The 57,244-nt window shown below is 72.4% G+C and carries 49 protein-coding genes and 1 tRNA gene (1 of these 50 cut by a window edge); 33 read left to right on the forward strand and 17 right to left on the reverse strand.

Features of this window, described 5'->3' with window-relative positions; translation table 11 throughout:
- Window positions 1–136: 136 nt before the first annotated feature.
- From IG62_RS42115 to IG62_RS46510, 4 genes are all read right to left on the reverse strand, one after another.
- Window positions 137–472 (reverse strand): lasso peptide biosynthesis B2 protein, encoded by a 336-nt coding sequence (locus tag IG62_RS42115; protein ID WP_324604642.1) that lies wholly within the window; start codon window positions 470–472, stop codon window positions 137–139.
- The gene (locus IG62_RS0121940) at window positions 469–726 is read right to left on the reverse strand and encodes a lasso peptide biosynthesis PqqD family chaperone (protein ID WP_030805764.1); all 258 of its coding nucleotides are present in this window, start codon (window positions 724–726) and stop codon (window positions 469–471) included. Before IG62_RS0121940 ends, IG62_RS42115 begins: the two co-directional genes overlap by 4 nt.
- The gene (locus tag IG62_RS48870; protein WP_051798404.1) at window positions 723–3,149 is read right to left on the reverse strand and encodes an asparagine synthase-related protein; all 2,427 of its coding nucleotides are present in this window, start codon (window positions 3,147–3,149) and stop codon (window positions 723–725) included. The genes IG62_RS0121940 and IG62_RS48870 overlap by 4 nt, the downstream gene beginning before the upstream one ends.
- 96 nt (window positions 3,150–3,245) lie before the next feature.
- Window positions 3,246–3,413 carry a lasso RiPP family leader peptide-containing protein gene (locus tag IG62_RS46510; protein ID WP_107053038.1) on the reverse strand — a complete coding sequence of 56 codons (168 nt, stop codon included), beginning with the start codon at window positions 3,411–3,413 and terminating at the stop codon, window positions 3,246–3,248.
- Window positions 3,414–3,907: 494 nt separating this feature from the next.
- On the opposite strand from IG62_RS46510, the gene IG62_RS0121955 reads away from it, so the two are divergent.
- From IG62_RS0121955 to IG62_RS0121985, 7 genes are all read left to right on the forward strand, one after another.
- Window positions 3,908–5,308: a nitrate/nitrite transporter gene (locus tag IG62_RS0121955; RefSeq protein WP_051798416.1), complete on the forward strand. Its 1,401-nt coding sequence runs from the start codon at window positions 3,908–3,910 to the stop codon at window positions 5,306–5,308.
- Between the two features lie 514 nt (window positions 5,309–5,822).
- A complete protein-coding gene (locus tag IG62_RS0121960; RefSeq protein WP_037838956.1) occupies window positions 5,823–6,950 on the forward strand; it encodes a uroporphyrinogen-III synthase in 1,128 nt (375 codons plus the stop codon).
- Between the two features lie 254 nt (window positions 6,951–7,204).
- Window positions 7,205–7,744, forward strand: coding sequence for a sigma-70 family RNA polymerase sigma factor (locus tag IG62_RS0121965; protein ID WP_078872150.1), 540 nt, complete (start codon window positions 7,205–7,207; stop codon window positions 7,742–7,744).
- A complete protein-coding gene (locus IG62_RS0121970; protein ID WP_030805778.1) occupies window positions 7,741–8,490 on the forward strand; it encodes an anti-sigma factor family protein in 750 nt (249 codons plus the stop codon). The genes IG62_RS0121965 and IG62_RS0121970 overlap by 4 nt, the downstream gene beginning before the upstream one ends.
- 198 nt (window positions 8,491–8,688) lie before the next feature.
- Window positions 8,689–11,103: a HelD family protein gene (locus IG62_RS0121975; RefSeq protein WP_030805780.1), complete on the forward strand. Its 2,415-nt coding sequence runs from the start codon at window positions 8,689–8,691 to the stop codon at window positions 11,101–11,103.
- 399 nt (window positions 11,104–11,502) lie between these two features.
- Window positions 11,503–12,936 (forward strand): NAD-dependent malic enzyme, encoded by a 1,434-nt coding sequence (locus tag IG62_RS0121980; RefSeq protein ID WP_030805783.1) that lies wholly within the window; start codon window positions 11,503–11,505, stop codon window positions 12,934–12,936.
- A gap of 333 nt (window positions 12,937–13,269) precedes the next feature.
- Window positions 13,270–13,551: an HU family DNA-binding protein gene (locus tag IG62_RS0121985; RefSeq protein ID WP_006605312.1), complete on the forward strand. Its 282-nt coding sequence runs from the start codon at window positions 13,270–13,272 to the stop codon at window positions 13,549–13,551.
- Window positions 13,552–13,827: 276 nt separating this feature from the next.
- Here the strand turns inward: IG62_RS0121985 and murA are convergent, their stop codons facing one another.
- Window positions 13,828–15,174 (reverse strand): UDP-N-acetylglucosamine 1-carboxyvinyltransferase, encoded by a 1,347-nt coding sequence (gene murA / locus IG62_RS0121990; RefSeq protein ID WP_030805795.1) that lies wholly within the window; start codon window positions 15,172–15,174, stop codon window positions 13,828–13,830.
- A 324-nt stretch (window positions 15,175–15,498) separates the two neighbouring features.
- On the opposite strand from murA, the gene IG62_RS0121995 reads away from it, so the two are divergent.
- The 7 genes from IG62_RS0121995 (at window position 15,499) to IG62_RS0122030 (ending at window position 25,197) form a co-directional block, all read left to right on the forward strand.
- Window positions 15,499–16,170 (forward strand): YqgE/AlgH family protein, encoded by a 672-nt coding sequence (locus tag IG62_RS0121995; protein WP_030805798.1) that lies wholly within the window; start codon window positions 15,499–15,501, stop codon window positions 16,168–16,170.
- A gap of 185 nt (window positions 16,171–16,355) precedes the next feature.
- Window positions 16,356–17,042 (forward strand): hypothetical protein, encoded by a 687-nt coding sequence (locus IG62_RS0122000; protein WP_030805801.1) that lies wholly within the window; start codon window positions 16,356–16,358, stop codon window positions 17,040–17,042.
- 113 nt (window positions 17,043–17,155) lie between these two features.
- Complete coding sequence (locus IG62_RS42125) at window positions 17,156–17,449, forward strand: DUF3039 domain-containing protein (protein WP_037809130.1); 294 nt, start codon at window positions 17,156–17,158, stop codon at window positions 17,447–17,449.
- A gap of 417 nt (window positions 17,450–17,866) precedes the next feature.
- A complete protein-coding gene (locus tag IG62_RS0122010; protein WP_078872151.1) occupies window positions 17,867–19,591 on the forward strand; it encodes a beta-N-acetylhexosaminidase in 1,725 nt (574 codons plus the stop codon).
- Window positions 19,592–19,937: 346 nt separating this feature from the next.
- A complete protein-coding gene (locus IG62_RS0122020) occupies window positions 19,938–20,834 on the forward strand; it encodes an FAD binding domain-containing protein (protein WP_030805807.1) in 897 nt (298 codons plus the stop codon).
- Complete coding sequence (locus IG62_RS49600) at window positions 20,831–22,870, forward strand: (2Fe-2S)-binding protein (protein ID WP_030805810.1); 2,040 nt, start codon at window positions 20,831–20,833, stop codon at window positions 22,868–22,870. The genes IG62_RS0122020 and IG62_RS49600 overlap by 4 nt, the downstream gene beginning before the upstream one ends.
- The gene (locus IG62_RS0122030; protein ID WP_030805814.1) at window positions 22,867–25,197 is read left to right on the forward strand and encodes a xanthine dehydrogenase family protein molybdopterin-binding subunit; all 2,331 of its coding nucleotides are present in this window, start codon (window positions 22,867–22,869) and stop codon (window positions 25,195–25,197) included. Before IG62_RS49600 ends, IG62_RS0122030 begins: the two co-directional genes overlap by 4 nt.
- Window positions 25,198–25,255: 58 nt before the next feature.
- Here IG62_RS0122030 and IG62_RS0122035 read toward each other — a convergent pair.
- Window positions 25,256–25,327, reverse strand: a tRNA-Cys gene (locus IG62_RS0122035).
- Between the two features lie 683 nt (window positions 25,328–26,010).
- On the opposite strand from IG62_RS0122035, the gene IG62_RS0122040 reads away from it, so the two are divergent.
- From IG62_RS0122040 to IG62_RS0122050, 3 genes are all read left to right on the forward strand, one after another.
- Entirely contained in the window at window positions 26,011–27,807 is a 1,797-nt protein-coding gene (locus IG62_RS0122040) for a DEAD/DEAH box helicase (RefSeq protein WP_030805817.1), read from the forward strand.
- 509 nt (window positions 27,808–28,316) lie between these two features.
- Entirely contained in the window at window positions 28,317–28,958 is a 642-nt protein-coding gene (locus tag IG62_RS0122045) for an IclR family transcriptional regulator (RefSeq protein ID WP_030805819.1), read from the forward strand.
- Window positions 28,959–29,101: 143 nt separating this feature from the next.
- Window positions 29,102–29,881: a S16 family serine protease gene (locus IG62_RS0122050; RefSeq protein WP_030805822.1), complete on the forward strand. Its 780-nt coding sequence runs from the start codon at window positions 29,102–29,104 to the stop codon at window positions 29,879–29,881.
- Window positions 29,882–30,240: 359 nt separating this feature from the next.
- Here IG62_RS0122050 and IG62_RS0122055 read toward each other — a convergent pair whose 3' ends face one another.
- The 5 genes from IG62_RS0122055 to IG62_RS0122075 form a co-directional block, all read right to left on the reverse strand.
- The gene (locus IG62_RS0122055) at window positions 30,241–31,305 is read right to left on the reverse strand and encodes a glycine betaine ABC transporter substrate-binding protein (RefSeq protein ID WP_078872152.1); all 1,065 of its coding nucleotides are present in this window, start codon (window positions 31,303–31,305) and stop codon (window positions 30,241–30,243) included.
- On the reverse strand, window positions 31,302–32,099 hold the full coding sequence (locus tag IG62_RS0122060) for an ABC transporter permease (RefSeq protein WP_051798418.1): 798 nt from the start codon (window positions 32,097–32,099) through the stop codon (window positions 31,302–31,304). Before IG62_RS0122060 ends, IG62_RS0122055 begins: the two co-directional genes overlap by 4 nt.
- A 161-nt stretch (window positions 32,100–32,260) precedes the next feature.
- On the reverse strand, window positions 32,261–33,544 hold the full coding sequence (locus IG62_RS0122065) for a betaine/proline/choline family ABC transporter ATP-binding protein (RefSeq protein ID WP_030805830.1): 1,284 nt from the start codon (window positions 33,542–33,544) through the stop codon (window positions 32,261–32,263).
- Window positions 33,537–34,184 carry an ABC transporter permease gene (locus tag IG62_RS0122070; RefSeq protein WP_030414527.1) on the reverse strand — a complete coding sequence of 216 codons (648 nt, stop codon included), beginning with the start codon at window positions 34,182–34,184 and terminating at the stop codon, window positions 33,537–33,539. Before IG62_RS0122070 ends, IG62_RS0122065 begins: the two co-directional genes overlap by 8 nt.
- Window positions 34,185–34,203: 19 nt before the next feature.
- Window positions 34,204–34,671 (reverse strand): Lrp/AsnC family transcriptional regulator, encoded by a 468-nt coding sequence (locus IG62_RS0122075; protein ID WP_030414526.1) that lies wholly within the window; start codon window positions 34,669–34,671, stop codon window positions 34,204–34,206.
- A gap of 129 nt (window positions 34,672–34,800) precedes the next feature.
- On the opposite strand from IG62_RS0122075, the gene hppD reads away from it, so the two are divergent.
- The 4 genes from hppD to IG62_RS0122095 all read left to right on the forward strand — a co-directional run bounded on the left by hppD (window position 34,801) and on the right by IG62_RS0122095 (window position 39,437).
- Window positions 34,801–35,958: a 4-hydroxyphenylpyruvate dioxygenase gene (gene hppD, locus IG62_RS0122080; protein WP_030805833.1), complete on the forward strand. Its 1,158-nt coding sequence runs from the start codon at window positions 34,801–34,803 to the stop codon at window positions 35,956–35,958.
- A gap of 56 nt (window positions 35,959–36,014) precedes the next feature.
- A complete protein-coding gene (locus IG62_RS0122085; protein WP_030805836.1) occupies window positions 36,015–37,379 on the forward strand; it encodes an FAD-binding oxidoreductase in 1,365 nt (454 codons plus the stop codon).
- Window positions 37,380–37,440: 61 nt separating this feature from the next.
- Window positions 37,441–37,731 (forward strand): ribosomal protein L7/L12, encoded by a 291-nt coding sequence (locus tag IG62_RS0122090; protein WP_030805839.1) that lies wholly within the window; start codon window positions 37,441–37,443, stop codon window positions 37,729–37,731.
- 227 nt (window positions 37,732–37,958) lie between these two features.
- Window positions 37,959–39,437 (forward strand): dihydrolipoyl dehydrogenase family protein, encoded by a 1,479-nt coding sequence (locus IG62_RS0122095; RefSeq protein WP_030805843.1) that lies wholly within the window; start codon window positions 37,959–37,961, stop codon window positions 39,435–39,437.
- A 66-nt stretch (window positions 39,438–39,503) separates the two neighbouring features.
- Here the strand turns inward: IG62_RS0122095 and IG62_RS0122100 are convergent, their stop codons facing one another.
- Window positions 39,504–39,989 carry an SsgA family sporulation/cell division regulator gene (locus IG62_RS0122100; protein WP_030805846.1) on the reverse strand — a complete coding sequence of 162 codons (486 nt, stop codon included), beginning with the start codon at window positions 39,987–39,989 and terminating at the stop codon, window positions 39,504–39,506.
- A gap of 241 nt (window positions 39,990–40,230) precedes the next feature.
- On the opposite strand from IG62_RS0122100, the gene IG62_RS0122105 reads away from it, so the two are divergent.
- Together IG62_RS0122105 and IG62_RS48880 are read left to right on the forward strand one after the other, a co-directional pair.
- Window positions 40,231–41,796 carry an RDD family protein gene (locus tag IG62_RS0122105; protein ID WP_030805849.1) on the forward strand — a complete coding sequence of 522 codons (1,566 nt, stop codon included), beginning with the start codon at window positions 40,231–40,233 and terminating at the stop codon, window positions 41,794–41,796.
- 102 nt (window positions 41,797–41,898) lie between these two features.
- Window positions 41,899–42,609, forward strand: a complete 711-nt coding sequence (locus IG62_RS48880) for an RDD family protein (RefSeq protein ID WP_078872153.1) — start codon at window positions 41,899–41,901, stop codon at window positions 42,607–42,609.
- Window positions 42,610–42,676: 67 nt separating this feature from the next.
- On the opposite strand, the gene IG62_RS0122115 is transcribed toward IG62_RS48880, so the two are convergent.
- Complete coding sequence (locus IG62_RS0122115) at window positions 42,677–43,006, reverse strand: hypothetical protein (protein ID WP_030805854.1); 330 nt, start codon at window positions 43,004–43,006, stop codon at window positions 42,677–42,679.
- A gap of 440 nt (window positions 43,007–43,446) precedes the next feature.
- Between IG62_RS0122115 and IG62_RS0122120 the strand changes: the two genes are divergently transcribed.
- Window positions 43,447–45,837, forward strand: coding sequence for an immune inhibitor A domain-containing protein (locus IG62_RS0122120; protein WP_030805857.1), 2,391 nt, complete (start codon window positions 43,447–43,449; stop codon window positions 45,835–45,837).
- A gap of 123 nt (window positions 45,838–45,960) precedes the next feature.
- Window positions 45,961–46,377, forward strand: coding sequence for a hypothetical protein (locus IG62_RS0122125; RefSeq protein ID WP_234326675.1), 417 nt, complete (start codon window positions 45,961–45,963; stop codon window positions 46,375–46,377).
- Between the two features lie 103 nt (window positions 46,378–46,480).
- On the opposite strand, the gene IG62_RS0122130 is transcribed toward IG62_RS0122125, so the two are convergent.
- Both IG62_RS0122130 and IG62_RS0122135 read right to left on the reverse strand, forming a co-directional pair.
- Window positions 46,481–47,077 (reverse strand): isochorismatase family protein, encoded by a 597-nt coding sequence (locus IG62_RS0122130; protein WP_030805863.1) that lies wholly within the window; start codon window positions 47,075–47,077, stop codon window positions 46,481–46,483.
- 428 nt (window positions 47,078–47,505) lie between these two features.
- Window positions 47,506–48,834 carry a nicotinate phosphoribosyltransferase gene (locus tag IG62_RS0122135; RefSeq protein WP_030805866.1) on the reverse strand — a complete coding sequence of 443 codons (1,329 nt, stop codon included), beginning with the start codon at window positions 48,832–48,834 and terminating at the stop codon, window positions 47,506–47,508.
- 362 nt (window positions 48,835–49,196) lie between these two features.
- Between IG62_RS0122135 and clpS the strand changes: the two genes are divergently transcribed.
- The 8 genes from clpS (at window position 49,197) to IG62_RS0122175 (ending at window position 55,405) form a co-directional block, all read left to right on the forward strand.
- Window positions 49,197–49,550, forward strand: a complete 354-nt coding sequence (gene clpS / locus IG62_RS0122140) for an ATP-dependent Clp protease adapter ClpS (protein ID WP_051733358.1) — start codon at window positions 49,197–49,199, stop codon at window positions 49,548–49,550.
- Window positions 49,547–50,143 carry a DUF2017 domain-containing protein gene (locus IG62_RS0122145; RefSeq protein WP_030805869.1) on the forward strand — a complete coding sequence of 199 codons (597 nt, stop codon included), beginning with the start codon at window positions 49,547–49,549 and terminating at the stop codon, window positions 50,141–50,143. Before clpS ends, IG62_RS0122145 begins: the two co-directional genes overlap by 4 nt.
- Before the next feature lie 463 nt (window positions 50,144–50,606).
- Window positions 50,607–52,046 carry an amino acid permease gene (locus tag IG62_RS0122150; RefSeq protein WP_030805872.1) on the forward strand — a complete coding sequence of 480 codons (1,440 nt, stop codon included), beginning with the start codon at window positions 50,607–50,609 and terminating at the stop codon, window positions 52,044–52,046.
- Between the two features lie 112 nt (window positions 52,047–52,158).
- Window positions 52,159–52,584: a Mov34/MPN/PAD-1 family protein gene (locus IG62_RS0122155; protein ID WP_030805875.1), complete on the forward strand. Its 426-nt coding sequence runs from the start codon at window positions 52,159–52,161 to the stop codon at window positions 52,582–52,584.
- A gap of 180 nt (window positions 52,585–52,764) precedes the next feature.
- The gene (locus IG62_RS44975; protein WP_199812510.1) at window positions 52,765–52,941 is read left to right on the forward strand and encodes a putative leader peptide; all 177 of its coding nucleotides are present in this window, start codon (window positions 52,765–52,767) and stop codon (window positions 52,939–52,941) included.
- Between the two features lie 148 nt (window positions 52,942–53,089).
- Window positions 53,090–53,368 (forward strand): MoaD/ThiS family protein, encoded by a 279-nt coding sequence (locus IG62_RS0122165; protein ID WP_030414509.1) that lies wholly within the window; start codon window positions 53,090–53,092, stop codon window positions 53,366–53,368.
- A gap of 2 nt (window positions 53,369–53,370) precedes the next feature.
- Window positions 53,371–54,321 carry a PLP-dependent cysteine synthase family protein gene (locus IG62_RS0122170; RefSeq protein ID WP_030805878.1) on the forward strand — a complete coding sequence of 317 codons (951 nt, stop codon included), beginning with the start codon at window positions 53,371–53,373 and terminating at the stop codon, window positions 54,319–54,321.
- A gap of 331 nt (window positions 54,322–54,652) precedes the next feature.
- Entirely contained in the window at window positions 54,653–55,405 is a 753-nt protein-coding gene (locus IG62_RS0122175; RefSeq protein WP_030805881.1) for an MBL fold metallo-hydrolase, read from the forward strand.
- 128 nt (window positions 55,406–55,533) lie between these two features.
- Here the strand turns inward: IG62_RS0122175 and IG62_RS0122180 are convergent, their stop codons facing one another.
- Both IG62_RS0122180 and IG62_RS0122185 read right to left on the reverse strand, forming a co-directional pair.
- Window positions 55,534–56,787 (reverse strand): PTS transporter subunit EIIC, encoded by a 1,254-nt coding sequence (locus IG62_RS0122180; RefSeq protein ID WP_030805884.1) that lies wholly within the window; start codon window positions 56,785–56,787, stop codon window positions 55,534–55,536.
- Window positions 56,788–57,057: 270 nt separating this feature from the next.
- A protein-coding gene (locus IG62_RS0122185) for a PTS transporter subunit EIIC (RefSeq protein WP_030805887.1) crosses the window boundary here: on the reverse strand, window positions 57,058–57,244 show its 3' portion. 1,115 nt of this gene lie beyond the right edge of the window; the window shows 187 of its 1,302 coding nt (coding positions 1,116–1,302); the start codon falls outside the window, past its right edge — the gene reads right to left on this strand; it ends in the stop codon at window positions 57,058–57,060.

Here is a 57,244-nt window from a genome sequence, read left to right on the forward strand (position 1 = left end):
GGGGGAGCCCCCCGAGGCTGTGAGTTGGGGCAGGGATCTACGAAGCCGAGCCCTTGGGTTCCGGGTGGGGCGGGATGGTGAGGAGGGGGTGGTAGAGGGAGGTGTCGGGGGGCGCCGATGGGGCGGCCGTTGACGGCTACCCAGGCGTGGGCTCGGAAGGGCTGGGTGCGTAGCCGGTGCACCACTGGGGCCAGCGGCCGCGGAGGCGGCAGAAGAGGGCGGTGGCCACGGAGCGGGGGAGGCAGCCGTTGCCGGCGCAGTGTCTGCTGACCGTGACCACGGTGTGGCGGGCGCGCAGGGCTTCCGGGGCGGTGGCGGGGCGGGCGCCGCGCCGGATGCGTTCCAGCAGGCGGCAGAGCCGGTGCGGGGAGAGGCGGGACAGGGCGCGGGCGGCGGTGACGGCGCAGTGGGCGGCGCAGCGTTCGCGGACGGTGAGGTGGGCGCGGTTCTCGAAGGAGACGGGGTGGCTCATGGGGTCAACAGCCGGGCGGTGAGCAGGGAGTCCAGCAGGGCCCGGGCGTCGGCCTCGGCGTGGTCGCCGGCGGACGGGTGGCGGGCGCGTAATGCCTCGGCGGCGGTCCGGCAGGTTCCGCCGGTGAGGAGGTGGTCGAGGACGAGGGTGGCGGTCGCGTTCATCTGCCAGTAGCGGCCGGTGCGGGTGTCGAGCAGGACCGTGCCGTCGGCCGCGCGGGTGCTGGTGACGTGCGGGGCGACTGCGAGGGTCATGGGGTGCCTCGGGCCGGTGCGGAAAGGGGTGGCGCGGGAAACGGTGGCGCGGAGACCGGCGGTGCGGAGACCGGCGGTGTGGGAAACAGCGGTGCGGGGCGGGAGGGGGCGGGACGGGACGGCCCGGGGACGGCCGCCGGGGTGAGTGCGCGGAGCCAGTACTCGGTGGCGAGGGTGGGGTCCAGTGCGCGCAGGGCGTCGGTCCGCGGCTGGAGCGACGTCAGGTGGTGCCGGAGGACGGCGGGTCGGATCAGACCGCGTTCGGCGAGGCGGGAGTCGTCGCAGAGCGCGGACAGGGCGCCGCGGTGGGCGCGCAGACCGGCGTAGACCTCGGCGCTGTGCTCGCCCTTCGTGCCGCGGCCGAGCACCGCGTCGGGCACGATGCCGCGCAGCGCACGGGTCAGCAGCGGCTTGTACACGCCGGGCCGGGCGCGGTCGGCGAGCTGGAGGGTGAGCGCCGCGTCGATGACGGCGTTGTCGAGGAACGGCGCCTCGTAGTCGACGCCGTGCGGGGCGGTGAGGGCGACGGCGCCGCGGACGATCTCCCCGGAGCGGACGGCGGCGCGCACGATGTCGTGCTGGCAGCGCAGCGGCGCGAACGGTTCGGGTGCCTCGGCGGCGGCCTCGCGCAGCAGCCGGCGGACGGTGGCGACGGCGTCCGGATGTGCCCACGGCGGCAGGCTGGGCAGGACCTCCCAGTCGGCGCCGCAGATCCGGGGATCACCGCCGGTGGTCACCCGGGAGGCGCTGCCGGCCAGCCAGCGCGGATACGGGCGGCCGCCCAGCAGCGTGCGCAGGGTCTGGGAGGTCTTCCAGTGGCAGAGGTGGTGCACCGTCCAGGCGCGCCGGGCGGCGGTGCGCAGATCGCTGCGGGCAAGGGAGTTGAGGGCGGCCGGGCGGTGGGCGAACAGTTCGTCGCCGCCGACGCCGACGAGGTGCAGCCGGGAGCCGCGGGCGGCGACGAGACGGGCCTGGTGGGCGATCCGGGCGGCCTCCCGGAAGAGGGCGAGGGGGGCGGCCGGGTCGGTGGCGGTGGGGGTCAGGGGGTGGTGGGGCGGGGTGTACCAGGTGGGGGCGTCGGCGTAGGGGAGGGAGAGGTGGAGCGAGAGGTGTTCGCCCGCCTGGGGCTGTGAGCGCGACCGCGGGCTGTGGCCCGTACTCCTGCCGCTGCCTCCGCCGCTACCTCTGCCCCTGTCCCTGGCTCTCCCGCTGCTCCCGCCCGGGGTCGTTCCGCTCGGCCTGTACTCGCCCGTCGCGTTTCGCTCGCTCTTGTTCTTGTCCTTGCCTTTTTCTTTGCCCTTGCCCTGGCCGTGGGTGGTGTCCCCCTCTGTGCGTGGGGTTCGACCGCAGCCGGGGTCTGAGCCTGGGGCGGCCGACTGTTCGCGTTGGCGTTCGGCGGCGCTCAGGTAGGCCGCGCTGCGGGCGCTCCACATGGTGTCGTCGTTGCCGGGATCGCGGCCCACCCAGGAGGTGGTGATCAGCCGGACGTCCTCCTGGGCGGCGAGGAAGCACAGGCCGGTGGAGTCGGTGCCGCCGGAGAGGTCGGCGCTGAGGGTGGGACGGGCCGCGGCCTGGCTCGGAGCCTGGCCTGCCCCGTACGTGGTTCCGCCGGTGGAGGCGCCCGCGGTTCCGCCGGTGGCTCCGCTTGTGGCTCCGCCCGTGGCCCTGCCCGTATCGGCCGGCTCGGTCCGCTCGGTCCGCTCGGCCTGGCGTCGGGCGCGGTGGGTGCGGGCCGCTATGGCGTCGCTGAGGGCCTGGCGTACGGTCTCGGCGGCGCGTTCCAGGGGGACGTCCGGTTCCGGCGGTTGCCACCAACGGGCCACGGTGGGCTGCCCGTTGGCGTCCACGGTGAGGTGGTGGCCTGGGGGGACGGCCGGTACCGCGCGCCACAGCGGGCGCAGGGCGAGGGGGAGCGGGGCGAACGGGAACAGCAGGCGCAGCGCCAGGGATTCCTCGTCGAGCAGACCGGTGCCGGGGGCGCCGGGCGGCAGTCCGCCGGTGGCCGCGCTGCGGGCGAGCGCCGCCAGGTTCTGGGGCTGGTTGCCGGCGACGGTGATGCCGCCGATCCGGGCGTGATGGAGCTGGTGGACCGTCGCGAGGTCGCCCTGACAGCGCAGCTCCGGGCCGACGGCGGCCAGGAGGACGTAGCTGCCGGGGAGTTGGCGGGTGCGCCGGGCGATGCCGTCGAGGCCGTCGGGACCGTGCAGCAGCCGGGCCAGGGTGTCCGGGCGGGCGGAGGTGGTGCCGAGGAGAACGGCGCGGCGCGGGCCCGCCTCCGCTGTCAGGATCTGGTCCGCGGACCATCGGCCCACGATCCAGGGGCGGCCCGAGGGGTGGCGGAGGATCTGTGCGGGCGGACCGGCGGGCAGGTGCCGGCAGAGGGCGTCGGTTGCGGGGTGGTCGGGGAAGACGAGGAAGTCCACGGGATACCTGCCATAAGGGGAGGGGCGTTGCCGCCGGACGGTCGGCCACAGCCCTGCCGGGACGCGGGGAGTCAGGCCCGGCAGGGCTGCCGGTCGTCACCACCCGAAGAAGCCGGCCCAGCCGTCCCAGTGGTAGCCGGTGTAGCCGAGCGTCAGCTCGGTGAAGTTGCCCACCTCGACGAGCTGCGGCGGCTCGTAGTCGGTGGCGGTGGCGGTGGTGCCGGTGATGTCGGGGACGGTCGGCACCTCGTGCGTGTCCTGCATGGTTCACTCCCTTCGCTCTTCTCCGGGCACGCTCGCGCCGCCTCGCCACGGAACGTGCCCGTGTGATTACTCACCGCGTTCGACGAAAATGCTGACAGCGTCCCGGCCGCCTGCCATTACCTCGAACGAGTGGTGTCAGGGGGCGTGCGAGGCACTTCGGTGTCACTTCGTCCGGCGTGTACGCCTCTGCGTCCAGGTCGCTCACGCACAGGGCCGGTGGCGCGTGAGCGCAAGGTTTCGCCGCGGTCACGTGCTGCCACGGCGCGGAAACCCGCCGTCCCTAGCTTCGTCAGGGAGGACCCGACCCCCTGGGAGGCGCGATGACGGCCGAGGCCGCGGCAGGCACCCGTAGCGACAGCAGTAGCGACAGCAGCATCGAAGGCGGCATCGAAAGCGGCAGCGGAGGCCGCAACGGCAGCGACCGCCCTGACGAAAACCGAACGAGCCGTCCGACGTCCGTCCCGGCGTCCGCCCCGACGTCCGATCCGGCACCCGTGGGCACCACGCCCGGTGGCCGGACGCGGCGGGGCGGGCGGTGGATCGAGCGGTGGGAGCCCGAGGACGAGACGTTCTGGGCGGAGACCGGGGCGCGGGTGGCCCGGCGGAATCTGGCCTTCTCCGTACTGTCCGAGCACGTCGGCTTCTCCATCTGGAGCCTGTGGTCGGTGATGGTGCTGTTCATGGGGCCGGAGTACGGATTCGATCCGGCCGGGAAGTTCTTCCTGGTCGCGATCCCGACCCTGGTGGGCGGGGTGCTGCGGGTGCCGTACACCTTCGCGGTGGCGCGGTTCGGCGGGCGCAACTGGACGGTGATCAGCGCGCTGACGCTGCTGGTGCCGGCGACGGCGGCCGCGGTGGTGATGAAACCGGGCACCTCCTACACCACGTTCATGGTGGTCGCGGCTCTGGCGGGCGTCGGCGGCGGCAACTTCGCCTCCTCGATGACGAACATCAACTCCTTCTATCCCCTACGGAAGAAGGGCTGGGCACTGGGCCTGAACGCCGGTGGCGGCAACATCGGCGTACCGGTGATCCAACTGCTGGGGCTGCTGGTGATCGGTACGGCCGGGGCCGCGCAGCCGCGGCTGGTGCTCGCCGTCTATCTGCCGCTGATCGTGGTCGCGGCGGTGCTCGCGGCGCTGTTCATGGACAACCTGGCGCCGGTCCGGAACGACACCGGAGCGGCCCTGGACGCCGCCCGGGAGCCGCACACCTGGGTGATGTCGCTGCTGTACATCGGCACGTTCGGGTCGTTCATCGGCTACAGCTTCGCGTTCGGGCTGGTGCTCCAGATCCAGTTCGCGCGCACGCCCCTCCAGGCGGCGTCGCTGACGTTCATCGGGCCGCTGCTGGGGTCGATGGTGCGGCCGGTCGGCGGCCGGCTGGCGGACCGGTTCGGCGGCGCCCGGATCACCCTGGGGAACTTCCTGGCGATGGCCCTGGCCACCACGGTGGTCATCTACGCGTCGGCGGCGCGGTCGCTGCCGGTGTTCCTCGTCGGCTTCATCGCGCTGTTCGTGCTGACCGGGCTCGGCAACGGCTCCACGTACAAGATGATCCCGGGGATCTTCCAGGCGCAGGCGGTCCGGCGCGGGCTGACCGGGGAGGCGGCCGAGGCCAGCGGGCGGCGGCTGTCGGGGGCGGCGATGGGGCTGATCGGCGCGGTCGGCGCGCTCGGCGGGCTGGCCATCAACCTCGCCTTCCGGCAGTCGTTCCTGACCACCGGGTCGGGTACGCCGGCCTTCGTGTCGTTCCTGGTCTGCTACGCGGTGTGCACCGTGGTGACCTGGGCCGTATACCTGCGGCCGGCGGCGCGCGCACGGCGTACGGCGCGGGCCGGCGCGGGTGAGGCGGCCGCGGATGCGGAGCGGCGGCCGGTCCACGCCGAGGTGTGAGGCCGGCATGGGGCTGCTGGGGCTGGATATGAGGCCGGTTGCCCGTGGTGGCCGCGCGGCGGCGTAACCCGGGGGAAATACTGGAGGACCGGGCCTGTCATGTGCTGTCGGCAGGCTGGACACCTGCGGACTTCCGGACCTCGACACCTCGACACCTCGGGACTTCGGGACCTCGCACCTCGGGGCCGTGGCTCCTCGGGGCCCGGGGCCCGGGGCCAGAGATCCGGGGACGTCGGGGTCCCGGGATTCCGGAGCTTCCCCGCCGCCCGGGCCGCGGCGGCGGGGGAGCGCGAGGCAGCACAACCACTCTGGGCGGAGCGGGACGACCATGCACGATCAGCAGCAACAGGAGCACGACGAGCGGGAGCCGCGGACGGCGCCCGGCCCCGGGCCGGCAGCGGGAGCCCCGGCGTCCCCGGATGCCCCGGCGTCCGCGGCAGCCTCGGCTTCCCCGGGAGTCGCTGAACCCCCAGACGCCGGCCGGGGCCCCGGGCCGGCTTCCGATGCTTCCCCTGTGCGCCCGCTGGACGGGTTCACCATCGGGGTGACCGCGGCCCGCCGGGCCGAGGAGCTGGGGGCCCTGCTGGAGCGGCGGGGTGCCCAGGTGATGCACGCGCCCGCGCTGCGCATCGTGCCGCTGCCGGACGACACCGAACTGCTCGCGGTGACCCGGGCGTTGATCGGTCATGCGCCGGACGTCGTCGTGGCCACCACGGCCATCGGGTTCCGCGGCTGGATCGAGGCCGCGGAGGGCTGGGGGCTGGGCGAGGCGCTGCGGGACCGGCTGACCGGTGTCGAAATACTGGCGCGCGGCCCGAAGGTACGGGGCGCGATCCGGGCCGCCGGGCTCACCGAGAAGTGGTCGCCCGCCTCGGAGTCGATGGCCGAGGTGCTGGAGCGGCTGCTGGCGGAGGGGGTGTCCGGGCGGCGGGTGGCCGTACAGCTGCACGGCGAGCCGCTGCCCGGCTTCGTGGAGGCGCTGCGGGCCGGCGGCGCGGAGGTGATCGGCGTCCCGGTGTACCGCTGGATGCCGCCGGAGGACCTCGGTCCGGTCGACCGGCTGCTGGACGCGGTGATCGGCGGCGGCCTGGACGCGGTGACGTTCACCAGCGCACCCGCCGCCGCGTCGCTGTTGCGCCGGGCCGGTGAGCGCGGCATCCGGGAGGAGGTGCTGGCGGCGCTGCGGCAGGGGGTGCTGCCCGTGTGTGTGGGGCCGGTGACCGCGCTGCCCCTGGAGGCCGAGGACGTGCCCACGTTCCAGCCCGAGCGTTTCCGGCTGGGGCCGCTGGTGCAGCTGCTGTGCCGCGAACTGCCCGGGCGCGCACGGCCGTTGCCGGTGGCCGGGCGGCGGCTGGAGATCCGCGGGCACGCGGTCGTGGTGGACGGCGCGCTGCGGCCGGTGCCGCCGGCCGGCATGGCGCTGCTGCGGGCGCTGGCCCGGCGCCCCGGCTGGGTCGTCTCCCGCGCCGAGCTGCTGCGGGTGCTGCCGGGGTCGGGGCGGGACGAGCACGCCGTGGAGACCGCGATGGCCCGGCTGCGGGTGGCGCTGGGCGCGCCGAAGCTGATCCAGACCGTCGTCAAGCGCGGCTACCGGCTGTCGTTGGACCCGCACGCGGACACGGACAAGTACGGCGCGGCGTAAGAGGGTTCACGGACACGGGTTCACGGCCACGGGGGCGGGGAGCCCCGGTTCAGGCCCCCACGCGCCTCCCGTGCCCCCACCCCCGACGCCCCCCACACCCCGACACCCTCCGCCCCCCACCTCGCCCCCCGAAAAATTTTCTCCCGCCCCCTGAGCACCCCGCCCGTCCCGTCCGTACTCCTCACCGCAAGTCCGATTCATGGCCAGGTCCCCGGCGATCTTGGGTGATCCGGGCTCTCGACCCGGGAGTTGGAGTGCGTAAGGATGCCGTCGTGGCAGACAGGACGACACCTGACGAGGAGCTCATGCGAGCCCTCTATGACGAGCACGCGGGCCCGCTCCTCGCCTTCGTCCTGCGACTGGTGGCGGGCGACCGGCACCGCGCGGAGGACGTGGTCCAGGAGACGCTGGTGCGCGCCTGGCGCAACGCCGATCAACTGCAGCGCGCCACCGGTTCGATCCGGCCCTGGCTGGTGACCGTGGCCCGGCGGATAGTGATCGACGGGTACCGGAGCCGGAAGGCCAGACCGCAAGAGGTCGATGCGACACCGCTGGAGACGATGCCGGCCGCCGATGTGATCGACCGGGCGCTGCGCACGATGACGATCTCCGAGGCGCTGAGCGATCTGAGCCAGGCCCACCGAGAGGCCCTCGTGGAGACGTACTTCAAGGAGCGTACGGTCAACGAGGCAGCGGAGGTGCTGCGCGTACCCGCAGGGACCGTGCGGTCCCGGGTCTTCTACGCGCTGCGCTCCCTGAGGCTCTCGCTCGAGGAACGAGGAGTGACGGAGTGATCCCGCCCACGCAGCCGGACCGGCACAGCGACGTCGGCGCCTATGCGCTGGGCGTGCTGGACGCTGCCGACGCCGAACGGTTCGAGTGGCATCTCGTCGGTTGTGACCGGTGCGCGGCCGAACTCGAGGAACTCATGGGCCTGACTCCGGTGCTGGCCGAGTTCAAGGAGTCCGCCCCCACCCCGGCCACGCTCACCGCCGTCCCCGGGCCCCGGCTCCTCGGCGGACTGCTCGACGAGGTCGCCGCCACCCGCCGCGGCCGGGCCCGTCGCCGGCTGTTCCTGGTCGCCGCGGCCGTCGTGCTGATCGTCGGCGGGCCGCTGGCCGCCGTCTCCGTCGTCAAGGGCGGTACGGAGCAGGCGCCGGTGCCGGCGCCCCCGCTGGCCAATGCGGTGCGCGCCCAGTACGCCGAGGGCGAGCAGGTCCACTCCGTCGACCCGGACACCAAGGTCTCCGCGGGCGTGTCCATGGCGGCCCGCCCCTGGGGCACCCAGGTCGTCCTCCAACTCGCGCACGTCAAGGGCCCGCTCAGCTGCTCCCTGGTCGCGGTCGGCAAGGACGGCCGGCGACAGACCGTCACCACCTGGGCGGTCCCCGAGGGCGGCTACGGCATCCCCGGGAGCGCGGCCAAGTGGAACCGCGAGCCCCTGTACGCGGCGGGCGGCGCGGCGCTCGACCGGAACGAGATCGATCACTTCGAGATCAGCACCCTGGAGGGCAGGCGACTGGCCACGGTGAAGGCGTGAGCCGCACGGAGCGGGCGGCGAGGGGCGGCGGAGCGGGCCCCGCAACGCCCCTCCCGTGACCGCCCAGGACGCCCGAAGTAACGGTCTGCATCAACATCCGACCGAATCCGCCCAGATTTGTCCTTCTTACCAGGTGCGCACGGTGCCCGGTTCGCGTACGGTTGACGGCTGCCCTACGCACAGCAGAAGGGGGCCTGGGTGGCCGCGCACAACGCCACGCACGCACCGGACCACGCCTCGGAATCGGTTCGCGCCCGCGAGATCGAGGCCGAGCAGACGCACCTGGACCGCGTCTACCGGCGCCTCGAGGAGAAGATCCACGAGGCGGAGTTCCTCATGGACGACGCCGCCAAGCGCGGCCAGGTCGGCACGCCCGGCGCGTTCGCCGAGCGTGACGCCCAGGTCTTCCAGGCCGGTGTCCATCTCCACCGGCTGAACTCCGAGTACGAGGACTTCCTCTTCGGGCGGATCGATCTGCTCCTCGGCAAGGACGGCAAGAAGGGCCCGGACGGCGCGTACACCTCCGTCGAGCCCGCCGAGGGCGCGATCGAGGACAACCGTGCCAAGATCGCCGAGACGCTGCACATCGGCCGGCTCGGCGTCCTCGACGCGGACTACTCCCCGCTGGTCATCGACTGGCGGGCGCCGGCCGCCGCACCCTTCTACCGCGCCACCCCGGTGGCGCCCGGCCGGGTCGTCCGCCGCCGGGTGATCCGCTCCAAGGGCCGCAAGGTGCTCGGCGTGGAGGACGACCTGATGCGCCCGGAGATCACCGCCACCCTGGACGGCGAGGAGCTCCCGGCGATCGGTGACGGCGCGCTGATGGCCGCGCTCGGCCGGGCCCGCAGTCACACCATGCGGGACATCGTCGCGTCCATCCAGGCCGAGCAGGACATGGTGATCCGGGCGCCCGCCGCCTCCGTCACCGAGGTCGAGGGCGGGCCGGGCACCGGCAAGACGGCGGTCGCCCTGCACCGTGCCGCCTACCTCCTCTACCAGGACCGCCGCCGTTACGCCGGCGGCATCCTGATCGTCTCCCCGACGCCGCTGCTGGTCGCCTACACCGAGGGCGTGCTGCCCTCCCTCGGCGAGGAGGGCCAGGTCGCCATCCGGGCGCTCGGCTCGCTCGTCGACGGCGCCGAGGCGACCGCCTACGACCCGCCGGCGGTGGCCCGCATCAAGGGCTCGTCGCGGATGCAGAAGCTGCTGCGCAAGGCCGCCCGGGCCGCCCTGGAACTGGCCCCGGGCGACACCGCGCCCCCGTCGGGTCCGGCGGGCCAGCTCGCGTTCGGCGACGACGAGGAGACCGCGCCGGCGGTACGGACCGACCGGCTCCGGGTCGTTGCCTTCGGCTCCCGGATCGAGCTGGACGCCGACGAGCTGCGCGCCATCCGGCACTCCGCGCTCGGCGGCACCGCGCCCGTCAACCTGCTGCGTCCCCGGGCCCGGCGGCTGATCCTGGACGCCCTGTGGGCCAGGTCGGGCGCCGGCCGCCGCTACACCGACCCCGAGCTCGCCGCCGAGGCCCGCGGGGGCTTCGACGAGGACCTCATCACCGAGTCCTCGTTCCAGGAGTTCCTGGACGCCTGGTGGCCCGAGCTGACCCCGCACGGGGTGCTCGCCGCGATGGCCGACGAGAAGCTGCTGGGCTGCTGGGCGCGCCGCGTCCTCAACCCGCGCGAGGTGCGCCAACTGGCCCGCTCCCTGGGCCGGTTGGACGCCTCGGGGCACGGCCCGCTGTCGGTGCACGACGTCGCCCTGCTGGACGAGCTGCAGCAGATCCTCGGCGCCCCGATGCGCCCGGCCCGCCCGCGCGAGGCGGACCCGCTGGAGCACCTGACCGGCCTGGAGGAGCTGACGACGTTCGCGGACCGCAACGGCGGGGGTCGCCGCCGGCGCGAGCGCCTGGAGGAGGAGCGCACCGACTACGCCCATGTGATCGTCGACGAGGCGCAGGACCTGACGCCCATGCAGTGGCGGATGGTCGGCCGCCGCGGCCGGCACGCCACCTGGACCGTGGTCGGCGACCCGGCGCAGTCCTCGTGGTCCGACCCGGACGAGGCGGCCGCCGCCCGCGACGAGGCGCTCGGCACCCGCCCGCGCCGCCGCTTCACCCTCACCGTCAACTACCGCAATCCCGCGGAGATCGCCGAGCTGGCCGGGAAGGTGCTGGCGCTGGCGATGCCCGGGATGCAGTCCCCGAAGGCGGTCCGTTCGACGGGCCTCCAGCCGCGCTTCGCGGTCGTCGGGGACGGTGCCGGGCCCGCCGGTGAGGCTGCGCTGGCCGCCGCCACGGCGGCGGAGGCCGAGCGGCTGCTGGGCGAGGTGGACGGCACGGTCGGCGTCGTGGTGGCGATGCACCGCCGCGAGCAGGCCCGCCGCTGGCTGGCCCCGCTCGGTGACCGGGTGGTGGCACTGGGCTCCCTGGAGGCGAAGGGGCTGGAGTACGACGCCACGCTGGTGGTGTCGCCGGCCGAGATCGCCGACGAGTCCCCGGCCGGGCTGCGGGTGCTGTACGTGGCGCTGACCCGGGCCACCCAGCAGCTGACCGTGCTGTCCGCCGAGCGCGACCAGCCGGACCCGGCCGGGGTGCCCGACCTGCTGCGGGACTGAGCCCGGCGGGCCCGTCCGGGGGGACCTGAAATCCGTACCCCACGACGGGATTCGCTTCCGGAGATGGTTTGTTAGCCTGGGTGACGGCACCGGCTCGATCCAAGCCCCCGGGCCCAACCATCGTCGCTACGAGCGACCACTTGCCGCGAGGCGAGCATGGCGGGTCGGTGTCACTTACTTCGGAGGCCCACGTCACCACGTGACGTGGGCCTCTTTGCTTGGCTGATCATTTCTCGTATGGTGGAAGTGGATTTCCGAAGTCGCCACCTCCTGGTGAACACAACGCACGGAACCCCGGGCGGCTACCGCGTACTCAGGGGTAGGTGCGACGATCGGACGGCACAACGCTGTGACACGCAGCGATACACAGCGAAACGGTGAAAGCAGAGGAAGTCGGCCATGGCAACGGCGCCCAGCGTCTCCTACTCGATGACGGTCCGGCTGGAGGTGCCCGCGAGCGGAACCGCGGTCTCCCAGCTCACCACGGCCGTCGAGTCCCACGGAGGCTCGGTGACCGGCCTCGACGTCACTGCGTCCGGGCACGAGAAGCTCCGCATCGACGTCACGATCGCGGCCACCTCGACCGCGCACGCCAACGAGATCGTCGCGCAGCTCCGCAACATCGAGGGCGTCTCGCTCGGCAAGGTGTCCGACCGTACGTTCCTGATGCACCTCGGCGGCAAGATCGAGATGTCGTCGAAGCACCCGATCCGCAACCGCGACGACCTCTCCATGGTCTACACCCCCGGCGTCGCCCGGGTCTGCCAGGCCATCGCCGACAACCCCGAGGACGCCCGCCGCCTGACGATCAAGCGCAACAGCGTCGCGGTCGTCACGGACGGCTCCGCGGTCCTGGGCCTGGGCAACATCGGCCCCAAGGCCGCACTGCCCGTCATGGAGGGCAAGGCGGCCCTCTTCAAGCGCTTCGCCGGCATCGACGCCTGGCCGCTGTGCCTGGACACCCAGGACACCGACGCCATCGTGGAGATCGTCAAGGCCATCGCCCCCGGCTTCGCCGGCATCAACCTGGAGGACATCTCCGCGCCCCGCTGCTTCGAGATCGAGGCGCGGCTGCGCGAGGCGCTGGACATCCCGGTCTTCCACGACGACCAGCACGGCACCGCCATCGTGGTGCTCGCCGCCCTCACCAACGCGCTGCGCGTCGTCGGCAAGAAGATCGAGGACGTCCGGGTCGTGATGTCCGGCGCCGGCGCGGCCGGCACCGCCATCCTCAAGCTGCTGCTGGCCGCCGGCGTCGGGCACGCCGTCGTCGCCGACATCCACGGCGTGGTGCACGCCGGCCGCACGGACCTGGTCGACGCCGACCCGGACTCCGCGCTGCGCTGGATCGCCGACAACACCAACCCCGAGGGCGTCACCGGCACCCTCAAGGACGCCGTGGTCGGCGCGGACGTCTTCATCGGCGTCTCGGCACCCAACGTCCTCGACGGCGACGACGTGGCGAAGATGGCCGAGGGCGCGATCGTGTTCGCACTCGCCAACCCCGACCCCGAGGTCGATCCGGCCATCGCCCGGCAGACGGCCGCCGTCGTGGCCACCGGCCGCTCCGACTTCCCGAACCAGATCAACAACGTCCTGGTGTTCCCCGGGGTATTCCGCGGCCTCCTGGACGCCCACTCCCGTACGGTGAACACCGAGATGATGCTGGCCGCGGCCCGCGCCCTCGCGAACGTCGTCCTGGAGGACGAGGTCAACCCGAACTACATCATTCCCAGCGTCTTCAACGAGAAGGTCGCGGGCGCGGTGGCCGGTGCGGTGCGGGAGGCGGCCAAGGGCAGCGACCCGGCTGTGACGACGGCCACGACGGTCTGACAACGGCGCGTCGCGGGACACGCCGTCACGACGGCCCCCATAGGGTGGCGGGCAGCAATGGCCGCCATCCTGTGGCTCCGGTCCCGGAGCGGGACGGTGCGGAACGTCATCACCATGTGGCAGTGGCGCTTTTCGTGTGACCCGCCAGGGCGCCGGATTGGCTTTACTGCCGCAGGTAGGGGCAGGATGCGTATTCGGGCGCGAGGGTCTGGCAGGCAGACCCGGGTCCGGGGACTGTCCGAGGACCCTGGCAGCATCGGCTTCGCTGTGCCCAACATGCGGCTCCGGTCGCGTGGCACGCCTCATTGGCAAGAAGAACACGGGAGTACAAACATGAACCGCAGTGAGCTGGTGGCCGCTCTGGCCGATCGCGCCGAGGTGACCCGCAAGGACGCCGACGCCGTTCTGGCCGCCCTCGCCGAGGTGACCGGCGAGGTCGTCGCCAAGGGCGACGAGAAGGTCACCATCCCCGGCTTCCTGACCTTCGAGCGCACCCACCGTGCCGCTCGCACCGCGCGCAACCCGCAGACCGGCGACCCGATCCAGATCCCGGCCGGCTACAGCGTGAAGGTGTCCGCGGGCTCCAAGCTCAAGGAAGCCGCCAAGGGCAAGTAAGGCCCTGAAACGGCGTAACGAGGCGGCTGCCCCGACGGGGGCGGCCGCCTTCGTCGTACCCGCCCACCGCGCGGCCCTGCCCGCACCCGTCCGTACGGCTCTGCCGGGGCGCCACCACGGCCGTACGGGGCGGTAAACGCCGCCCGGCACCTTCCGGGCCGCCCCGCGGCCCGGAAGGCCCCTGACAGCCGTGAGGGGCGGCCACCGGCTGGTGGCCGCCCCTCACGGCGTGGTCCTACGGGCACAGGCGCGGCGCGCCGTGGTGCCCGGGCGTCGTCAGTGGCTCAGCGCCCCGTTGGGCAGCTCCACATGGCCGCCCAGCTCGACGAGCTTCTCCATGAAGTTCTCGTAGCCGCGGTTGATCAGGTCGATGCCGTGCACCCGGGAGGTGCCCTGCGCCGCCAGCGCCGCGATCAGGTACGAGAAGCCACCGCGCAGGTCCGGGATGACCAGGTCGGAGCCCTGCAGCTTGGTCGGTCCGGAGACCACCGCGGAGTGCAGGAAGTTGCGCTGGCCGAAGCGGCAGGCCGAGCCGCCCAGGCACTCCCGGTAGAGCTGGATGTGCGCGCCCATCTGGTTGAGGGCGGAAGTGAAGCCGAGCCGGGACTCGTAGACCGTCTCGTGGACGATGGACAGGCCGGACGCCTGGGTGAGGGCGACGACCAGCGGCTGCTGCCAGTCGGTCTGGAAACCGGGGTGGACGTCGGTCTCCAGGGCGATGGCGTTGAGCGAGCCGCCCGGGTGCCAGAAGCGGATGCCCTCGTCGTCGATCTCGAAGGCGCCGCCGACCCTGCGGAAGGTGTTGAGGAAGGTCATCATGGAGCGCTGCTGGGCGCCCCGGACGTAGATGTTGCCCTCGGTGGCGAGCGCCGCGGACGCCCAGGAGGCGGCCTCCAGGCGGTCCGGGAGGGCCCGGTGGGTGTAGCCGTTGAGCTTGTCGACACCGGTGATCCGGATCGTCCGGTCGGTGTCCATGGAGATGATCGCGCCCATCTTCTGGAGCACGCAGATCAGGTCCTCGATCTCCGGCTCCACCGCGGCGTTCGACAGCTCGGTGACGCCCTCCGCCAGTACGGCGGTCAGCAGCACCTGCTCGGTCGAGCCGACCGACGGGTACGGCAGCCGGATCTTGGTGCCGCGCAGCCGCTGCGGGGCCTCCAGGTACTGCCCGTCGGCGCGCTTCTCGATCTTCGCGCCGAACTGGCGCAGCACGTCGAAGTGGAAGTCCACCGGGCGGCCGCCGATGTCGCAGCCGCCCAGGCCCGGGATGAAGGCGTGGCCGAGGCGGTGCAGCAGCGGGCCGCAGAACAGGATCGGGATCCGCGAGGAGCCGGCGTGCGCGTCGATGTCGGCGACGTTGGCGCTCTCCACGTGCGACGGGTCGAGGACCAGCTCGCCGGGCTCGTCGCCCGGGCGGACCGTGACGCCGTGCAGCTGCAGCAGTCCGCGCACCACGCGTACGTCGCGGATGTCGGGCACGTTGCGCAGCCGGCTGGGTCCGCTGCCGAGCAGGGCGGCGACCATGGCCTTGGGCACAAGGTTCTTCGCACCGCGAACCCGGATCTCGCCCTCCAGCGGGGTGCCGCCGTGGACAAGCAGTACGTCGTCAGTAGAGACGGTCATGGATCTCGCGTTCCTGGAGACGGGCAGGGCCAAGCTGAAATGGTAAGGGCGTCCGAGGGGGTGCCCGTAAGCCCGTGCGGCCTCTGAGCATGTAATGGCTTTGTCACAACACGCTCGGCTACGGTCACCCTTTGATCTGTAATCGCCTTTTGGCGGAAAAGTTGCAGATTGTCTTAAATGCACTGTGACGAAGCCGGGTTGGGGCCGGCGCTCGTGAGGGGCCGGTGCCGTGCGCCGGGGCTGCCGCCGTACGCCCTTCCCTGCGCTCGCACCGGTCACGGCTTTGACCCCCCGCTCGGGGCAGAAGTGCGGGATCATGTGGCCATGACCGAGGTGTCCTCGCTCACAGGCCGGCTGCTCGTCGCGACGCCCGCGCTTGCGGACCCGAACTTCGACCGCGCGGTGGTGCTGCTCCTCGACCACGACGAGGAGGGCTCCCTCGGCGTGGTCCTCAACCGCCCCACCCCGGTGGGCGTCGCGGACATCCTCGCGCCCTGGGCCGCGCTGACCGGTGAGCCGGGCGTGGTCTTCCAGGGCGGCCCGGTCTCGCTGGATTCGGCGCTCGGGGTGGCGGTGGTGCCCGGCGGGGCCTTCGGCGAGGGCGGCATGCCCCCCATCGGTACGGGGGCCGGCCCCGGCGCCGAGGCGGGGGAGACGGCCGGCGCCCAGGTCGCCGACCGGGCGGGCGTGCAGCCGGCCGAGGAGCCGCTGGGCTGGCGCCGGGTGCACGGCGCGATCGGCCTGGTCGATCTGGAGGCCCCGCCCGAGCTCCTCGCGGCCGTGCTCGGCAGTCTGCGGATCTTCGCCGGTTACGCGGGCTGGGGTCCGGGCCAGCTGGAGGACGAGCTGGTCGAGGGCGCCTGGTACGTCGTCGAGTCGGAACCGGGCGACGTCTCCTCGCCCGACCCGGAACAGCTGTGGCGCGCGGTCCTGCGGCGGCAGCGCAACGAGCTGGCGATGGTGGCCACGTACCCGGACGACCCGTCGCTGAACTGAGCGCGACGCCCGGTCCTCCGGTCGCCGGGGAGGTCCCGCGGAACGCCGGATTTTTGTTGAGCGCTGGATTATTGTGACGGCTTCGTCATGAGGAATTGTCAGTGCCCGTCGCTATGGTTCGAGTGACAGGGGACGGTGTGCGGCCGCGTCGGCGGGGCCGCGCAGGACAGCGGGGGAGAGTGCCTATGCACAGGCCGAGTGTGCCCGGGGATCTGGACCATCCGGAGCGGCTGTGGGCGCGGGCCGCGACGCTCGCGGTGGTCGCCGCGGCGGTGGACGACTGGGACGAATTCTCCTGGGGGAAGCACGGACTCGAGTGCTGGAACGGCGGCGGCAGCTACTGGTGGCGGCTGAAGCTGTACGACGGCGGCCGGGCGCTGCTCTGCGGCCAGGACTCGGACGGCAGCTACACCCACAGCGGTGACCGCCAGATCGACTTCCTGGCCGGCGGACCCGAGTGGCTGCCCTGGGAGCAGCTGACGGACGACGCCCAGGGGAACCTCTTCGGATTCGTCTACTGGTGGCAGGACGGCGCCTGGGCCCGCGCCCCGTATCCCGAGAAGCTGCCGGACGACGGCCTGGAGATGGCGATGAGCTGGGCCGCCCCCGGTGACGCGTCGATCGGCCGGATCGTCGACGACCTCGTGGCCCGTACGGAGACCGAGGTCGACGCGGCGGACGCGGTCCGCGCCTTCATCGCCGCCGCCGAGGCCCGTGCGGTCGGCGGGCCGGAGATCGCCGCGCTGCTGGACGCGGTCTGCGACAAGGACTCCTGGTACGAGGTCCGGCCGGAGGCCGCGCTGGCCTTCGCCGAGAAGCTGGGCCTGACCTCCGGCGACCGCGGCGGGCTGGCGGTGGCTTCGGCTTCCTGAGAAGGCGGACCCGGCGGACGTCCGGGCGGGTCCCGCGGCGGCGGGTCTCGCGCTCCACCCGGCGGCGGGCCGTCGCTCCCGGGTCGTCGCGGGCGTGAGTACCCTTGGCAGCTATGAGCACTCTTGAGCCCGAGCGCGGGGCAGGTACGGGGACCCTCGTAGAGCCGACACCGCAGGTGTCGCACGGCGACGGCGACCACGAGCGCTTCGCCCACTACGTCCAGAAGGACAAGATCATGGCGAGCGCGCTCGACGGTACCCCCGTCGTGGCGCTCTGCGGCAAGGTCTGGGTCCCGGGCCGCGACCCGAAGAAGTACCCGGTCTGCCCCATGTGCAAGGAGATCTACGAGTCCATGGGCGCCGGTGGCGACAAGGACAAGGGCGGCAAGGACGGCGGCAAGAAGTAACCGCTGCCCACCGGCCCGCCGCGGGCACGGGTCCGGACCTTTCGGGGCCCGGGCCCGCCGTCGTGCCCGCACACCCACGCGCCGACACCTGACCGGCGTCCTCCGGGGATGCGAGGGACGGGGATGCGAGGGGCGGCGGCGGTTCGACGGGACGGCCGGCCCCGGAGGGGATCCACGGCCCCCGTCTTCGGGAATCACGGGACGGCACGCTGACGCGATGCCGACGGCATGCCGACGGCAGGCCGGACGACGAGTTGGCCGGATCACGGGCCTCGCCGGACCGGCAGATGGCAGCATCGACCCCGACACCGCCCGCGGCACCGTCCGTGACATCGCCCGCGGCACGGGCGGGTGCTCTCCGTACGCCTACAGCGCCGGCCGGTCCCGGGCCCGGGGGCGCGGTGGAGGACAGACGGCATGCCGGACACCGACGGCCCCACGCACCACCCGGACGCCCCCGCGGCCCGACCGGCCCCGGGCACCGCTGCCGTGCCCGACCCCGGTACCCCGCCCGTACCGGGCGCCGGTCTCATTCCCGCGCCGCTGAGCATCGACACCCCGTCCGGCGGCGCCGTCCGGCTCGGCCCGGACACCGCGCTCGCCGCCGCACCCGGCACCGAGGACACCGCGCTGTGGCTGCGGGCCACCCTCGGCGACGCCTTCGGCCTGCCGCTGCCGCCCGGCTCACCCGACGCCACCGACACCCTCGCGCTGGCCCTCGACCCGGCCCTTCCCGCGGAGGGCTACCGCCTGGAGGCCGACGCCCGCTGGGGCGTACGCATCACCGGCGGCGGCCCGGCCGGTGTCTTCTGGGGCGCCCAGACGCTCCGTCAGCTCCTCGGCCCGCACGCCTTCCGCCGCGCCCCGCTCACCCCCGGACAGCCCGCCGCCCTCCCGCAACTGACCGTCGAGGACGGCCCCCGCTTCGGCTGGCGCGGCATGCTGCTCGACGTCGCCCGGCACTTCCTGCCCAAGGACGGCGTGCTGCGCTACCTCGACCTGCTCGCCGCGCACAAACTCAACGTCCTGCACCTGCACCTGACCGACGACCAGGGCTGGCGCATCGAGATCAGGCGCTACCCGAAACTGACCGGAACCGGTGCCTGGCGCGCCCGCACCAAACTCGGCCACCGGGCCTCCCCGCTCTGGGACGAGCGCCCGCACGGCGGCTATTACACCCAGGACGACATCCGCGAGATCGTCGCCTACGCCGCCCGGCGGCACATCACCGTCGTCCCCGAGATCGACGTCCCCGGACACTCGCAGGCCGCCATCGCCGCGTATCCGGAACTCGGCAACACCGACGTCATCGACACCACCTCCCTGAAGGTCTGGGACACCTGGGGCGTCAACCCCAACGTACTGGCACCCACCGACACCACCCTGCGGTTCTACGAGCACGTCCTCGAAGAGGTCCTCGAACTCTTCCCGTCCCGCTTCGTGCACATCGGCGGCGACGAGTGCCCCAAGGACCAGTGGCGGGCCTCCGCCACCGCCCAGGCCCGGATCGCCGAGCTCTCGCTGGCCGGCGAGGACGAGCTGCAGAGCTGGTTCGTCCGGCACTTCGACCGCTGGCTCGCCGACCGCGGCCGGCGGCTCATCGGCTGGGACGAGATCCTCGAAGGCGGCCTGGCCGAGGGGGCGGCCGTCTCCTCGTGGCGGGGCTACGCCGGCGGGGTCGCGGCCGCCAAATCCGGCCACGACGTCGTCATGTGCCCCGAACAGCAGGTCTACCTGGACCACCGTCAGGACCCGTCCCCGAACGAGCCGGTGCCGATCGGCTACGTACGGACCCTGGAGGACGTCCACCGCTTTGAGCCGGTGCCACCGGAGCTGACGCCCGAGCAGGCCGCGCACGTCCTGGGCACCCAGGCCAACGCCTGGACCGAGGTCATGGACGGTCAGCAGCGCCTCGACTACCAGGTCTTCCCCCGGCTCGCCGCGTTCGCCGAGGTCGCCTGGTCCCACCTGCCGGCCCCGGCCGACCGCGACCACCAGGAATTCCTGCGCCGGATGGCCGTCCACTACGGCCGCCTCGACGCCCTCGGCGTCGACTACCGGCCACCCGGCGGCCCCCATCCCTGGCAGAAACGCCCCGGGGTGCTCGGACGCCCGATCGACGGGGCGCCCCCAAACGTGTGAGCCCCGGGGCAAGGAGGGCGCCCGTACGGCCGGACCCTGGGACGGTGGTACACACGGCGGTTCCTCCCCGCACCGCCGTACCGAGCACCGCCGTACGACGGCGCGCGCCCCGCCCGGGCGCACCCCGCACCCGCACCACGCCCCGCCGGCGGGCCCGACCGCGGACTTCACCGGCGGTGGCGGACGAATCCGGACCAGCACCCTGTCCGGGGACGGATCGTCCCTTCGCGGACCCTCGCGCCGAGGGTCCGGGAAGATGTGCCAGAGTTGCCACGTCCGGGCTGTGAGCACGTACCGTACGGCGGAGCGGAACTGCCGGGACACCACCGGGGAAGGGGCAGCTGGCTTGACCACGCACGCACCGCACGCGTCGCACACGGTGACGTTGCCGGCCTCGCTCGACGAGGCCGTGGCGGCACTCACCGCCATGCCCGCCGCCGTGCCCGTCGCGGGCGGCACCGACCTCATGGCGGCGGTCAACGCCGGACTCCTCAGACCCGCGGCCCTGGTGGGCCTCGGCCGGATCAGCGAGATCCGCGGCTGGCAGTACCTGGACGGCCATGCGCTGCTCGGCGCGGGCCTGACCCTCGCCCGTATGGGACGCCCCGACTTCGCCGCCCTCATCCCCGGCCTGGCCGCCGCCGCGCGCGCGGCCGGCCCGCCGCAGATCCGCAACGCCGGCACCCTCGGCGGCAACATCGTCACCTCCGCCCCCACGGGCGACACGCTCCCGGTGCTCGCCGCCCTGGAGGCCACGGTGATCATCGCCGGCCCCGGGGGCGCCCGCCGTGAGATCCCGGTCAGCCACCTCCTGGCGGGTCACGAGATGCTGCACCCCGGCGAACTCGTCGGCTTCGTACGGGTGCCGCTGCTGCACGCCCCGCAGGCCTTCCTCAAGGCCACCGGCCGCACCGGCCCCGGCCGGGCCACCGCGTCGGTGGCGCTGGTCCTCGACCCCGCCCGGCGCGGGGTGCGCTGCGCGGTCGGCGCGGTCGCCGCGATGCCGCTGCGCCCGCTGGAGGCCGAGCAGTGGGTGGCCTCGCTCATCGACTGGGACGGCGAACGCGGCCTGGTACCCGAGGCGCTGACGGCCTTCGGGGACTACGTCGCCGCCGCCTGCATCCCCGACCCGGCCCCGCCGGAGGACGGTTCCGAACCGGCGACCCTGCCGCCGGCCGCGCTTCACCTGCGCCGTACGGTGGCAGCCCTGGCCCGCCGCGCACTTGGGAGGGCGCTCTCGTGAGCGAAGACCACCGTCATCCGCAGCAGCCGCACACCGACCAGGGCTGGCAGCCGCTGCCGCAGGGCGGCGAGTACGAGTCCGAGGCCACGGCCTTCGTGCAGCTCCCGGAGGGCTTCACCACCGGGGTCTACGGCGGCCGGACGCCCGGCTACCCCACCCCGGGGGCCGACCCGCTCGCCGCACCCGGTCACGGCTACACCCCGCCGTCGTCCTTCACCACGCACCAGGCCCCGCCGCAGGCCCCTGAAGCGGGCACCGACCCCTCGGCCACCGGTCAGTGGACCATGCCGTTCACCGACCGGGCCGCCGGCTACGCCGACCCCTCCACCGGGTACGGCGCGCCCGCGCACGACCCCGCCCACCAGGGCGGCTCCGCGCTCTACCAGGGCGGCGTGCCCGAGGCCGCCCGGCCGTGGGGCCCGGACACCGTGGAGTGGCCGGTGGCGGGCAGCGCCGAGGCCGCCGCCTCCTGGAGCATCCCGGCGGCGGACGACGGACTGGAGGAGTCCGGTGAGTACCTGGTCGGCGACGACCGGCTGACGGGCCACCCGGCCGGCCAGCCGCATCCGTCGGGCCACCCGGGACACCAGGGCCTCACGGGCACCGGCGGCGCCGGCTACCAGGGCGGCGGCTACCCGGGTTCCGGCGCGTACGAGAGCGCCGCCACCACGGCGGAGACCGCCGACACCGCCCGCACCGGCCACTGGAACTTCACCGCCGGCCTGAGCGCCACCAGCAACACCCCGGAGGCCGCCGAGGAGCCCCAGGGGCCCGCCCCGGCGCCGTCGGCGGACGATCGCTTCAGCGGTCCCCTGAACGGCGGTTACGCGCCCGACAACGGCCTCGCGGACCACGGCCGGGCGCCGGGCCACGACCAGGGCACCGCACCGGACGCCGCGGCCGCCGGCGCGACCGGCCACTGGTCGCTGCCGGCCGACGCGCTCGCCCAGTGGCCGCCCGCCGCGGAGACGGAGCGGCCGCCGCACGACGACGCGGTGACGGACCACCACGAGGCCGCGGCGGACGCGCCCGCACCCCCGGCCGCCGCCGGCGCCTGGACGGCCCCCGCGGCCGCCGAACCCGCGACGCCGCCGGAGCACACCGCGGAGCGGCCGGACCACGCCGCCCAACAGCCGGACCACACCGCGGAGTTCGCCGCGGCCACGGACGGATCCGCCCCGGAGCCGGCCGCCGCGCCCGCTTCGTCGCCTTCGCCGGACATGTCCGACGGGTCCGCCGGCGAGGCAACGGCCCCCGCGGGCTCCGAGGCCCCGACCCCGGACGAGGCCCCCGCCGCCGCCGCCGACGACGACCGGCCCGCCCCCGAGGACCCGGCCGCCGCCCCGGCCATCCCGGGCGACGACGACCCGTCCGCCACCCCCTCCCACCCCGCGGACGAGCCCGCCCCGCACGACGAACACCCGGCCGCCTCCTACGTGCTGCGCGTCAACGGCATCGACCGGCCGGTCACCGACGCCTGGATCGGCGAATCGCTGCTCTACGTGCTGCGCGAACGGCTCGGCCTGGCCGGGGCCAAGGACGGCTGCTCCCAGGGGGAGTGCGGCGCCTGCTCGGTCCAGGTGGACGGACGGCTGGTGGCCTCCTGCCTGGTGCCCGCCGCCACCACGGCCGGCAGCGAGGTCCGCACGGTCGAGGGGCTCGCGGAGAACGGCGTGCCCTCCGACGTGCAGCGCGCCCTCGCCGCGTCCGGTGCCGTGCAGTGCGGCTTCTGCGTACCGGGCATGGCGATGACCGTGCACGACCTCCTGGAGGGCAACCACGCGCCCAGCGAACTGGAGACCCGTAAGGCGCTGTGCGGCAACCTGTGCCGCTGCTCCGGTTACCGGGGCGTGCTGGACGCCGTCGAAGAGGTCGTCAAGTCCCGTGCGGAGGCCGCCGCGGCCGCCTACGAGACGGACGACCAGACCGGGCCGCCCCCGGCGGACACCGCACGCATCCCCCACCAGGCGGGCCCCGCCGACCCCACGGGCCACGCCCCGCACGAACAGGATCCCCACCCGGGAGGCTCGGCATGACCGGAACGTCCGAGGGCGCCGGCGCCGTCACCGCGACCCCCGCCGCGGGCGTCGAGATGCCCACCGAGGCGCCGCTGCACGGCCTGGGCGTCTCCCTGCCGTCCGCGGACGCGCCGGCGAAGACCGAGGGCACCTTCCCGTACGCGGCCGACCTGTGGGCCGAGGGCCTGCTGTGGGCGGCGGTGCTGCGCTCCCCGCACCCGCGCGCCCGGATCCTGTCCGTCGACACCAAGCACGCGGCCGAGATGCCCGGCGTCCGCGTCGTCGTCACGCACGAGGACGTGCCCGGGGACGCGGGGCACGGCCGGGGCATCGCCGACCGCCCGGTGTTCGCCAAGGACGAGGTCCGCCACCACGGCGAGCCGATCGCCGCGGTGGCCGCCGACCACCCCGACACGGCGCGGCTGGCCGCTGCCGCCATCGCCGTCGAGTACGAGGTCCTGGAGCCGGTCACCGACCCCCAGCTCGCCTTCGAGGCCGAGCCGCTGCACCCCGACGGCAACCTCATCCGGCACATCCCGCTCCGCTTCGGTGACGCCGACGCCATGGGCGAGGTGATGGTCGAGGGCCTCTACCGGATCGGCCGCCAGGACCCGGCGCCCATCGGGGCCGAGGCCGGACTCGCCGTGCCCCGCCCCGACGGCGGCGTGGAGATCTACACCGCTTCCACGGACCCGCACACCGACCGCGACCTGGCCGCCGCCTCCTTCGGCCTCACCCCCGAGCAGGTCAAGGTCGTGGTGACCGGCGTCCCCGGCGCCACCGCCGACCGCGAGGACCCCGGCATCCAGCTCCCGCTCGGCCTGCTGGCGCTGCGCACCGGCTGCCCGGTCAAACTGGCCGCCACCCGCGAGGAGTCCTTCCTCGCGCACGCCCACCGCCACCCCACGCTGCTGCGCTACCGCCACCACGCGGACGCCGACGGCAAGCTGGTCAAGGTCGAGGCGCAGATCCTGATGGACGCCGGAGCGTACGCGGACACCTCCGCCGACGCGCTGGCCGCCGCCGTCTCCTTCGCCTGCGGCCCGTACGTCGTCCCGCACGCGATCGTCGACGGCTGGGCGGTGCGCACCAACAACCCGCCGTCCGGCCACGTCCGCGGCGAGGGCGCGATGCAGGTCTGCGCCGCCTACGAGGGCCAGATGGACAAGCTCGCCGCCGCGCTGGGCCTGGATCCGCACGAGATCCGGCTCCGCAACGTCATGGCCACCGGCGATCTGCTCCCCACGGGCCAGACGGTGACCTGCCCCGCCCCGGTGGCCGAGCTCCTGCTCGCCGTCAAGGAGGCGCCGCTGCCCGAACTGCCCAAGGACGCCCCCGAAGCGGAATGGCTGCTGCCGGGCGGGCCCGAGGGCGCGGGCGAACCGGGCGCGGTGCGCCGCGGCGTCGGCTACGCGCTGGGCATGGTGCACATGCTGGGCGCGGAGGGCACCGACGAGGTCTCCACCGCCACCGTCAAGGTCAGCGGCTCGGTCGCGACCGTCATCTGCGCCGCCGTGGAGACCGGTTCGGGCTTCTCCACCCTGGCCCGGCAGATCGTCCAGGAGACCCTCGGGGTCGACGAGGTGCACGTCGCCGGCGTCGACACCGACCAGCCCCCGGCCGGACCGGCCTGCCACGGCCGGCACACCTGGGTCTCCGGCGGCGCCGTCGAGCGCGCCGCCAAGATGGTCCGCACCCAGCTCCTCCAGCCGCTGGCCCACAAGTTCGGCATGTCCACCGAGCTCCTCCAGATCAGCGACGGCAAGATCACCTCGTACGACGGCGTGCTCAGCACCACCGTCGCCGAGGCCCTGGACGGCAAGGAACTCTGGGCCACCGCCCAGTGCCGCCCGCACCCCACCGAGCCGCTCGACGACGAGGGCCAGGGCGACGCCTTCGTCGGCCTCGCCTTCTGCGCCATCCGCTGCGTCGCCGACGTCGACATCGAACTGGGCACCATCAGGGTCGTCGAGATGACCGTCGCCCAGGACGTCGGCCGGATCCTCAACCCCGCCCAGCTGCGGGCCCGTATCGAGGCGGGCGTCACCCAGGGCCTGGGCGCCGCCCTGATGGAGAACCTCCGCACCACCCGCGGCCAGGTCCGCCACCCCGACCTGACCGGCTACGCCCTGCCGACCGCGCTCGACGCCCCCGACATCCGCATCGTCAAACTCGTCGAGGAACGCGACGTGGTCGCCCCCTTCGGCGCCAAGCCCGCCAGCGCCGTCCCGGTGGTCACCTCCCCGGCCGCCGTGGCCTCCGCGGTCCGCGCCGCCACCGGCCGCCCCATCGGCCGCCTCCCGATCCGCCCCCAGGCGGCGGTCGCCCAGGTGATCCAGCAGTAACCACCCCACACGAAAGCGGCCCGCCACAAAGGTGGCGGGCCGCTTCGCTGTCCCTCGGAGGCCGTGGCGGGATTCGAACCCACGTAACTCGCTTTGCAGGCGAGCCCCTGAACCACTCGGGCACACGGCCGAGTTGCGCTGTGCTCCCGACTCTAGGCCGCGGGGCGGGGGGCCCGGCAAGGGCGCGGGGCGCTCTGCCACGAGCCTGCAACAAACCGCTTTGCGGTGCCTCCCACGTACTTGGCCGTCCCGCCGCGGGGCTTGCTCGCCGTTGCGCTTTGCGGCGCCCCGCACGTACCCGTCTGCTGCGCCGCACGGGGCTCGCTCGCCGTTGCGCCTGCGGCGGGCTGGGTGGGTGTCGGGGTGCGGTGACGGGCCTCCGGGGCCTTGTTCGTGGACTGCTGTCGCTTCACGTCCACGAACAAGGCCCCTCCGGCCCGTCCCCTCCCGTGAGGGGGTGGGAAAAGGTCAGTGGGGGCGGGCACCGGTGGTCAGGTGACTGCGTGTGGAAAAGGTCACAGTCCCGGGGAGACCAGGCCCGCCCCCACTCAGCTGATTCCTCCCACTCACGGGAGGGGCTGGACCGGAGGACGAAGTCTGGAGGGCCAGAACCGCACCCGACAAACAAACGCCCGCCGCCAGGCGCAACGGCGGGAAACAAGCGCGGCGGGACAGACAGGTACGTGGGCGGCGCCGCAAGCGCAACCGCGAGCAAGCCCCGTGGCGGGAAAGCCAGGTACGTGGGAGGAACCGCAAAGCGCCCCCCGGTACGCTGGCGCGGTTGCCGAGAGCCGAGTTCAGCCGACGGAGACCGTGACTACCACCACCAGTGCCACCAACAGCCATCACCTGTCCCCGGCCTTCCCGGGGCGGGCCCCCTGGGGTACCGCGAACAAGCTGCGTGCCTGGCAGCAGGCGGCCATGGACCGGTACATCCAGACGCAGCCGAGGGACTTCCTCGCCGTCGCGACGCCGGGGGCCGGTAAGACGACGTTCGCGCTCACCCTCGCGTCGTGGCTGCTGCACCACCACGTCGTGCAGCAGGTGACCGTCGTCGCACCGACCGAGCACCTCAAGAAGCAGTGGGCGGAGGCGGCGGCCCGGATAGGGATCAAGCTCGACCCGGAGTACAGCGCGGGCCCACTGGGCCGCGAGTACCACGGCGTCGCGGTGACCTACGCGGGCGTCGGCGTCCGCCCCATGCTGCACCGCAACCGGATCGAGCAGCGCAAGACCCTGGTGATCCTCGACGAGATCCACCACGCCGGCGATTCGAAGTCGTGGGGCGAGGCCTGCCTGGAGGCGTTCGAGCCGGCCACCCGGCGGCTCGCGCTGACCGGTACGCCGTTCCGGTCCGACACCAACCCGATCCCGTTCGTGACGTACGAGGAGGGCAACGACGGCATCCGGCGGTCGTCCGCGGACTACACGTACGGATACGGCAACGCGCTCGGCGACGGTGTCGTGCGGCCGGTCATCTTCCTCTCCTACAGCGGCAACATGCGCTGGCGCACCAAAGCGGGCGACGAGATCGCCGCCCGGCTCGGGGAGCCGATGACCAAGGACGCGGTCTCGCAGGCGTGGCGGACCGCGCTGGACCCGCGCGGCGACTGGATGCCGAACGTGCTGCGCGCCGCCGACCAGCGGCTGACCGAGGTCCGCAAATCCATCCCGGACGCCGGCGCGCTGGTGATCGCCTCGGACCAGGAGCAGGCCCGGGCGTACGCCAAGCTGATCCGGGAGATCACCGGGCACGGCGCCACCCTGGTGCTGTCCGACGACTCCGGCGCCTCGCAGCGCATCGACGACTTCTCGCAGTCGCAGGACCGCTGGATGGTGGCGGTGCGGATGGTGTCGGAGGGCGTCGACGTGCCGCGGCTGGCGGTGGGGGTGTACGCCACGACGATCTCCACGCCGCTGTTCTTCGCGCAGGCCGTGGGCCGCTTCGTACGGTCACGCAAGCGTGGCGAGACCGCCTCGGTGTTCCTGCCGACCGTCCCGATGCTGCTCGGCTTCGCCAACGAGATGGAGGTCGAGCGCGACCACGTGCTCGACAAGCCCAAGAAGGACGGCGAGGAGGACCCGTACGCCGAATCCGAGAAGGAGATGGAGGAGGCGAACAAGGAGCAGGACGAGGACACCGGGGAGCAGGAGCAGTTCTCGTTCGAGGCGCTGGAGTCGGAGGCGGTCTTCGACCGGGTGCTCTACGACGGCGCCGAGTTCGGCATGCAGGCGCACGCGGGCAGCGAGGAGGAGCAGGACTACCTCGGCATCCCCGGGCTGCTGGAGCCCGACCAGGTGCAGTTGCTGCTGCAGAAGCGGCAGGCCCGGCAGATCGCGCACAGCCGGAAGAAGCCGGACTCGGAGGCGGACCTGCTGGAGATCCCGGCCGAGCGGCGGCCGGTGGTCACGCACAAGGAGCTCCTGGAGCTGCGCAAGCAGCTGAACACGCTGGTGGGGGCGTATGTCCACCAGAGCGGCAAACCGCACGGGGTGATCCACACCGAGCTGCGGCGGGTGTGCGGCGGACCGCCGAGCGCGGAGGCCACCGCCGGGCAGCTGAACGAGCGGATCAAGAAGGTACGGGAGTGGGCCACGCGGATGCGATGAGCCCAGGGGCCGGGTCGCGGTGAGCCTCCGCGGCCCGGGTCCCGGTGCGGCCGTCCGTCGTACCGGGACCCGGCCGCCGCCCTTGATGCCGGGGACCCGGCTGCTCTTCGTATCGGGACCCGGCCGCCCTTCGTACCGGCCCCGCTTCGCGTCCGGCCGCCTTACGTGGTCGTCCGCGGGCGCTCCGTAGTGGCGTGCCGTCGCGTCACGGACGGGTCGTGTCGTAGCCCTCGCTGAAACAGCGGACGCCCGCTGAGGCCCTGCTGAGAGCACTCGCGAGGCCCTTCCGAGCGGACCAAACGGGATATTACGGGCGCGGAAGCCCGGATTCTGGACGGACTCTTCCGCTGACCGGACTGGCTCGCTACTGTCCCGGTCACGCACACGCCCCGTGGCAGCGCCGCCGCGGAGCGCAGCCGGTGCCATGCGGCCGGCGGCCTCTTGCGCGCGCTGCTCCGGGACTCGCAGCGCACCACGTCGAGCGCCGCCACTCACACCAGGAGGGCGTCGTGACCGCAGAGACCTCCCAGACGCTCGACCGAGGACTGCGCGTCCTCAAACTCCTCGCCGACACCGACCACGGGCTGACCGTCACCGAGCTGTCCAACAAGCTCGGCGTCAACCGCACCGTCGTCTACCGACTGCTGGCCACCCTGGAGCAGCACGCCCTGGTGCGCCGCGACCTCGGCGGCCGGGCCCGCGTCGGCCTGGGCGTCCTGCGCCTGGGCCGGCAGGTCCATCCGCTGGTCAGGGAGGCCGCGCTGCCCGCACTCAGGTCACTGGCCGAGGACGTGGGAGCCACCGCGCACCTCACCCTCGTCGACGGCACCGAAGCGCTGGCCGTCGCCGTGGTGGAGCCGACCTGGACCGACTACCACGTGGCCTACCGGGCCGGTTTCCGGCATCCGCTGGACCGCGGGGCCGCCGGGCGGGCGATCCTCAAGGCCCGCCAGGGGCGCCTCCAGGACGCCGGACTCGCCCTGACGCACGGGGAGTTGGAGGCCGGCGCCAGCGGTGCGGCGGCGCCGCTGCTCGGGGTGAGCGGCATCGAGGGCAGCGTGGGCGTGGTGATGCTCTCCGACACCGTCTCCGAACGGATCGGGCCGCGGGTGATCGACGCCGCCCGCGAGGTGTCCGAGGCACTGCGCTGAGCCGTACCACCGAGCCGCCCGTCCGCCTGGGCCGGGCGCGTGGTCCGGGCTGTCCGCACCGGAGTGTGAAGGGGCGGTGGCCGTGTGGTGAGCCCGCAGCGGCTTACGGGCCTGGTGGGGCGGGGGTCAATTAGGGTGGCGGGGTGTCTTCCCGCGCCCGTGCCCTGGCGGTCTGCACCGCCCTCGTCCTCGCCCTCCTCGTCACCGCGGCCCTCGCCCCGCTGCCGTTCTCGGTGGCGTATCCAGGCATGACGGCGAACGTCCTCGGCGACGACAAGGGCAAACCGGTGATCACGATCAGCGGGGCGGGGTCCCGGAAGACCAGCGGGCAGCTGCGGATGACCTCGATCGTCGCCACCGGCCCGGAAGCCTCCGTCCATCTGGCGGACATCCTCAAGGGCTGGTTCCGCTCCGACGAGGCGGTGATGCCCAAGGAGGCGGTCTACCCGGTGGGCAACAACACCGAGGAGATCGCCGAGCACAACGCCCGGCAGATGAAGGAGTCGCAGGACAGCGCCACCGAGGCGGCGCTCGGGCAGCTCGGCAAATCCCCCAAGGACGTCAAGGTCAAACTGAGCCTCGCGGACGTCGGCGGGCCCAGCGCCGGGCTGATGTTCGCGCTCGGCATCGTCGACAAGCTGGCCGGCGACGGCGCGGGCCACGACCTGACCGGCGGCCGGACCATCGCCGGTACCGGCACGATCACCGCGGACGGCGAGGTCGGGGCGGTCGGCGGGGTGGCACTGAAGACGCAGGCCGCGGGCCGCGACGGGGCCACGGTCTTCCTGGTGCCCCGCAAGGAGTGCACGGACGCCCGCGCGGAGCTGCCCCGCGGCATGCGGCTGGTCTCCGTCACCACCCTCGACGGCGCGGTCAAGGCACTCAAGGCCCTCCGGAACGGCGGCCGGGTCCCCAGCTGCTGAGGACCTGGGCCCGGAAACCTGGGCCTCGAACCGGGAGGCTGAAACCTGGGGAACCTGGGGGCTGAAACCCGGGCCCCGAAACCGGGGCCGCAGACCGCGGGGTGGGTCCCTTAGGGGCAGTCGAACACATCCCGTAGGGGTCCGGAGCGCCCCCTCGGGGCCACAACGGGAAGGGCGGGAGGGGTATTCCCGCCGGGGAGGGGAATTCCCGCGGCTCGGGCCAGGACCGGCACAGGTGGGGGAGGGGTGTCCCCGGCTCGGCCCACGGTCGGGTCCGGCTCGGCCCACGGTCGGGGTCCGGCTCGGCCCAGGAAACCGGGAACCGGGTGGGGCCTCCGTGCCCGGTGTGCGGGCTCGTTCTAGCCCTCCCTGATGAACCCCTCCCTCAGCAGCCAGTCCTTCGCCACCTGGTGGGGGTCCTCGCCGTCGACGTCCACCTTTCGGTTCAGTTCCTGGGCGACGGTGTTGTTCAGCGCCCGGGTGACCGGGGCGAGGACCTCGGCCATCGCCGGGTACTTCTTCAGCGACGCCGCGTTGATCTCCGGCGCGGCGTTGTAGTTCGGGAAGAAGTGCTTGTCGTCGGCGAGCACCTGCAGGTTCATCGCCTTGATCCGGCCGTCGGTGGTGAAGACCTCGCCCAGCGCGCAGGTGCCCTTCTTCGTCTCGGTGTAGACGACCCCGCCGGTCATCTTGCGGACGTTGCCGGACGGCACCTGCATGCCGTAGGCGCGGGCCATGCCCGGCAGGCCGTCGTTGCGGGTCGCGAACTCGTTCTCCACGCACAGGGTCACCGCGCCGGGGTCCTTGTGGGACAGCGCGGCGACGTCCGAGAGGGTGTGGACGCCCAGCTTCTTCTGGTTGGCGGGGTTGAGCGCCAGCGCGTAGGTGTTGTTCAGCTTCGACGGCGGCAGCCAGACCAGGCCGTTCTTCCGGTCCTCGGCGCGGACCACCCGCCACTGCTCCTGCGGGTCGATGACCGGTTTGGTGTGGCCGAGGTAGGTGATCCAGCCGGTGCCGGTGTATTCGTACGCGGCGTCCGCGGTGCCGGACTTCACGGCCTCCCGCGCGCCGATGGACCCCTGGATGCTGGTCTTGTCGATGACATGGGCGCCGGCGGCCTCGAAGACCAGGCCCATGATCTGGCCGAGCACGATCTGCTCGGTGAACTCCTTCGACGTCACCGTCAGCTGCGCCCCGGTCAGCGGACGGCCCGGGTAGCCGGCCTTCGGGCCCGGCCGGACGGTGTCGGTCATCGCGCTGCCGCTGATCAGGCCGCAGCCGCCGGCGAGCAGCCCGGCCAGCAGCGCGGCGGCCACGGCCCGGCACCGCCCCGGCCGTCGGGCGCGGAGCGCCGGGCCGCCGGAACGGAGCGCCGGGCCGCCGGAGCACAGCCCCGGGCCGCGGGAGCGGGGCGCGCGCCTCATACGGCCACCTCCAGGCCGCGCGGCCGCAGCAGCAGTTCGGCGAGCGACGCCAGCCATTCGACGAGCAGCGCCAGCACCACCGTCAGCACCGAGCCGAGCACCAGCACCGGCATCCGCTGGGTGACGATGCCCGCCGAGATCAGATCGCCCAGGCCGCCGCCCCCGCCGAACGTGGCCAGGGTCGCGGTGCCCACGTTCAGCACCAGCGCGGTCCGCACCCCGGCCAGGATCAGCGGCACGGCCAGCGGCAGCTCCACCTTCCCCAGCACGCCGGTGGGGGACATGCCGATCCCGCGGGCCGCCTCGGTCAGCGTCGGGTCGATGCCGCGCAGCCCGGCGATGGTGTTGGCCAGCACCGGCAGCACGGCATAGATGACCATGCCGACGATCGCCGAACGGGCGCCGATGCCCAGCCAGATGACCAGCAGGATCAGCAGGCCCAGCGCCGGGACGGCCTGCCCGAGGTTGGCGAGGGCCATCGCGAACGGGGTGGCCCGGCGCAGCCGCGACCGGGTCAGCGCGATGCCCAGCGGGATCGCGATGACCAGCACGAAGAACGTGGACACCGCGGTCAGCACGATGTGCTGGCGCAGCGCCAGCCACACCTTGCCGTCGTCCACCGCCTGATGGGCGATCGAGTCCAGCTGCGCGCCGCGGAACCACAGCCAGGTGGCCAGCAGCACGAAGAACAGGAACGCCGGCATGAACGTCCACTTCTGCCAGCTGATCCGCCGGCCGCCGCGGGCCGCGGAGGGGGTGGGCGCCTCACCGGCGGCCAGCTCCCGCTGCTCCATCTCGACGTTGTCGCGGAACGCGAACGCCTCGTGGTCGCTCGCCCCGCGCGCGCCGGGCCCCGGGCGGCCGCCCGCGCGCCGCGGCCGGCTGTCGCTCCGGGGCCCGCCGGGAACGTCGGGGGTGCCGGGGTCGCCGGGGTTGCCGGGGTCGCCGGGGGTGCTCATGCCCTGCTCCCCCCGCCCTCGTCCAGGCCTTCCTGCTCCCGCTGGGTGAGGCGGGCACGCTGCTCCTGGAGCTCGTGCTGGTGCTCGACGGCCTCCAGGCGGTCGGCCTCCAGCAGTTCGTGGACGTTGTTCATCAGCGTCTCCATGTCGACCACGCCGATGTACTCGCCGCGCCGCCCGGTGACCGCGACCCGGCCCGCGTTGTCGGTGAGCACCGCCTCCAGGGCGTCCCGCAGCGTCGCGTCCCGGGTGACGGTGTCGGTGACCAGGGTGCCGGCCCGCGCCAGGGTCTCCCTGGCCCGCGCGAGGTCGCTGCGGCGCAGCCATTTGTACGGGCGGCGGTTGCGGTCCAGCAGCAGCAGTTCGTTGTGCGCCCCGGACCGCAGCCGGTCGAAGATCGACTCCAGTGGCTCGGCGATCCCGGCGGTGGGGAAGTCCACCACGCCCACGTCCCGTACGCGGGTGAGGTTGAGGCGTTTCAACGCCGCCCCGGCGCCCACGAACCCGGACACGAAGTCGTCCGCCGGGTTGGTGAGGATCGCCTCGGGGGTGTCGAACTGCGCGATGTGCGAACGCTCCCGGAGCACCGCGATGCGGTCGCCGAGCTTGATGGCCTCGTCGAAGTCGTGGGTGACGAAGCAGATGGTCTTGTGCAGCTCGTGCTGGAGCCGGATCAGCTCGTCCTGGAGGTGGTCGCGGGTGATCGGGTCGACCGCGCCGAACGGTTCGTCCATGAGCAGCACGGGCGGGTCGGCGGCCAGTGCCCGGGCCACCCCGACCCGCTGCTGCTGCCCGCCGGAGAGCTGGCGCGGATAGCGGTCGTGGAATTCGCCCGGGTCCAGCCCGACCAGGTCGAGCATCTCCTCGACCCGGTTCTTCGTCCGGCTCTTGGACCAGCCGATCATCTTCGGGACCAGGGCGATGTTCTGGGCGACGGTCATGTGCGGGAACAGGCCGGACGCCTGGATGGCGTAGCCGACCTTGCGGCGCAGCTTGACCGGATCCATGTCGGTGACGTCCTCGTCGCCGATCCGGATCCGGCCCGAGGTCGGCTCGATCAGCCGGTTGATCATCTTCAGGGTGGTGGACTTGCCGCAGCCGGACGGCCCCACGAAGATCACCGTCTCGCCGGCCTTGATCTCCATGGAGACGTCCTCCACCGCCGGGGCCGGGCTGCCCGGGTAGGTCTTGGTGAGGTTCTCCAGCCGGATGCCGGCGCCGGAGGCGGCGGGTGTCGCCGGCCGGCCGTTCGCCGCCGGCTGGTCGGTCGTCTCAGGCACGGATCCCCCTGGAGATGGTCAGGCGTCCGATCAGGACGTACGCGGCGTCGAAAAGGAGCGCCAGCACGGCGATGCCGACCGTGCCGGCCAGTACCTGGTTGAGCGAGTTGGCGCTGCCCAGCGACGCGATCCCGCGGAAGATCTCGTTGCCCAGGCCCGGCCCGGAGGCGAACGCGGCGATCGCGGCGATGCCCATCAGCATCTGCGTGGCGACCCGGATGCCGGTGAGGATCGGCGGCCAGGCCAGCGGGAGTTCGACCCGGAACAGCCGGGCGGCCCGCGACATCCCGATGCCCTTGGCCGCGTCCACCAGCGCCGGGTCCACCCCGCGCAGCCCCACGATGGCGTTGCGGACCACCGGCAGCAGCCCGTACAGGGTCAGCGCGATCACCGTCGGGGCGACGCCCAGGCCGACGATCGGGATCAGCAGACCGATCAGCGCCAGCGAGGGGATGGTCAGGACGGTGGCGGTGGTGGTCGTGGCGAGAGAGCCCGCCCATTCGCTGCGGTAGGTCACCACGCCGAGGAACACCCCCAGCAGGGTGGCGATCACCATGCACTGGAACACCGCGCTGGCGTGCTGGTACGCATCCGTCAGCAGCTGGGCGTGCCGGGTGCCGACGTACTCCCAGAAGCTCACCGTCGCTCTCCTCGCTCGGTCAGTCTCCCGATGCCTGTTTCACCAGCGGGATGATCCGCAACGGAACCGGATTTTCCATCACGATTGCCGTCGAGGCCCGCACAATCCCATCAAAGCCCACCACGAGGTCGATCACCCGCTGCAGATCGGCGTTGGAACGGGCGACGAGCCTGCAGAGCATGTCCCCGTGTCCCGTCGTTGTATGCAGCTCCAGCACCTCGGGAACGGTGGTCAAGTGGGCCCGCACGTCATTTCCTTGGCCCTGTTTGATCTCCAGCGTCGCGAACGCGGTCACCGGATAGCCGAGCGCCGCCGGGTCCACCTCCGGCCCGAAGCCGCGGATCACTCCATTCGACTGAAGCCGGTCGAGCCGGGCCTGCACCGTCCCGCGCGCCACCCCCAGCCGCCGGGACGCCTCCAGCACCCCGATCCGCGGCTCTATGGCGAGCAGCTCCAGCAGCGCCCCGTCAAGATGATCGATCGCCAATGTCCGCTCCCTCGTTTTCTATGGTCATCATGTACAGATAGCCCGGCCTCATCGAGCTGGCGCTGTACATACTGCCCAGCGGTTTCACAAACTATTGCGCATCTTGTGGATCGGAGGGACTCTGCGGCCATGGCAGACACCACGATGCACACCCAGCCCACCATCCCTGGCTCGGCCCGGCAGGCGGACCCCTTCCCGGTCAAGGGGATGGACGCGGTCGTCTTCGCCGTAGGGAACGCCAAGCAGGCCGCGCACTACTACTCCACCGCCTTCGGCATGAAGCGCGTCGCCTACTCCGGACCGGAGAACGGCAACCGGGAGACCGCGAGTTACGTGCTCGAATCCGGCGGCGCCCGGTTCGTGTTCACCTCCGTCGTCAAGCCCACGACGGAACGGGGCCGCTTCCTCGCCGGCCACGTCGCCGCGCACGGCGACGGCGTCGTCGACCTCGCCATCGAGGTCCCCGACGTCCGGGCCGCCTACGAGTACGCCGTCGCGCACGGCGCCAAGGGACTCGAAGAGCCCCACGAGCTCAAGGACGACCACGGCATCGTCGTCCTCGCGGCCATCGCCACCTACGGCGAGACCCGGCACACCCTCGTCGAGCGCACCGGCTACGACGGCCCCTACCTGCCCGGATACGTCGCCGCCGGCCCGGTCGTCGAGCCTCCGCAGAAACGGTTCTTCCAGGCGATCGACCACTGCGTCGGCAACGTCGAACTCGGCCGGATGAACGAGTGGGTCGCCTTCTACAACCAGGTCATGGGCTTCACCAACATGAAGGAGTTCGTCGGCGACGACATCGCCACCGAATACTCCGCCCTGATGTCCAAGGTCGTCGCCGACGGCACCAAGAAGGTCAAGTTCCCGATCAACGAACCGGCCATCGCCAAGAAGAAGTCCCAGATCGACGAGTACCTGGAGTTCTACGGCGGCCCCGGCGTCCAGCACATCGCGCTGGCCACCAACGACATCGTCAACACCGTCCGGCAGATGCGCGCCGCCGGCGTCGAATTCCTCGACGTGCCCGACTCCTACTACGACACCCTCGGCGAATGGGTCGGCGACACCCGCGTGCCGATCGAGGAACTGCGCGAGCTGAAGATCCTCGCCGACCGCGACGAGGACGGCTACCTGCTGCAGATCTTCACCAAGCCCGTCCAGGACCGCCCGACCGTCTTCTTCGAGATGATCGAACGGCACGGCTCCCTCGGCTTCGGCAAGGGCAACTTCAAGGCCCTCTTCGAGGCCATCGAGCGCGAACAGGCCAAGCGCGGCAACCTCTGACCCCGTGGGCCGTACACGATCTTCCGTGTACGGCCCACGAATGCGAGGCTTACCGCATGGACCTCATCGGACAGCTGCGCGCCGGACTCCCCGCCGACGCCCTCCTCACCGACCCCGATGTCACCGGCTCCTACGCCCGCGACATGGCCAACTTCTGCGCGGCGGGCAAGCCCGCCGTCGTCGTCCTGCCGCGCACCGTCGAGCAGGTCCAGCACGTGATGCGGACGGCGACCGCCCTCGGCGTCCCCGTCGTCCCCCAGGGCGCGCGCACCGGGGTGGCCGGCGCCGCCAACGCCACCGACGGCTGCATCGTGCTGTCCTTGGTGAAGATGGACCGCATCCTGGAGATCAACCCCGCCGACCGGCTCGCCGTGGTCGAACCCGGCGTCATCAACGCCGTCCTCTCCCGCGCGGTCAACGAACACGGCCTCTACTACCCGCCGGACCCCTCCAGTTGGGAGATGTGCACGATCGGCGGCAACATCGGCACCGCCGCCGGCGGCCTGTGCTGCGTCAAGTACGGCGTCACCGCCGAGTACGTCCTCGGCCTCGACGTCGTCCTCGCCGACGGCCGCCTCCTGACCACCGGCCGCCGCACCGCCAAGGGCGTGGCCGGCTACGACCTCACCCGGCTCTTCGTCGGCTCCGAGGGCAGCCTCGGCGTCGTCGTCCGCGCCACCCTCGCCCTCAAGCCCGAACCGCCCCAACAGCTCGCCCTGGTCGCCGAGTTCCCGTCCGTGGGCGCCGCCGGACAGGCCGTCTGCGAGATCATGTCCCGCGGCCACGCCCCGTCCCTGCTGGAACTCATGGACCGCACCAGCGTCCGCGCCGTCAACGACCTGGCGCAGATGGGCCTGCCCGAATCCACCGAGGTGCTGCTGCTGGCCGCCTTCGACACCCCCGACCCGGCCCCCGACCTCGCCGCCGTCGGCGCGCTGTGCGAGGACGCCGGCGCCACCCAGGTCGTCCCCGCCGAGGACGCCGCCGAGTCCGAACTGCTCCTGCAGGCCCGCCGGCTCGCCTTCACCGCCCTGGAACGCATCAAACCCGCCATGCTCATCGACGACGTGTGCGTCCCCCGCTCCCAGCTCGCCGCCATGCTGGAGGGCACCACCGCCATCGCCGACAAGTACGGCCTCACCATCGGCGTCTGCGCCCACGCCGGCGACGGCAACACCCACCCCCTGGTCTGCTTCGACCCGGCCGACCCCGACGAGGAGCGGCGCGCCCACACCTCCTTCGACGAGATCATGGCGCTCGGCCTGAGCCTGGGCGGCACCATCACCGGCGAACACGGCGTCGGTCTGCTGAAGAAGGACTGGCTGGCCCGCGAACTCGGCCCCGTGGCACTCGAACTGCACCGCGACATCAAGCAGGTCTTCGACCCCCGGGGCATTCTCAATCCCGGCAAACTGTTCTGACCCGCACCGGGTTGCCGCGCTGTCGTGCCCATGCCGCCCGCCCCGCCGTAGTGTTTCCGCCATGGAAAACCTGCTTCCCGGCATAGCCCTCGTCGTCCTCGCCCTCGCCGTCCTGTCCTCCTCCACCGACCGCCGCTCCAAAACGCTGGAATTGCGGCTCACCCGGCTGGAGAACAAGGTGGACCTGCTCCTCGCCCACGCCGGCATCGAGGAGCCGCAGGACCCCCGGCTGGCCGAGATCGACGAACTGCTGGCGAAGGGCAAGAAGATCCAGGCGATCAAGCTCCACCGTGAGCTGACCGGCTCCGGACTCGCCGAGGCCAAGGAAGCGGTCGAACGCCGCGCCCGCTGACGGCCCGCCGGACGCACCGGCCGGCCGGCCGACGTACGAGGTGCCCGCCCGCCGGACGGACGCGGTGCCGGTGGGCCACGGTGTCGGTGGGACAGCGCGCCGTGACGACCGCGGCGGATGCGGGGACGGCCCCGTGGGCAGAGGATGGCCAGAAGGGCCCCCGGGCCCCGCGGCCCTTCCCGCGGCCCCCGCCGGGCCGCCCCGCCCACCACAGGGAGCGAGAGCCGATGGCAGCGACCCCAGCGACCCCGGCCGCCGACGAGGCCTACGACGTCATCGTGCTCGGCGCCGGACCCACCGGCGAGAACCTCGCCGACCGCGCCCACGCCGCCGGCCTGAGCGCCGTCATCGTCGAGAGCGAACTCGTCGGCGGCGAATGCTCCTACTGGGCCTGCATGCCCAGCAAGGCCCTGCTCCGCCCGGTCACCGCCCGCTCCGAGGCCCGCCGCGTCCCCGGCGTCCAGGACGCGGCCCAAGGCCCCCTGGACGCCCCCGCCGTCCTCACCCGCCGGGACGCCGTCGCCGCCCACTGGAAGGACGACGGCCAGGTCCGCTGGCTCGACTCGGCCGGCATCGACCTCGTCCGCGGCCACGGCCGGCTCGCCGGCCCCCGCCGCGTCGTCGTCGACGGGGAACGCACCCTCACCGCCCGGCACGCGGTCGCGGTCTGCACCGGCAGCCGCCCGGTCCTCCCGCCCGTCCCCGGCCTCGCCGAGGCCCGCCCTTGGACCAGCCGCGCCGCCACCAGCTCCAAGGCCGTGCCCGGCCGCCTCGTCGTGGTCGGCGGCGGCGTCGTCGGCGTCGAGATGGCCACCGCCTGGCACGCCCTGGGCGCCTCCGTCACGCTCCTGGTCCGCGGCGACGGCCTGCTGCCCCGCATGGAACCCTTCGCCGGCCACCTCGTCGCCGCCTCCCTCACCGAGGCCGGCGTCGACCTGCGCACCGGCGTCGAGGTCCGCGAGGTCCGCCGGGAGATCCCCGGCGGCCCGGTCACCGTCGTCCTCGACGCTCCCCCCGCACCCGGCGGACCCGGAGGCGCCCACCGGGACGAGATCGTCGCCGACGAACTGCTCATCGCCACCGGACGCGCCCCGCGCACCGCCGACATCGGCCTCGACACGGTCGGCCTGGCGCCCGGCTCCTGGCTCGACGTCGACGACAGCTGCCGGGTGACCGGCGTGACCGGCGGCTGGCTCTACGGCGTCGGCGACGTCAACCACCGCGCCCTCCTGACCCACCAGGGCAAATACCAGGCCAGGATCGCCGGCGCCGCCATCGCCGCCCGCGCCCGCGGCGTCCCCATCCTGGAATCCGACCCCTGGGGCGCGCACGCCGCCACCGCGGACACCCGCGCCGTCCCCCAGGTCGTCTTCAGCGACCCCGAAGCCGCCTCCGTCGGCCTGACCGCCGCCGCGGCCGAACGCGCCGGACACCGCTTCCAGGTCGTCGACCAGGACCTCGGCGCGATCGCCGGAGCCTTCCTGTACGCCGACGGCTACCGCGGCCGCGCCCGCATGGTCGTCGACCTCGACCGCGAGGTGCTGCTCGGCGCCACCTTCGTCGGCCCGGGCGTCGGCGAACTGCTGCACTCGGCGACCGTCGCGGTGGCCGGCGAGGTCCCCATCGAGCGGCTGTGGCACGCGGTCCCGGCCTACCCGACCATCAGCGAGGTGTGGCTGCGGCTGCTGGAGACCTACCGCGGCTGACCCACCGGCCGACCGGGCCGGCCGGCCGACCGCCGGGGGAAGGGCCTTCGCACCCCCGGCCGGCCCCTACGCCCCCGGCTCCGGCGAGTCGTCCGCCGACCACCCGGACGACTCGCCGCCCGGCCACGGTTCGTCCCGGGACGCCATCGCGAACAGCTCACTCAGCCCTTTGTCCAGGTCCAGATGCCCCTGCTCCGCCCCGGGCGGCACCACCCGCAGGGTGCGCTCCAGCCACGCCGAGACCGCCGTCGCCGGCGCCTCCAGCAGCGCCTCCCCGTCCGGCGAGTCCAGCGCCATGCACACCAGGCTCCGGCCGTCCACCTTCACCGGCCACACCCGCACATCACCCTCGCCGCACGGCCGGAACACGCCCTCCACCAGCAGCTCACGGGCGAACGTCCAGTTCACCGGCGCGTCCGACCCGACATGGAAGGTGACATGGACGGCGTAGGGGTCATCGGTCCGGTACGTCAGCCGCGCCGGCACCGGAACGCAGCGCTCCGGGGACAGCACCAGGCCCAGTTCCAGTTCTCGTTCCACCACGGTGTGCATGAGCTCCGCCTCTCCCATCCCGCCTGCCGCGGACGCCCGGGACCGGGCCCGCACCAGGAGAGAGGCACCGGATGCCGGACTCTTACACGACTTCGTACAACTTTTTTCCCGGGCCTCTTCCAGGTGGCGTTGAGCGGGCACAGGCACGGTAGTGACCCGGGGTCTGATAGATGTGGACGCCGCGTTGCGGCAGACTGCACCCCACACCCACCAGGCCGAGAACAGATACGGGACTTCGGACATGAGCGCCCCTACCTCAGGATCCGCCGGCGGCAGCCCCACGCCAGGCTTCTACCCGGACCCGTCCATCCCCGGCTACATCCGGTACTGGAACGGTGCCGCATGGGTGCCGGGCACCAGCCGCCCCGCCCCCGCCGAGGGCGAGGCGATGCCCGCCCCGCCGCCCGGCATGACCGCGCCACCCGCCGCTCCCACGCCCGCCGTCGAGGAGACCGGCCCGGTCTTCCTCGACGAGGACGAGCCGGCCGGCGGCGCCGGGCTGCCCGCGGTGCGCCGCAGCGGCGAGGTCGAGACCCGGCCCGCCGCCGCGGGCTGGGACGACCCGGCCCGGCTGCACGGCACCGGCCCGGAACCGGCCGCCGCCTGGCAGGCCGACGCCTCCCGGCAGAGCGGCTTCGGCAACGAGACCGACCGCCGCATCTCCTGGGGCGCCCCCGACCAGGCCCCCGCCGGCACCCCGTCCGGCGCCGCCTCCTGGGGCCCGGTGCCGCAGCAGCGCGACGACCGGCCCGCCACCGACCCCGCGTCCGGCGACGTGCCCGGCACGTCCTCCACCGCGACGCCCGCGCCCGGCGCCCCCCGCACCCCCGACGCCCCGTCCGACGGGACCGTCGCCATCCGCGCAGTCAACCCGGCCGCCCGCCGCCCGAACTCCGGCGACCACGGCACCACGGCGATCCGCGCGGTACGCCCCGGCGCCGCCAAGCCGGCCAAGGGCAACGAGACCATGGCGATCCGCGTCGCGGGCGGCGGCCGCAACGCCTCCCCGACGCCCGGCGGCGCCCCGCAGTCGCTGCCGTCCGTCGGCGCCCCGGCCCAGCAGAACCCGGCCCAGCAGAGCCCCGCACCGCAGAACCCGGCACCGCAGAACCCGGCACCGCACCAGGGACAGCCGGCCCCCGGCGGGCAGCCGTCCGCCCCCGCGGCCGGTTTCCCGGCGCAGCACGCCCCCGCTCCCGCCGCCCCCGCCCCCACCGCGCCCCCGGCCTCCGGGCCCGCCCAGGGCGCCGGCGCCGAGGGCGTCATCCCCTGGAAGCCGCCGAGCGCCGCCGACCCCTTCTTCGCGGCCGCCCAGGCCGCGCAGGGCCACCCGGCCGGACTCGGCCGCCGGCTCGCCGCCCGGCTGATCGACACCCTCGTGCTGGGCGCGGCCACCGCCGCCGTCGCGGTCCCGATGTGGAGCACCGTCACCGACCACATCGACGCCAAGGTCGAGGCGGCCAAGCAGTCCGGCCGCCAGGTGACGGTCTATCTGATCGACGGCACCACCGCCCCGGTCCTCGCCACGATCCTCGCCGTCCTGCTCATCGGCGGTGCGCTCTACGAGGCGCTGCCGGTCCTCAAGTGGGGCCGCACACTGGGCAAGAAGCTGTGCGGCGTACGGGTGCTGGACATCGAGAGCCACGACACCCCGATGCTCGCCGCCGCGCTCAAGCGCTGGTTCTGCTACAGCGTGCTCGGCGTCCTCGCCATCGGCGTGGTGAACGTCGTCTGGTGCGTGGTCGACCGCCCGTGGCGGCAGTGCTGGCACGACAAGCTGGCCCGGACGTTCGTCGCCGCCGACTGATCAGCCCGCCGCTCCGCCCCGGCTGATCCGCCCGACCGGAATCCGTCCCCCGAACGGACGTGGCCGGATGCGGACGGCCGCGACAAGGGGTCGACTCGGGCCATGAGCACCGACCAGCCCGGCAACGGCTCCCCCCGTAACAACGCACCGCAGGGCGGCGGCACGGGCGGCGGCGAAGGCGGCGCACCTCCCCCGGGCGGGACCCCGCCGCCCGGCGGGACGCCTCCCTCCGGTGGGACGCCGCCGCCCGGTGGGACGCCGCCTGGTGGGACGCCGCCCTACGGTGGTTCCCCGTACGGCGGCGGCCCCTACGGTGACCCCTACGGCAGCGGGTACGGCGCCGACCCGCTGGCCGGTATGCCGCCGCTGGCGAACCGCGGCCGCCGGCTGGTCGCACGCATCATCGACGCCCTCCTCATCGGCGTCCCGGTCTCCATCATCATGTACGTGATCGTCGGCGGGGTGGACTACTTCTCCACCAGCAGCACCCAGGCCGGCAGACAGTCCACGGTGTCGGGCGTCACGATGCTCGCGTACCTGATCTACGAAGGGCTGATGCTCGCCAACCGCGGCCAGACCGTCGGCAAGATGGCGATGAAGATCCGGGTGGCGATGCTCGCGAACGGCTCGATCCCGACCGGCCAGGCGGCCTGGATCCGCGCCGCCGTCTACACCCTGCCGGAGATCGTGCCGTGCTGCGGCTTCATCTTCTGGCTGGTGAACGTGTTGTGGTGCACCTGGGACAAGCCGTACCAGCAGTGCCTGCACGACAAGGCGGCGAAAACGGTGGTGGTCTCCACGGAGCCGCGGTAACCGGAAACCGGGGTACAGCCATGGCCCGCAACCCGGGGCCCACAACCCGGAGCCCGGAGCCCGGCGCTCAGCGCGAGTGCTCGCCGACCCGGGCCTCCGGCGCGCCGGCCGTCCCGGTCAGCCGCGGCCGCGGCACCCGGTCGTACGGCGACGGCACGGCCCTCAAGGGGGCAGGTGCGGCCGGCGACTTGGCCCGTACGACGTGCCGGCGGACGACCCGGGACACTCCGGGCATCGGCGCCGTCATCGCGACCAGCAGTCCGAGCCCGAGTCCGGCGATGGCGATGACCGCGACCCCGATCCCGGTCTGCGTCTGCGAGAGCAGCAGCATCGCGAGGGTGGAGAGAAAGACGGTGGCCGAACCGTAGGCGAGCTGGGTGGCGGTAGGACGAGGCATGGCGGAATCCGTCCTCGGAGGGTCGGCAGGGAGGGTCGGTCAAGGGCGCGCCATCACACGAGCCTACGGTCCTTACTGCCCGAGCGGAACGGCAAGTAAGCGTGACCTAACCCACCAGGCGGGGGCACAGGGGGCGCACACGGCAAGCGCGTGAACGTATGTGCGGGGGCGTCCTGGCTGTTGACAATGGGGGCGCATGTCCGGCGGGCATATACGCCCGGTCTCTGCGCCGACTATCCGGACCCGCTCCTTCCGGCCCGCTCCCAACTCCCTTGCCCGACCGGGCCGTTCACCATCCGGACAGCTGTCCGATACCCGTAATCGGCGGACCGGTTAACGTACTTCGGCGATGTGACCAAGTCAAGACCTGTCTTTTCCCCCGTACTTCCGGTCGAATGCCCTCGAACAGTGACCGTGTTCGAAGGGGAGGACCGCTCCAAGTGAGAGAGCAGAGAAGACCGTTCAGACCGGCCGCCTTGGCCACGGCGATCGCCGTGATCGGGGCGGCCGCTTTGTCTTCGGGGGTGGCGATGGCCGACGCGCAGGGCCCGTCGCCCGTCGCCCGGCACCAGGACCCGGCGCCCGAGCGCAACGTGGACCACGACCTCAAGGGCCCCTACAGCGAGCGGCAGCAGGCCGCCCGCAAGGAGGCGCTCCAGCAGGTCATCTCCGGCGAGGCCAAGGCCACCGACCGGGGCGGCTCGAAGGTCGTCAAGCTCGGCCGCAGCAAGTACGTCGAGCTGGCCCGGCAGAAGACCGACAAGATCTTCACCATCCTCGTGGACTTCGGCGACAAGGTCGACAACACCACGATGTTCGACCCGGACGGCGACGGCCCCAAGCCCCCGATCAAGAAGTACGGCGGCGACCCCGGCCCCGCGCACAACCAGATAGCCCAGCCGGACCGTGCCAAGGACAACAGCACGGCCTGGCAGAAGGACTACAACCAGAAGCACTTCCAGGACCTGTACTTCTCGCACGACAAGAAGAAGCAGTCGCTCGCCAAGTACTACGAGAAGCAGTCCTCGGGCCGCTACTCCGTCGACGGCGAGGTCTCCGACTGGGTCAAGGTCGACTGGAACGAGGCCCGTTACGGCTCCAACTACTGCGGCCAGACCAACTGCGCCAACGCCTGGGACCTGATCCGCGACGGCGTCAACCAGTGGGCCAAGGACCAGAAGGCCAAGGGCCGCACCGACGCCCAGATCAAGGCCGACCTCGCCAAGTACGACCAGTGGGACCGCTACGACCACGACGGCGACGGCAACTTCAACGAGCCCGACGGCTACATCGACCACTTCCAGATCGTGCACGCCGGTGAGGACGAGTCCGCGGGCGGCGGCGTCCAGAAGACCAACGCGATCTGGGCGCACCGCTGGTACGCCTACGGCAGCGACGCCGGCAAGACCGGCCCCGGCGCCAACAAGGCGGGCGGCACGCAGATCGGCGACACCGGCGTCTGGGTCGGCGACTACACCATGCAGCCGGAGAACGGCGGCCTCGGCGTCTTCGCCCACGAATACGGTCACGACCTGGGCCTGCCGGACGAGTACGACACCACCGGCACCGGCGAGTCCTCCGTCGACTTCTGGTCGCTGATGTCGGGCGGCTCCTGGCTCGGCACCGGCAAGGACACCATCGGTGACCTGCCCGGCGACATGAGTGCCTGGGACAAGCTCCAGCTGGGCTGGCTCAACTACGCCAAGGCGAAGGCCGCGACGAAGTCCGCCCACAAGCTGGGCGTCGCCGAGTACAACACCAAGGACAAGCAGGCGGTGGTCGTCGAACTGCCCGCCAAGGCCGTCAAGACGGACATCGTCCCGCCCGCGGAAGGCTCCAAGCAGTGGTGGAGCGGCATGGGCGACGATCTGAAGAACACCCTCACCCGCTCCGTGGACCTCACCGGCAAGGCGAAGGCGTCGCTGAACCTCAAGGGCTGGTGGGACATCGAGAAGGACTACGACTTCCTCTACGCCGAGGTCTCCACGGACGGCGGCGCCGACTGGACCGCCCTGGACGGCACCGCGGGCGGCAAGGCCATCCCGCGTGACGGCAGCGACAAGCCCGCCCTGACCGGCACCGTCACCGCCTACCAGGACCTCAGCTACCCGCTGGACGCCTACGCGGGCAAGAAGATCGACCTGCGCTTCCGCTACCAGACCGACGGCGGCGCCGCCCAGAAGGGCTTCGCGGCCGACAGCATCAGCGTGGTCGCCGACGGCACGCCGCTGTTCAGCGACAACGCCGAGGGCGACGACAACGGCTGGACCAGCAAGGGCTTCTCGCGCATCGGCGGGTCCTTCACCAAGGACTACCCGCAGTACTACATCGCCGAGAACCGCCAGTACGTGTCGTACGACAAGACCCTCAAGGTCGGCCCGTACAACTTCGGCTGGCGGACGGCCAAGCCGACCTGGGTGGAGCACTTCCCGTTCCAGAACGGCGTGCTGATCTGGCTGTGGGACACCTCGCAGGCGGACAACAACGTCGGCCAGCACCCGGGCCACGGGCTGATCCTCCCGGTCGACGCGCACCCGACGGCCGAGCACTGGGCCGACGGCACGCTGATGCGCAACCGCTTCCAGACCTACGACTCGACCTTCACCCGCTTCCGGACCGACGCGCTGACCCTCCACAAGGACGGCGCCGAGGTCAAGATCAGCTCGAAGAAGGGCGTCACGCTCTTCGACGACCGGCACGGCGTCTACTACGACAAGGCGAACCCGACCGGCGGTGTGATCGTTCCTGACACCAACACCCGGATCAAGATCACCAAGGAGGCCCGGGACGGCTCCACGGTGACGATCAAGGTCGCCCCTGCCGGTAAATAAAAGATAAAACCAGCAGGTCATCACGCGATCGGTCGTCGCCCCCTAGCGGGCGGCGACCGATTCGCGTTTAGATGCGCACTACAGTTCCTTGTTGACGCCAAGTCTCACGGGGGAGATATGCACATGTCCGGCGGCGGTTTCACCAGGCTTCCCGGCGGAAGCGTGGTGGTCGCCCTGTCCCTGCCCAGACCGGCCCACGGCCCGCGCTCCGGCCCGTACGAGTGCGGCTGCCGGGTCCGGGTCCTGGTGCACGCCGTGAACCGCCAGCGCGCCCTGACCAGGCTGCGCAACCTCGGCCTGCGCGCGGTCTACCTCCGCGGCAACACCGAGCCGCCCACCCCGGACGAGGTCACGGCCGTCCTGCACCACCCCGACGGCCTCGTCTGGCGCGAGACCCCCGACGACGACACCGAGTCCTGGCACCCCATACGCGCCCTCTGGCGCCCCCGCCCCATCCACCCAGCCCGCCCGCCCCATCCGACCCCCGAGCCGGCCCCCCTGAGGGGGAACGAGGACGACCGCCCGGCCTCGGCGGCCTGAGTCACGACGGCCTGAGCCACGGCGGCCCGTGGGCCGGGCGCGCCGCCCGGCCCACGGGCTCGAAGGACGCCCGGCCCACGAGCTCGAAGGGCGGCGGTGAGGCTCATCCACCCAGGACGACCGGCTTGCCCGTCAGCTCCGCCCCGGCCGCCCGCAGCTCCTCCAGGGCCCGCTCGGTCGTACGGGCGGCCACCCCGGCGGTCAGGTCCAGCAGCACGTGCGTACGCAGCCCGGCGGCGACCGCGTCCAGGGCGGTACGCCGTACGCAGTGATCGGTCGCGATGCCGACCACGTCCACCTCGGTGACGTCGTGCGCCCGCAGCCAGTCGCCGAGCCCGGTGCCGTTCTCGTCGGTGCCCTCGAAGCCGCTGTACGCGGCGGAGTGCGCGCCCTTGTCGAAGACCGCGTCGATCGCGCCGGAGGCGATGGCCGGGGCGAAGTTCGGATGGAAGCCGCTGCCCTCCGTGCCGGCCACGCAGTGCGCCGGCCAGGAGTGCTCGTAGTCCGGGTGGTCGGAGAAGTGGTCGCCCGGATCGATGTGGTGGTCCCGGGTGGCCACGACGTGGCGGTAGCAGCTGCCGGCGGTCTCGGCGATCAGATCGGTGATGGCCGCCGCGACATCCGCACCTCCCGCCACCGCGAGGCTGCCGCCCTCGCAGAAGTCGTTCTGCACGTCAACGACGATCAATGCCCGGTGCATGGTGCGTGCCTTCCGGCTGGGAATCGGGTAAGAGGGCGCGGAGCGCGGAGCGGTGATGTGACCGAGGGTAGCCACTGCCGGGCATTTCCGGGAGTGCCCCACCATCCCACCCACCAGCAGCTACACACTGTGATACCTTACGGGGAACTAATAACTCTCCGTAATCGTTGCCGGAAAAGAAGGAGGCCCGCCCGGCCCGAGCAAGAGCAGGCGCCCCCTCAAAGAGGCCCCTCACGGAGTCCTGTAAGAGGCCCTGCAAGAGGCCCCCATCAAAGAGGTCCCTCGACAGGCCCATCCAAGGCCCCTACATAGGCCGGTGGAGGAGGCCGAGGCGACGGACCACAGCCCGAGCCCACGGACCGCGGCCCGACAGAACCGCAGGCCTGCTCAATCCGACCCGTGACACGCACTCCGGTCGGCTCGCCCCGTCACACGAACTCCGTCGGCAGCACCGGCTCGCCGCGTGACAGCTGGGTGGCCGACAGGGGCAGGCGGGCGCGGGCGGTGATGTGGCGGTCGCGGGGGGCGTCCAGCGGCTCGCGGGCCACGACCTCGCCCCCGGTCACCAGCGGCACCTGCAGCTGGTGGTCCGCCAGCTCCGCCGGGACCGGCCCGGTGCCGATGACCTCGGCCTCCGCGACGCCGTGCTCATCGAGCCGGCGGGCGGCCCATTTGCGGCCGCCGACCGAGGACTTGGCGCCCATCGACTTCTTCGCGACCGGCCGCAGCGGGGCGCCCGGGGCGTCGCTCTCGGCGCGGGCGACCAGCTTGTAGACCATCGAGCAGGTCGGGTGTCCGCTGCCGGTCACCAGCTGGGTGCCGACGCCGTACGCGTCGACCGGGGCGGCGGCCAGCGAGGCGATGGCGTACTCGTCCAGGTCGCTGGTGACCACGATCTTGGTCTTCTCGGCGCCCAGCTCGTCCAGCTGCTGGCGCACCCGGTGGGCGATCAGCAGCAGGTCGCCGGAGTCGATCCGGACGGCGCCCAGGCCCGGGCCGGCCACCTCGACGGCGGTGCGCACGGCCTCGGCGACGTCGAAGGTGTCCACGAGCAGGGTGGTGCCACTGCCGAGGGTCTCCACCTGGGCGGTGAAGGCGTCGCGCTCGGTGTCGTGGAGGAGGGTGAAGGCGTGCGCGCTGGTGCCGACGGTGGGGATGTTGTAGCGGAAGCCGGCGGCCAAGTCGGAGGTGACGTGGAAGCCGCCGACGTAGGCGGCGCGGGCCGCGGCGACGGCGGAGAGTTCGTGGGTGCGGCGGGCGCCCATCTCCATCAGGGGGCGGTCGCCGGCCGCGACGGCCATCCGGGAGGCGGCCGCGGCCACCGCGGAGTCGTGGTTGAGGATCGAGAGGATGACCGTCTCCAGGAGGACGGCCTCGGCGAAGGTGCCCTCGACGCGCATGATCGGCGAGCCGGGGAAGTAGACCTCGCCCTCGGGGTAGCCCCAGATGTCGCCGCGGAAGCGGTAGTCGGCGAGCCAGGCCAGGGTGGGCTCGTCGAGGATGCCGCGCTCGCGCAGGAAGCCGAGGATCGTGTCGTCGAAGCGGAAGTTCTCCACCGCGTCGAGCACCCGGCCGGTGCCGGCCACCACGCCGTAGCGTCGACCCTCGGGCAGCCGGCGGGTGAAGACCTCGAAGACGGCGCGCCTGTCCCCGGTGCCGGACCGCAACGCGGCCTGCAGCATGGTGAGTTCGTACTGGTCGGTGAAGAGCGCAGTCGACGGCACGGCCACCGGCAGCCCCAGGTCTGCTGTGTTCATGAGGGAGATGCTACCCCCAATACTCGTCACTTTGACGATAGTGGTGGAGACGCCCGACCAGCTCGCCACCGGACCCGCCCGGGGCTCCCGCACTGGACCCGACCAGCTCCCGAACTGCGGACCTGACCAGGCTCCCGACCAGGCTCCCGAACCGGACCCGACCAGGCTCCCGAACCGTGAGCCCGACCGGCCTCCCGCACTGGATCCGCCCTCGGTCCCGCAGCGTCCTCACCCCACCCCGCCGTTCACCTCTCGACAGGCCCCCGCTCGCCGACCAACCCACCCCACCCCCCCATCCCCCGACGCGGCCCAGGTGAGGGGCATTTGTGCATGGCAGGCCCCTGGGTGGCAGCATGGGGCGTGTGAGCGCCCACCCGTCACCCACGATCACGCTCCGGCCGCATCACTGCACGCTCAGTGTGCCGGTCGAGATCGAGCGTCCCGAGTCGAGCGAGGCCCCGTTCGAGGTGCCCGAGCCGGACGTCCCGTGGGTCACGATCGTCCACAACGACCCCGTCAACCTCATGAGCTACGTCTCCTATGTCTTCCAGACGTACTTCGGTTACTCCAAGGACAAGGCGCACCAGTTGATGCTCGACGTCCATCACAAGGGCCGCGCGGTGGTCTCCAGCGGCAGCCGCGAGGAAATGGAACGGGACGTACAGGCCATGCACGGCTACGGCCTGTGGGCGACCCTGCAGCAGGACCGCCGATGACCGGACACTTCGAGCCGCTGCCCGACGGCGGCGCGGCGGTACCGCTCGACGAGGTCGAGATCTCCATCCTGCGCAGCCTCGCGGTGCAGCTGATGGAGCTGATGGGGCCGGGCGAGCAGGCCGCCGACGACGAGAGCGAGGACCTGCTGGCGTCGGTGTTCAACGACGGCCCCAGCGAGCCGCCCGCCGACCCGGTCCTGGCCCGGCTCTTCCCCGATGCCTACGGCGGCCCGGACCTGGTCCCGGACGACGACGTGCGCGCCGCGGCCGCGGAGTTCCGCCGCTATACGGAGAACGATCTGCGCGCCCGTAAGCGGACGGACGCCCTCGCGCTGATCCGGGCGCTGGACACACTCTCGCCGTCCGGCGGTGATCCGGCGGTGCTGCGGCTGACCGCCGACGAGTGCCGGCAGTGGCTGGGTGCCCTCAACGACCTCAGGCTGGCGATCGGTACGCGCCTGGAGGTCACCGACGAGGAGGACGGCGGCGAGCTGCTGCGGCTGCCGGACAGCGATCCGCGCAAGCCGATGGTGATGGCGTACCTGTGGCTGGGCGGGCTGCAGGAGACGCTCGTCGAGTCGCTGACGGCCTGAAATCTACTTGCAGGGGGCACGGGGTCCGCTTGCCGGCGGCAGGCGGACCTGCCCACGGGGGTGGGCAGGGGCGGATTCGGCCGCGGGTCGGGGTCCCGGCGGCAGGTCGATGACCGCCCGAAGGGGAGGGAGTCGGGCATATCGCCCGACGCGTCCCGGTGTGCCGGGGGCTGGGTGTTCGCTCAGCGGAGGCTCAAATCCGGATAACGATCGCGTCACACCCAGCCGGGTAGTGCGCCGCCATTCGCCCCTCTTGTCCGTATTTGCCGGGCGTGTGACGTATCTCATCCCTAGGCGATCAAGTTAACGCCGTGATAAATGTTCACGACCTGCCGCGCGTGACGCCACCCTTGTCGCCGCGGGAGCGCTGAGCCGGCCGACCGTCGGCGTGCAGGACTCCATCCGGGGGGATCGGGACCCGATCCGGACAGACCGGGTCGGTATGGAGAAAGGCGCACCACTCATGACCTCTGTGCAGGTCGACAAGCAGCACGACGGCAACGAGGCAGCTGGAAAGGCCCCCGAAGAGGGCTATCAGCGAGGTCTGGGCAACCGGCAGATCCAGATGATCGCCATTGGTGGCGCCATCGGCACGGGCCTGTTCCTCGGAGCGGGCAAGGCCATTTCGATGGCCGGGCCGAGCATCATCCTCGCCTACGCCATCGTCGGTCTGGTCATCTTCTTCATCATGCGGGCCCTGGGCGAGCTGCTCATGTACCGGCCCGTTTCCGGGTCTTTCTCGGAATACGGCCGCGAATTCCTGGGCCCGTTCATCGGCTTTGTGACCGGCTGGACGTACTGGCTCTTCTGGGTCGTCACCGGAATTACGGAAGTCACCGCCGCGGCCACCTATGTCCAATACTGGAACAAGGGCATACCGCAATGGGCGTCGGCGCTGGTCTTCACCGTCGCGCTCTTCGGCATCAACCTGATCTCGGTGAAGCTCTTCGGCGAGCTCGAATTCTGGTTCTCGATGGTCAAGGTCACCGCGATCATCGGCATGATCCTGATCGGCATCGGCGTGATCACCCTCGGTTTCTCCGACGCCGGTGACACCGCCTCGTTCACCCTGCTCTGGTCGCACGGCGGGTTCTTCCCCAAGGGCATCGGCGGCACGCTGATGACGCTCCAGATCGTGATGTTCGCCTTCCTCGCCGTCGAACTCGTCGGCGTCACCGCCGGTGAGGCGACGAACCCGAAGAAGGTCCTGCCCAAGGCGATCAACACCGTGCCGTGGCGGATCGGCCTCTTCTACATCGGTGCGCTGATCATCATCCTGTCCGTGGTCAGCTGGACGGCCTTCAAGCCGGGCGTGAGCCCGTTCGTCGCCGCCTTCCAGCAGATCGGCCTGCCCGCCGGCGCCGGCATCGTCAACTTCGTCGTGCTGACCGCCGCGCTCTCCTCGGCCAACTCCGGCATGTACTCCACCGGCCGGATGCTGCGCGACCTGGCGCTCAACGGCCAGGGCCCGAAGTTCTTCACCCGCCTCAGCAAGAACGGCCTGCCCACCTGGGGCACCGGCGTCTCCGTCGCGATGATGCTGGCCGGCGTCTGGATCAACTACCAGTGGCCCGGCGACGCGTTCAACTACGTCGTCTCCTTCGCCACCATCTCCGGTATGTGGGCCTGGATCGTCATCCTGCTCTCGCAGCTGCGCTACCGGGCCAAGGCGAACCGCGGCGAGCTCCCGCAGTCCGAGTTCAAGGCCCCCGGCAGCCCGTACACCTCGGTGTTCGCGCTGGCCTTCATCGCCATGGTGATCGTGATGATGGGTCTCGACCCGGACGCCCGGATCTCGCTCTACGCGGCTCCCGTGTGGGCGCTCATCATGGGCGTCGGCTACCTGTGCATCCAGCGCAAGAACGCCGCCGAGGCCGCCAACGCCCCGGCGAACCAGGGCTGATCGACCGGCCGTCCGGCGCCGCCGGCGGTCCGGAAGGACCGGCTGTCCAGCATGCGGGCCGGTGCGTACCACTCTTCGGTACGCGCCGGCCCGCGTGTCTATTCTTGGCGCCATGCTGACCCTCACCAAGGCCCTTCACGACCAGATCGTCGAGCACGCCCGCCAGGACCACCCCGACGAGGCCTGCGGCGTGGTCGCGGGCCCGGCCGGCAGCGGCCGCCCCGAGCGGTTCGTCCCGATGCTGAACGCCGCCCGGTCGCCCACGTTCTACGAATTCGACTCCTCGGACCTGCTCAAGCTCTACCGCGAGATGGACGACCGGGACGAGGAGCCGGTGATCATCTACCACTCGCACACCGCCACCGAGGCCTACCCCTCGCGCACCGACATCTCGTACGCCAACGAGCCCGGCGCCCACTACGTGCTGGTCTCCACGGCCGACACCGACGACGCCGGCCCCTTCCAGTTCCGCTCGTTCCGGATCGTCGACGGCACGGTCACCGAGGAAGAGGTCGAGATCGTGGCGGAGTACTCCTGATCCGGCCCTGCGGAGTGCTCCTGACCCGGTACTTCTGTCCCGGCGCGGGAGCCGGGTGGGTGGGCGCTCACCGGGCCGCGCGGCAGCCCGGGAAGATCGCGTCCCAACTGGCGTACACCAACCGTCCGCATGATGGGACATGGTTCCAATACCCGGACCGGGAATCGATACGATGCCCGCATGGTTGACCACGACGTGAGCGAGAAGAGGCCGGGCATGCTGCTGCTGCTCGCTCCGCTCGCCACGCGTCGCTCCGCATCGGCCCTGCTGGGCGCGTTCGGCTGCGGAGCCGCACGGCTGCACGTCGATCTGTGCCGCCTGTCCAGCGCCATCTGTCCGCGCTGCGCCGCCGGCTGACCCGGCCCGACCGGGCACGCGGCGCGCGCCGCCGGCACTCCGCCACTTCCGCACTTCCCGCGTCACCCGCCGCCCACCCGGCAACCCGCCGCCGTGCAACGGGACGCACCGCACCCGCCACCGCACCCACTCCCACAGGAGCACTCCCATGGCCATCGAGGTCCGAATTCCGACCATCCTGCGCACCTACACCGACGGCCAGAAGGCCGTCGAGGGCACCGGCGAGACCCTCGCCGACCTGTTCGCCGACCTCGACAGCCGGCACGCGGGCATCCGCGAGCGCCTCGTCGAGGGCGAGCAGCTGCGCCGCTTCGTGAACGTCTACCTCAACGACGAGGACGTGCGCTTCCTGGAAGGCATCTCCACCAAGCTGGCCGACGGCGACAGCGTGACGATCCTGCCGGCCGTGGCCGGCGGAATGGTCTGACGGTGCGGTACGACTCCCCGCTGGCGGCGGTCGGGAACACCCCTCTCGTCCGCCTCCCGCGCCTGTCACCCTCCGAGGACGTCCGTATCTGGGCGAAGCTGGAGGACCGCAACCCCACGGGCTCGGTCAAGGACCGCCCGGCGCTGCACATGATCGAGCAGGCCGAGAAGGACGGCCGGCTCACCCCCGGCTGCACCATCCTGGAGCCCACCAGCGGCAACACCGGCATCTCGCTCGCCATGGCGGCCAAGCTCAAGGGCTACCGCATGGTGTGCGTCATGCCGGAGAACACCTCGTCCGAGCGGCGCGAGCTGCTCGCCATGTGGGGCGCCGAGATCATCTCCTCGCCCGCGGCCGGCGGCTCCAACACGGCCGTCCGGGTCGCCAAGGAGCTGGCCGCCGAGCACCCGGACTGGGTGATGCTCTACCAGTACGGCAACCCCGACAACGCCGGTGCGCACTACGCCACCACCGGCCCCGAGATCCTCGCCGACCTGCCCTCGGTCACCCACTTCGTGGCCGGCCTGGGCACCACCGGCACCCTGATGGGCGTCGGCCGCTATCTGCGCGAGCAGGTCCCCGGCGTCCAGATCGTGGCCGCCGAACCGCGCTACGACGACGTGGTCTACGGCCTGCGCAACCTCGACGAGGGCTTCATCCCCGAGCTGTACGACGAGTCGGTGCTCACCACCCGCTTCTCGGTCGGCTCCGAGGACGCGGTCCGCCGCACCCGCGAACTCCTCGCCGAGGAAGGGATCTTCGCCGGCATCTCGACGGGCGCGGCGCTGCACGCCGCGATCGGCGTCGGCCGGAAGGCGGTCCGCGCCGGACAGTGCGCGGACATCGTCTTCGTCGTCGCCGACGGCGGCTGGAAGTACCTCTCGACCGGCGTCTACACCGCCGAGTCCACCGAGGCGGCGATCGCCACGCTGCACGGGCAGCTCTGGGCGTAGCGGGACCCCGGTGCCGGGCCGCTTCGGCGGGGGCCGGGGCGGCCCGGGCAGCGAGCGTCGTACGGCCCGGCAACGGGGCCTCGCGGTGGGCGTCGCACGGCCGGCAACGGGCCCTCGCGGTGGGCGTCGCACGGCCGTGCGGGCCGTCAGCCCGGACTGGTGATTCCGCCCACAGCTCGCCCCGCCGGAGGAGCCACCGGACCTTTTGCGCCTTACGCTCGTGGGCACCGCACAGAACGCCCAAGACCCGGCAGCACCCGGCAAAGGCCCCGCCGGGAGTACCCGCACGGACCGCCGGCCGCCGCCCCCGCCCACGGAGGTTCACCCCCGTATGAAGCTCACTGTCGTCGGTTGCTCGGGGTCGTTCCCTTCCACGGAATCGGCCTGTTCGAGCTACCTCCTGGAGGCCGACGGCTTCAGGCTGCTCCTCGACATGGGCAACGGAGCCCTGGGCGAGCTGCAGCGCCACTCCGGCCTGTACGACCTGGACGCCGTGCTTCTGTCGCATCTGCACGCCGATCACTGCATCGACCTGTGCGGCTATTTCGTGGTGCGCTACTACCGCCCCGACGGCGGCCGCTGCGACCCGATGCCGGTCTACGGGCCGGCCGGCACCGAGCAGCGGCTCACCGTCGCGCACGCCGACGTGCCGCACGACGGCGCGATGAGCGAGGTCTTCGACTTCCGCACGCTGACGCCCGGCACGTTCACCGTCGGGCCGTTCACCATCCGCACCGAGCGGGTCAGCCACCCGGTGGAGGCATTCGGCTTCCGCATCGAGCACAACGGCCGGTCGCTGACGTACTCCGGCGACACCGGGCCCTGCGAGGCGCTGGGCTCCCTGGCGGCGGGCAGTGACCTCTTCCTGTGCGAGGCGTCGTTCACCTACGGCAAGGAAGACATCCCGGACCTGCACCTGAACGGCCGGGAGGCCGGCGAGCACGCCCGGCGGGCGGGCGTCGGCCGGCTGGTGCTCACCCACATCCCGCCGTGGACCGACCCGGAGATCAGCGTCCGCGACGCGCAGAAGGTCTACGACGGGCCGGTCGAGGTCGCCCGGGCGGGCGTGGTCTACGAGATCTGAAGCGGGCGGACCCGCGTCACGCCACGCCACGACACGACAGGGCCCCGGAACCAGCTGTGGTTCCGGGGCCCTGTGTCGTGTCGCGGCGTGACGCCCGTGTGGTGGCGGGACGCCGTGGGCGCGGCGGCCTACGCCTTCGTCAGGTCCTCGATCTCCTCCTCGGGCTCCCGGCCCGGGGTGGTCAGGTTGAACTTGCTGATCGCGAACCGGAACAGCACGTAGTAGACCACCGCGAAGGCCAGACCGATCGGGATGATCATCCAGGGCTTGGTGGCGAGGGACCAGTTCATCGCGTAGTCGATGGCGCCGGCCGAGAAGGTGAAGCCATCGTGCACGCCCAGGGCCCAGGTCAGCGCCATCGAGACGGCGGTCAGCACCGCGTGGATCGCGTACAGCACCGGGGCGATGAACATGAACGAGAACTCGATCGGCTCGGTGATGCCGCAGACGAAGGAGGTCAGCGCCAGCGAGATCATCATGCCCAGCACGGCCTTGCGGCGCTCGGGGCGGGCGGCGTGCGCGATGGCCAGGGCGGCGGCCGGCAGACCGAACATCATGATCGGGAAGAAGCCGGACATGAACTGGCCGGCGGACGGGTCGCCGGCGAAGAAGCGGCCGATGTCGCCGTGCGCGACCTTGCCCGCGGCGTCGGTGAAGTCACCGAGCTGGAACCACGAGACGGTGTTGACGAACTGGTGCATGCCGATCGGCAGCAGCGCCCGGTTGATCAGGCCGAAGAGGCCGGAGCCGGCCGCGCCGAGCCCGGTCATCCACTCGCCGAAGCTGGAGATGGCGCTGCCGACCGGCTCCCAGACGAGGAGGAACAGCACGCCGACGGCGGTGCCGACGAACGCCATGATGATCGGGACGAGCCGGCGGCCGTTGAAGAAGCCCAGCCATTCCTTCAGCTGCTTGCGGTGGTAGCGCTGCCAGAGGACCGCGGCGAGCAGACCCATGACGATGCCGCCGAGGACGCCCGGGTTGTTGACGACCGGCTCGACCCACTTGCCCTTCTCGATGTGGCCCTCGGTGACCGGGAACGCCTTGAGGACGTTGCTGTAGACCAGGAAGCCGACCAGGGCGGCGAGCGCCGTGGAGCCGTCGGACTTCTTCGCGAAGCCGATGGCCACGCCTATGCAGAACAGCAGCGGCAGGTTGTCGAAGACCGCGCCACCGGCCGCGGCGAAGACCTTGCTGACGTCGACCCAGCCCAGGCCCTTCTCACCGAAGACGTCCGGCTGGCCGAGGCGGTTGAGGATGCCCGCGGCGGGCAGGACGGCGATCGGCAGCTGGAGGCTGCGGCCGATCTTCTGCAGGCCCTGGAACAGGCCGGAGCCCCGCTTCTTCGCGGGGGCCGCCTTCGCGGCGGTGGCCGAACTCATCGGATTCCTCCTGGTGAAGCGGGCATGTGCAGGGGGAAGGCCCGCTGGTTGGTCTACACCTTGGTCTACACCACCGGTGGTTTAGACCATTCTTAGCATGTAGCCCGGGCATAAAGGAATCCATTCTTCCAAGTGGTGTGGACCACAGGGGGACCGGCCCCCGAAACGCCCTGCTCACCGGCCCGCCGAGGCCTCCCGGGGCCCTTGCGGGTGCCTTGCCAAGGCCTTCCGCAGCCCTTCCGGACGCCCTCCCCCCGGCCGCGCCCGCGCCTACTTCACGTTCTCCCGCTCCATCGCGTCCCCCACCTCATCCGGTTCGCGCCCCGGCGTCCGGAGGTCGAACTTCGTGATCACGAAACGGAAGATGAGGTAGTAGACCGCGGCGAAGCACAGGCCGATCGGAATGATCAACCAGGGTCTCGTCGCCAGCCCCCAGTTGATGACGTAGTCGATCAGA

Source organism: Streptomyces sp. NRRL S-337, assembly GCF_000720175.1.
In the GTDB taxonomy this organism is placed as follows: Bacteria; Actinomycetota; Actinomycetes; order Streptomycetales; family Streptomycetaceae; genus Streptomyces; species Streptomyces siderophoricus.

Excerpts from the sequence above, each read along its gene's own strand:
- IG62_RS42125 (WP_037809130.1), top strand. The coding sequence starts at position 17,156 with ATGAGCACTCTTGAGCCCGAGCGCGGGGCAGGTACGGGGACCCTCGTA.
- IG62_RS0122165 (WP_030414509.1), top strand. The coding sequence starts at position 53,090 with ATGGCCATCGAGGTCCGAATTCCGACCATCCTGCGCACCTACACCGAC.
- IG62_RS0122010 (WP_078872151.1), top strand. The coding sequence starts at position 17,867 with ATGCCGGACACCGACGGCCCCACGCACCACCCGGACGCCCCCGCGGCC.
- IG62_RS0122100 (WP_030805846.1), bottom strand. The coding sequence starts at position 39,989 with ATGCACACCGTGGTGGAACGAGAACTGGAACTGGGCCTGGTGCTGTCC.
- IG62_RS42115 (WP_324604642.1), bottom strand. The coding sequence starts at position 472 with ATGAGCCACCCCGTCTCCTTCGAGAACCGCGCCCACCTCACCGTCCGC.
- IG62_RS46510 (WP_107053038.1), bottom strand. The coding sequence starts at position 3,413 with ATGCAGGACACGCACGAGGTGCCGACCGTCCCCGACATCACCGGCACC.
- IG62_RS0122000 (WP_030805801.1), top strand. The coding sequence starts at position 16,356 with ATGCACAGGCCGAGTGTGCCCGGGGATCTGGACCATCCGGAGCGGCTG.
- hppD (WP_030805833.1), top strand. The coding sequence starts at position 34,801 with ATGGCAGACACCACGATGCACACCCAGCCCACCATCCCTGGCTCGGCC.
- IG62_RS0122130 (WP_030805863.1), bottom strand. The coding sequence starts at position 47,077 with ATGCACCGGGCATTGATCGTCGTTGACGTGCAGAACGACTTCTGCGAG.
- IG62_RS0122155 (WP_030805875.1), top strand. The coding sequence starts at position 52,159 with ATGCTGACCCTCACCAAGGCCCTTCACGACCAGATCGTCGAGCACGCC.
- IG62_RS0122150 (WP_030805872.1), top strand. The coding sequence starts at position 50,607 with ATGACCTCTGTGCAGGTCGACAAGCAGCACGACGGCAACGAGGCAGCT.
- IG62_RS0122085 (WP_030805836.1), top strand. The coding sequence starts at position 36,015 with ATGGACCTCATCGGACAGCTGCGCGCCGGACTCCCCGCCGACGCCCTC.
- IG62_RS0122145 (WP_030805869.1), top strand. The coding sequence starts at position 49,547 with ATGACCGGACACTTCGAGCCGCTGCCCGACGGCGGCGCGGCGGTACCG.
- IG62_RS0122180 (WP_030805884.1), bottom strand. The coding sequence starts at position 56,787 with ATGAGTTCGGCCACCGCCGCGAAGGCGGCCCCCGCGAAGAAGCGGGGC.
- IG62_RS0121995 (WP_030805798.1), top strand. The coding sequence starts at position 15,499 with ATGACCGAGGTGTCCTCGCTCACAGGCCGGCTGCTCGTCGCGACGCCC.
- IG62_RS0122125 (WP_234326675.1), top strand. The coding sequence starts at position 45,961 with ATGTCCGGCGGCGGTTTCACCAGGCTTCCCGGCGGAAGCGTGGTGGTC.
- IG62_RS0122055 (WP_078872152.1), bottom strand. The coding sequence starts at position 31,305 with ATGAGGCGCGCGCCCCGCTCCCGCGGCCCGGGGCTGTGCTCCGGCGGC.
- IG62_RS0122175 (WP_030805881.1), top strand. The coding sequence starts at position 54,653 with ATGAAGCTCACTGTCGTCGGTTGCTCGGGGTCGTTCCCTTCCACGGAA.
- IG62_RS48880 (WP_078872153.1), top strand. The coding sequence starts at position 41,899 with ATGAGCACCGACCAGCCCGGCAACGGCTCCCCCCGTAACAACGCACCG.
- IG62_RS44975 (WP_199812510.1), top strand. The coding sequence starts at position 52,765 with ATGGTTGACCACGACGTGAGCGAGAAGAGGCCGGGCATGCTGCTGCTG.
- IG62_RS0122105 (WP_030805849.1), top strand. The coding sequence starts at position 40,231 with ATGAGCGCCCCTACCTCAGGATCCGCCGGCGGCAGCCCCACGCCAGGC.
- IG62_RS0122095 (WP_030805843.1), top strand. The coding sequence starts at position 37,959 with ATGGCAGCGACCCCAGCGACCCCGGCCGCCGACGAGGCCTACGACGTC.
- IG62_RS0122090 (WP_030805839.1), top strand. The coding sequence starts at position 37,441 with ATGGAAAACCTGCTTCCCGGCATAGCCCTCGTCGTCCTCGCCCTCGCC.
- IG62_RS0121980 (WP_030805783.1), top strand. The coding sequence starts at position 11,503 with ATGGCAACGGCGCCCAGCGTCTCCTACTCGATGACGGTCCGGCTGGAG.
- IG62_RS0122060 (WP_051798418.1), bottom strand. The coding sequence starts at position 32,099 with ATGGAGCAGCGGGAGCTGGCCGCCGGTGAGGCGCCCACCCCCTCCGCG.
- IG62_RS0121985 (WP_006605312.1), top strand. The coding sequence starts at position 13,270 with ATGAACCGCAGTGAGCTGGTGGCCGCTCTGGCCGATCGCGCCGAGGTG.
- IG62_RS0122030 (WP_030805814.1), top strand. The coding sequence starts at position 22,867 with ATGACCGGAACGTCCGAGGGCGCCGGCGCCGTCACCGCGACCCCCGCC.
- murA (WP_030805795.1), bottom strand. The coding sequence starts at position 15,174 with ATGACCGTCTCTACTGACGACGTACTGCTTGTCCACGGCGGCACCCCG.
- IG62_RS0122135 (WP_030805866.1), bottom strand. The coding sequence starts at position 48,834 with ATGAACACAGCAGACCTGGGGCTGCCGGTGGCCGTGCCGTCGACTGCG.
- IG62_RS0122115 (WP_030805854.1), bottom strand. The coding sequence starts at position 43,006 with ATGCCTCGTCCTACCGCCACCCAGCTCGCCTACGGTTCGGCCACCGTC.
- IG62_RS0121940 (WP_030805764.1), bottom strand. The coding sequence starts at position 726 with ATGACCCTCGCAGTCGCCCCGCACGTCACCAGCACCCGCGCGGCCGAC.